The sequence below is a fragment of the Columbia Basin potato purple top phytoplasma genome, assembly GCF_028595955.1.
In the GTDB taxonomy this organism is placed as follows: Bacteria; Bacillota_I; Bacilli_A; order Acholeplasmatales; family Acholeplasmataceae; genus Phytoplasma.
The window spans coordinates 1-57671 of record NZ_JANHJP010000001.1 but is presented as its reverse complement, the minus strand read 5'-3'; the positions used below and the strand labels follow the sequence as shown (position 1 = coordinate 57671).

Below are 57671 nucleotides of genomic sequence, written 5' to 3'. Positions count from 1 at the left end.
AGGATCTTCATTTAACCAATGACAAGGATGAATTCCGACAGCAGCTTTAATGGATTTATTTCGAGAAGCTAATTCAATTGCTTTTTCGTTTGTTGCTTTATCCACGCCAGGTACAATAAAATATTGAATATCATTTTTATAAGCTCTTTCAAGAACTTTATTTAAAACTTTATCAAAATAATCAAAATTTAAATGAACATGTGTATCAATTAACATAATTTTTATTTCTCTTTTAACAAATTAATTTTTACTATTTAATAAATAAAAAACCCAAATAATTGGGTTTTATAATATATATTCGAAATATTTATTTGAATAAAATTAAAGATGAATAGGTTTATCTATTGCTCCTAAAAAAGTTTCCGAAATTATTTCTGATAAAGTAGGATGAGGATGAATTACTTTGATCATATCATAAACTGTTGCTTCTAGGCTTATAGCAACACCAATTTCGCTAATTAATTCTGTAGCGTTACAAGATAATATATGCATACCTAAAATTTTTGAATTATCTTTATTAACAATTAATTTAACAACACCATCAGTTTCTCCATCCGCTAAAGCTTTTCCTATAGCACTGACAGGAAACATTGAAACTTTATAATTTATTTCCTTATCTTTTGCTTGTTCTTCTGTCATACCTATAGTAGATATTTCAGGAAAGCCATAAATACAATTAGGAACTAAATTATAATCCATAGGGAAAAGATGTTCTTTAGAGTTTAAAGCATGAGAAACAGCTATAATACCTTCATGACTAGCAACATGAGCTAACGTATATTTACCATTCACATCTCCAATAGCATAAACTCCTTCAACAGAAGTTCTTAAAAAATTATCAGTAATTATACCGCTTCTATCTGTTTTTAAATTCAAATTTTGAATTCCATCTAAATTAGGTTTAATACCGACAGCCATTAAAATTAAATCTGCTTCATCCTGATATATTTGATTATCCATTTCATAATGAACTTTATTATTATCTATTTTTACTACTGTAGAATCTGTATAAATTTTAATACGATCTTTTTTTAATTTTTTAGCATAAAGTTTAACAATATCATGATCTATATTACTTAATATATTTTTTTGCTTTTCTATAATTATAACTTCAGAATTTAATTTAGCAAAAAGAGTTGCGAATTCTACTCCAATAACTCCTCCACCAATAATAATTAATTTCTTAGGAAATTTTTCTAATTGAACTAATTCTTTACTAGTATAAAGAAATTTATTTTCATAAGATTCTTTAGCTCCAGGAATTGGAGGTATAAAAGCGCTAGAACCTGTAGCAATAATAAGTTTTTTAGTTTCTAATTGTTTATCCCCTACTTGAACTAAATTTGGAGTTAAAACTTCTGCAAAAGAATTATATAAATCAATTTTATTTTTTTTTAATAAAAAAAGAATACCATTATATAATTGTTTAACTATTTTATCTTTACGATTCAAAATAGATAACCAATCAAATGAAATATCATTTATTTTATTAATACCGTAATTATCAATATTTTTAGCAATATCAAAAACCTTAGCGCTTTTTAAAAATGATTTAGTTGGTATACAACCATAATTAAGACAAATACCACCAACTTTATGTTTTTCTATTAAAGCAACTTTAGCGCCTAACTGAGCTGCTTTAATAGCAGAAACATAGCCCCCCGGGCCACTACCAATAATTAAAATATCGTATTTTGTCATATATTTGTTCTTTGTCTTCTTTCTAAAAAATTTATCGATTTTTTTAATAAATGTATTTTTCTAATTCTGTAATATTAGTTAATACTGAAGTAATTTTGTTTAAAAATCTAGAAGCATCAGCACCATCTATAACACGATGATCGAATGTCAAAGAAACATGTAAAATATCAGCAATACAAATATTATTATCTTTAACTACTGGTTTTTTAATAATTTTGCCAATCCCTAAAATAGATAATTCAGGCAAATTAATAATAGGTGTGCATTGTAGACCGCCAATAGAACCAAAATTACTTAAAGTAAAAGTTCCATTTTGGAGTTGCTTCAATGTTAATTTGCCTTCTTGAGCATTTTTAGCTAATTTATTAATTTCTTGAGCTAACTCAATGATATTTAATTTATCAGCGTTTTTAATATTAGGAACCATTAAACCCCGCGGAGTATCTACTGCAATACCTAAATTAATAAATTTTTTTATAATTATTTCGTTTTTAACAGAGTCAAAACTAGAATTAAACAAAGGAAATTCAGTTAAAGCAGAAATAACTGCCTTAGCTATAAAAGCCATATAAGTTAATTTAATACCTTGAGGTTCTAATTCATTTTTTAATCTTTTTCTTAAAAAAACTAAATCAGTAATATCTATTTCTTCTGTAACAGTCACATCAGGAATTTCTGTTTTTGCAACAACCATTTTCTTAGATATTACTTCTCTTATTTTTGAAATTTTACAAATTTCTATTTCATTTTCTGTGTTTTTGTTATCACTTTTTATATTATTATTATTATTATTATTTTCCATATATTATAACTTTTCCTTTTTCTAAATTACCGAAAAATTATTCGATTGTTAATAATAAATCTCCAACTTCGATATCATCGCCTTCTTTGAAAAAAATTTCTTTAATCTTACCTGTAGCAACAGAAGGAATAAAAACAGAAACTTTATCAGTTTCAACTTCTAATAAATCTTGTCCTTCTTTAACTTGATCTCCTACTTTGCACAAAAATTTAATAATTTTTCCTTCCGTAATTCCCTCTCCTATATCTGAAAAACGTAATTCAAACATTATAAATAATCACCTTTCCTAGTATTTTTTTTATTTATTGAATATTTTTTTAATTTTGTAAATAATTTTATCAGGATTTAAATTTTGATGATATTCTCCTCTAGCTAAAGGCATAATAATATCAAAACCTGTAACTCTTTGAGGAGCTGATTTTAAAGAATCAAAAATATGTTCATTAACTAAAGTTATTATTTCTCCAGCTGGGCCATAAGTTTGAGTAGCTTCATGAACTACTAATAATCTACCTGTTTTTTTAACAGAAGTTAAAATTGTTTCTTTATCTATTGGATTAATAGTTCTTAAATCTATTAATTCTATAGAAATACCTTCTTTATCTAATTCATCTATAGCTAATTTAGAAATTGGAACAGCAGAGCTCCAAGCAACTAGAGTAATATCATTGCCTTCTTTAACTACTTTAGCTTTTCCTATTTCCACTTCGTATTCTTCTAAAGGTACTTCTTCTTTTTTACCACGATATAAAAGTTTTGGCTCCATATAAATAACAGGATCCGGGCTATTGATAGCCGCGATTAAAAGTCCTTTAGCATCATAAGGATTAGAAGGAACAACTACTTTTAAACCTGGAATCGAACCTAAAATAACTTCTAAAGATTCTGAATGGTGTTCTAAAGCTTTTACTCCTCCTCCTACAGGAAATTTTAATACCATAGGACATGTAAAACTATTTCTAGAACGGTTTCTCATTCTAGCTGCATGAGAAATTAGATCTTGTAAACCTACGTAAACAAAACCATCAAATTGAATTTCTGCAATCGGAATTAATCCATTAATAGACATTCCTATAGCATTTCCTACAATACCAGATTCTGTTATTGGACTATCGAAAACACGTTCTTTTCCATATTTATCTTGTAAACCGGCTGTTACTCGAAAAACTCCGCCTAATTTACCAATATCCTGACCGAATAAAACTATTTTTGGATTTTTTGCTAATTGAATATCTAAAGTATGATTAATAGATTGTAATAAATTCATTAAAACTTTATTTGACATTATTATTTATTGACTTTCCTTTTTATATTATTTATCCATAAATTTAGATGAATAATTATATGATTAAAATCACTTTTTTTATTATGCAATAAAAAAAATTATAAAAACATATAATAATAAATATTTATTTCGAAAATAAATATTTATTATTTTTTTTGATTTTTTATTTTTAAAAATTCTTCATATTCGGAATATTGTTTTTTTAATTCAGGAGTCATTTCACTATAAATATGCTCAAAAATTTCAATAGGTTCTACTTTAGTACCATAGGACATAATATTTTTATGAACTTGAGAAACATATTCTTCTGTTTCCTTGTCTATTTGTTCTATTATATCTTGTGTTAAAATTTGTTTATTTAATAAATATTTTTGAAAACGAACGATAGGATCTTTTAATTGCCATTCATCCTCTTCTTCTTTCGAACGATATAAAGTTGTATTATCATTAGTTGTATGAGCGCCCATACGATAAGTTACAATTTCTAACAAACCAGGACCTTTTTTTTGTCGTGATCTTTCAGTAAAATATTTAACAGCTGTATGAACCGCTAAAACATCGTTACCATCAACTAACATGCCTGGAATTCCGAAAGCATAACATTTTTGAGCTAAAGTTTCAGAATTAGAAGCGATTTGTCTAGGAGTAGAAATAGCATATTGATTATTTTGGATAACAACTACTAAAGGAGCTTTAAAAACAGAAGCAAAATTTAAACCTGCATAAAATTCATCATGAGCAGTACCACCATCGCCTATCGTAGCTAAAGTGACTTCATCTTTATTTTGTATTTTACTTGCTAAAGCTAAACCTGATCCCATAGTAACACTAGAACCTATTATAATATTAACAGGTAAAATACGTTTATTAGGATCCATTTTAGAACCTTTTTCATTACCAAACCAATAAAGATATATATTTTCCAATGAAATACCACGATACAAATATAAACCTATATCCCTAAAATAAGGCGAAATCCAATCTTGATTTTGTAAAGCAGAAGCAGTTCCTACTTGTGAAGCTTCATGACCTCGATTAATAACATAAGATAACATTCTACCTTGACGTTGATATTGAACAGCTTTTAAATCAGAAATTCTGCATAAAACCATTGTTTTATACATTTTCATTAATTCATCTTTAGATATTTTAGGTTCTAAATCTGGATTAATTACTTTACCTTCTACATCTAAAATTTGCAGTTTTTCTTTTTTTAAAGGATTATATAATTCAAATATTTCTTCCATAAACAAAAAGCCCTTTTTACTAATTTTTTTATAATAATTAAAATTACAATATTTTTTATAATAATCAAAATTACAATATTATATTACTATACATAAAATATAAATGCATAAATAAATACACATATTTTTTATTTTAATGTACATTCGTATTTCGTTTTTGCATTGTTTTATGCAAAACATATTTCAATTATAAACATAATAAAAAAAATTAAATCAAAAATACTCAAAATTATATAAAACATATATCAATTCTACAATTAAAAAATTAAAAAAAATATATAAATAACTATTTATGCCATATTATAAAAATTTATCTAAACATTTAAAATAATTCATAATCAAAATAATTTATAAATTTTATAATATTACAAACTTACTTAATAATTATAACTTATTTGAATCTAGGATTTTCACAATTAACAACATTTACAATATTTAATTTATTTATGTTTTAAAAGCATAAATATATAATAAATATTATTATAAAATATTATGTTAAAATAATACAGTATAGAAACATTTTATTTATTTCGTTTTGGGATTTTATCCTTGTAATAAATAAATTTGTTGTTAGGCTGGTGTGGCGAAATTGGTATACGCATTTGACTCAAAATCAAACGAGCTTAAACTCATGTCGGTTCGAGTCCGACCATCAGTACCAAATAAATTTTTTTATAAATAAAGCTAATATCAAATAATATAAGAAAAATAATCACATGAACAAATTCATGTGTTTATTTTTTTATACTATAAATTACTTTCTTACATATAAAATAATTATTAGCGAAATAATAATAAATTTTAAAAAATAATAGTTATAAGAGTAAATAAATAATGAATCTAAATATTAACAATAATTTTAATTCTTTTATGCAAAGATTTAATGAGAAAAACAAAACTACTTACAAACTTAATAAAACACTTGTTGAAAAAAAAAATAATAAATGGATTTTAGAAATCTCAGGAGAACAAAATTTATTAAACATTTGTTCTTCAGAAATATTCAAACAAGAAATTAAAACTTTTTTATATAACGAAGTAAAAAGTTTTATTCAAAATTTTCAGATTAGCATTAAATTTTCATTTATAAATTTAAAAAATATAAAAGATGAAAAAATATGGTCCGAAATATTTAAATATCTTTTGAACAAAATTATTAATAAAAAAAATGAAACAGAAGATTTTTATATTTTATCTAATAGTTATATTAGAGTTATAGAAATTCAAGAAATTGATTTCCAAAATAAAATATGTCAAATAAAAATTCAATTTAATGAAAATAGTCCACAATATAATGAAGAAAAAATAAAAAATACAATTCAAAAATTAGATAAATTATTAAAAAAAGAATATAATTCTGATTTAGATTTAAATTTGCAAAAAATAAATTTACTACAAATAACACAAAAAATATATAATGATAAATTTTTTTTAAATTTTAAAGATATTCCTTTGACTTATCAAGAAGCTTCTGAATTAATAAGTAAAAAAAAGAAATTTTGGATAAAAGGTTATGTTCAACAAATATCTAAAAAAGAAACTAAAAATAAACAAATTTTATTTTCTTTTTATTTAATAGAGCCTGATACGAAAACAGATTCTATATTTTTGAAAAAATTTTTCAATCCTAAAACAGAAAAATATAAACAAATAGAAAAAGATTTTCAAGAAGGAATTTTAATTGAAATTTTAACTTCTTTTGTGAAAGATACTTATAAAAAAGACAATTTTTATTTTGATATAGATGAATATAAAGTTTTAGATCATACTCCTTTATATTTAAAAAGAATAGATGATTATCCAGGAAAAAAAAGAATTGAATTCCATATACATACAAAAATGTCTAATTTAGATGCGACAAATAGTGTTAAAGATTATATTGAAACAGCAGAACGATGGGGACATAAAGCAATTGCATTTACAGATCATAATGGGCTTTATGCTTATCCTGACATTAATAAATATTCTCATGGCAAAAATATTAAACCTATTTTAGGATTAGAATCCAATTTTATCGAAGAAAAACCTATTTTTATTACCAATCAAGAACAAAATCCTATTTTTGCTAATTTTCTTTTGAAAAAACATAATTATATTGTTTTAGATATCGAAACTACAGGTTTTTCTAAACATAGAGATAAAATTATTGAAATATCAGCTATCAAAATAGAAAATGGTAAAATAACAGATCAAATTTTTGATGAATTAATTGATCCAGAAATTAAATTAAATAAAAATATTACAGAACTTACAGGAATTAAAGATGAAGATTTAATTAATAAACCTAAAATTAAAGAAATTTTAACCAAATTTTTCAAGTTTATTAAAGGTTATGTTTTGGTTGCACATAATTATTCTTTTGATATCGGTTTTTTAAAAGAAAAAGCTAAACAATTAAAAATACCTTTCGAAGATCAACCTTTTATAGATACTTTATATTTGAGCCAAAAATATTTTGATCAAAATTTAAAATTTTTTTCTTTGAAAAGAGTAGCTAAATATTTTAAGGTGAAAAGTGATTTAGAGAGTCAACATCACAGAGCTTTATTTGATTCTCATATAACGGCGCTTGTTTTATTAGAAATGTTTAAAAAATTAGAAGAACAAAATATTTTATATTTTTATGATTTAAAAGGTAGTTTAGATATAAAATTTGAAAGATCTTATCATATTAATATTTTGGTTCAAAATCAAATAGGATATAAAAATTTATTTCATTTAATAAGTGATTCTTTAACTAAAGATTTTTATAAACAACCTAAAATATTAAAATCTAATTTAGAGAAATATAGAACAGGATTGTTAATAGGAAGCGGTTGTTATGAAGGTAATGTTTTTGAAGCTGCTTTAAATAAAAATGATAAAGAATTAAGTGAAGCAATTTCTTTTTATGATTATATAGAAGTTCAACCTATAGAAAGTTATAAACATATTATTTATGATTTAACAGGTGACGATTCATCTAAAGATAAAAGTATTATTCAAGAAATAATTTTAAAAATTATTGAAGAAGCTCAAAAACAAAATAAAATAATTATTGCTACTGGAGATGTTCATTATTTAAATCCTTACGATAAAATTTATAGAGAAATTTATATTAATGCTAAATTAATTGGTGGGGGTTTGCATAAATTATCGAAATATAAAACCAATAATTTACCAGATAATCATTTTTTAACTACTCAAGAAATGTTAAATGCTTTTGATTTTATAAAAGATCAAAAACTTAAAGAAGATTTAGTTATTAACAATACTCATATCTTAAATGATAAAATTGATAAAATTCAAATTTTTCCTAAACAATTATTTTCGTTAAAAGATGACAATTTCGCTATAAACTTAAAAATCCCAAGTATTAAAAAAGAATTACAAACATTAATTAAAAATAAATTACAAAAATTATATGGAATTAAACTACATCCTTTAGTAGATGAAAGAATAAAAAAAGAATTGAAAAGTATTATCGGGGATGAGAAAGATACAAATAATAACAATAGTATTTCTCCTATATATTACTTAGCTCATTTGTTAGCCAAAAATTCAATAGAAAAGGGTTATCCAGTAGGTTCACGTGGGTCTATAGGTTCTTCTTTTGTAGCAACTCTATTAGGAATAACAGAAGTAAATCCTTTAAAACCTCATTATCTTTGTAAACAATGTCAATACACTGTTTTTCCACAAATGACTCAAGAACAAAAAGAAACACAGACATACAAAGAATATATAATGCAATATGAAAAATCAGATTTAAATAATTATTCAAATTTTGAAACAAATATTTTATCAGGTTATGATTTGCCAGATATAAAATGTCCTTTTTGTTCCAATAACTTTTCAAAAGATGGACAAAATATTCCTTTCGAAACCTTTTTAGGGTTTGAAGGTAATAAAACACCTGATATAGATTTAAATTTTGCAGGTGATTATCAATCAAAAGCACACGATTATATGAAAGAGTTATTAGGAGAAAATTGTGCATTTAGAGCAGGAACGATCCAAACAGTAGCTAAACAAACTGCTTTTGGCTATGTAAAAGGTTTTATTAAAGACAAAAATTTAGAAAATCAAACAAGAAATTGGGAAATTTATAGAAGAGCTAACATAATCGAAGGAGTTAAACGTTCTACAGGTCAACATCCTGGCGGTATTATTGTTGTGCCACGAGATATTTCTATCTATGAAGTTACCCCAATTCAATTTCCGGCAAATGATATAGAATCTAATTGGAAAACTACTCATTTTGATTATCATTCTTTTGAACATAATTTATTTAAAATGGATATTTTAGGACATGATGATCCTATCTTAATTAAATTTTTTATGGATTATGTAAAAAAAAATCAAAATAAATTTTCTTTTGATTCTTATCAAAATATTCCGGTAGATGATCCTAAAATTTATAAACTTTTTTCCAACGAATTATTAACAAAAGATAACAAAACACCTATTACAACAATTGCTATCCCAGAATTTGGTACAGATTTTGTAAAAAAAATGTTAAAAGATATTTATATAAAAGAAAAACAAAAATTTAATTTCGGAACTTTAGTAAAAGTATCTGGTTTATCTCATGGAACTGATGTTTGGAATCAAAATGCTAAAGATATTTTAAATAAAGAAGGAGATTTTTATTATTTAAAAAATAGTAAAATGAATATTTCTTTTAATGAAATTATTGGTTGTCGCGATGATATTATGCTATACTTAATTCAACAAAATGTAGATCCTTTAAAAGCTTTCGAAATTATGGAATTAGTACGTAAAGGACAACAACATTCTGAGCCTAAAAAATGGAAAGAAATTATAAATACACTAAAACAAAGCACAAACATTCCTGATTGGTATTTTGACTCTTTAACCAAAATAAAATATCTTTTCCCGAAAGCACACTCTACTGCTTATGTTTTAATGGCTTTAAGAATTGCATGGTTCAAAGTCTATCATCCTCTTTTATTTTATAGTGGTGTATTTTCAACAAGACTAGAGCAATTTGATTATGATGTAATGTTACAAACACCTTATAAAATTGATGAAAAAATTCAATATTTAATAAATGCAAATAAAAAAGAAAAAAATACTGCAAAAGAACAAAATATGTTGAATACTTTAAATATTGCTTCGGAAATGATCAAAAGAGGTTTTAAATTTTTACCAATTGATTTAAATAAATCAGAAGCTTTTGAATTTGTGATGTATGATAATAATTCTTTAATAATGCCTTTTATTGCAATAGATGGATTAGGAGAAAAAGCTGCTACCAATATAGTTAATGAAAGAAAAAATAAATTATTTACACAATTAGATTTTTTTAAAAGAGTTAAATTAAATAAAACTATTTCCAAAAAAATAATAGAAGAACTTAAATTAGTAGAAAAATTACCTTTAGAATAATTTTTTTATTTAAAAATAAACAAATTTGTAATATTATTTAAATTAAGTTATAATTATAGTGAATAATATTTTTTGAAATATTTTGAATTTTATTTCACAATAAAATTCAAAATTATTTGGAATGAGGTTAAATAAAATATATTAATGAAAGTAATTGTTATTGGTTGTAATCATTCAGGAACAGCTGCGGTTAGAACAATATTAAAACAAAATAAAGATATTGAAATAAGTATTTATGAAAAAAATGACAATGTTTCTTTTTTATCTTGCGGAATAGCCTTATATATTGGCGGAGTAGTAAAAGATAGAAAAGGTTTATTTTATTCTAGCGCTGAAGAATTATCAAATTTAGGTGCTGATGTAAAATTAAAACATGAAGTCATTAAAATCGATTTAGAGAAAAAAAATATTTTAGCAAAAGATTTAAAAACTGGTAAAGAATTTATTGATCATTTCGATAAATTGATTTTGTCTACAGGTTCTTGGCCGGTTATACCTAAAATAAAAGGAATTCAATCTAAAAATGTTTTTTTATCTAAAAATTTAGAACATGCTAATAATATTATAGATTACGGAAAAAATGTTAATAAAATAACAATCATAGGTGCTGGTTACATAGGAGTAGAATTAGCCGAAGCTTTTTCAAAACAAAAAAAAGAAGTAACTTTAATAGATATAGAAGATAGAATAATGCCTAAATATCTAGATAAAGAATTTACTTCAATAGCTGAAGATAGTTTACAACAACATAATGTTAATTTAGCTTTAAGTCAAAAAGTAGTTGAATTTAAAACTCAAAACGATTTAGTTACTCATGTTATAACTGATAAAAACAGTTATGAAACAGAAATGGTTATCGCATGTATTAGTTTTAGACCTTACACAGATTTAGCAAAAGATATTTTAGAATTAGATTCTAATAACGCTTTAAAAGTTAATGAATATTTACAAACTTCTCATCCTGATGTGTATGGTTGCGGAGATAATATAAATATTATTTATAATCCATTAAATAAAAAAAATATGTATATGCCTTTAGCTACTAACGCTATAAGAACTGGTACTATCGTAGGATTAAACATTAAAAAAAATATTTGCAAATATTTAGGAACTCAAGGAACAAGTTGTATTCAAATTAATGATTTAAGTATTTCTTCTACAGGTTTAAATGAACACGCTGCAAAACTATTAAACATTAATTATGATTCAATTACCATAAAAGATGCTAACAGACCTGAATTTATGCCTGAATATGATTCTGTATTATTAAAAATTGTGTTTGAAAAAGAAACAGGTATTATTTTAGGAGGGCAAATCTTATCTAATACTGATTTAACTGAAAAAATAAATACTTTAAGTGTGTTTATAGAACAACAAACTACTGTAGATGCTTTAGCTTTCAAAGACTTTTCTTTTCATCCATATTTTAGCAAACCATGGCATTTATTAAACTTAGTAGGGTTAAAATATTTAGAATCTGTAAAATAAAAATAAATAAATAAGCAACAAAATAGATAAACAAACTATGTTTACTAAATATAAACATAGTTTTTTATTTTATTTTTGTAAATAAATGGAGCAAAAACCAATTCAAAATAAAAATAAATTATAAATATTTAAATTTTAGAACTTTTAAAAAAAATATAAAATTTTATATTTTTTTTAAAAGTTCTAAAAAAAATTTATATTTATTTTTAGTTTAAAAATTAAATTTAGAATTATCGCAAAGAAAGGTCATCATATAAAATGATTTTTTGTTTTTTAAAAAATTTTTTCAATTATTCTAGAAAATATCTAAAAAAGGCTAATTTAACAGTTAAAAAAATTAACTATTTTGACGATATATTTTCAAAATTAAATAATGATGATTTCCCTAAAGAAACAGAAAGATTAAAAAAACTTTATCAAGAAGGAACTTCATTAAATAATTTATTAGTAGAAGCCTTTGCTTTAGCAAAAGAAGCTTGTAAAAGAGTAACAGGTTTAACTCCTTACAATGTTCAACTTTTAGGCGCAATTGTTTTACATGAAGGTAAAATTGCTGAAATGAAAACAGGTGAAGGTAAAACTTTAACTTCAGTTATGCCTGCTTATCTAAATGCTTTAAGCGGTGAAAGCGTTCATATCGTTACTGTTAATGAATATTTAGCTCGTCGTGAAGCCGAAGGTGAAATAGGTGATGTTTTTCGTTTTTTAGGAATGACTGTTGGTTTAAATATTAAAGAAAAAACTATTGAAGAAAAAAAATTAGCTTATAATTGTGATATTCTTTATTCTACTAATAGTGAATTAGGTTTTGATTATTTAAGAGATAACATTGAAACAAATTTTGATAATGTATTAATGAAAAAAAAATATAATTACGCTATTATCGATGAGGTAGATTCAATTTTAATAGATGAAGCTAGAACTCCTTTAATTATTTCTAGTCAAAAAAAACAAGGTATAAAATTTTATAGGGATGCTGATCGTTTTGTTAAAACTTTAAAAGAAGAAAGTTATATAGTTGATTTAGAATCTAAAACAATTGAATTAACAGAAGAAGGTATTAAAAAAGCTGAAACTTTTTTTCAAATTAAAAATTTATATAGTGGAGATAATTATTCTTTATTACATTGTATCAAAAACGCTTTAAAAGCTTTTTTTCTTATGGATAAAAATAAAGATTATTTATTAGATAAGAATAAAATATTAATTATAGATCAATTCACAGGTAGAATTTTGCAAGGGCGTCAATTTAGTGATGGATTACATCAAGCTCTAGAAGCAAAAGAAGGTTGCAATATAGAACCAGAAACAGAAATTAACGCAACTATTACTTATCAAAATTTCTTTCGTATTTATAAAAAAATATCTGGTATGACTGGTACAGCCAAAACAGAAGAAAAAGAATTTATTAGCATTTATAATATGAAAGTAATCGAAATTCCAACTAATAAAACAATGATTAGAGAAGATGCTCCTGATTTTGTTTTTGCTACTTTAGAAGACAAATGGAAATCTTTATTTCAAGAAATAGAAAAAAGATATAAGAAAAAACAACCTGTTTTAATTGGAACTGTTACTGTTGAAGTTTCTGAACAAATTTCTAAAAATTTAAAAAAAAGAAAAATTCCTCATGAAATTTTAAATGCTAAAAATCATTTAAAAGAAGCAGAAATAATTGCTAAAGCTGGGCAAAAAGGTTCTATTACAATAGCGACTAATATGGCTGGACGTGGAACAGATATTCGTTTAGGCAAAGGAGTAGTAGAATTAGGAGGTTTAGCAGTTTTAGGAACTGAAAGACATGAATCCAGAAGAATCGATAATCAGTTAAGAGGTCGTGCAGGAAGACAAGGAGACCCAGGATTTTCAGTTTTTTTTGTATCAGGCGAAGATGAACTAATACAACGTTTTGGTGGGAATAAAATTCAAAAAATAATTTCCTTTTTACAAAAAAATCAAAATACACAAAACGACAATAAACCTATTTCTTTCAAAATTTTTACTAGATTTTTCACTAATATACAAAAAAAAATCGAAGCTTCTAACTTTAATTATCGTAAATTTATTTTACAATTCGATTCTGTATTAGGTTTGCAAAGAGACATTATTTATAAACAAAGAAAACAAATTTTACAAACCGAAAACACAGAAGAATTAGCTTTAAATATAATAATAAAAACAATAAATATAAAAATAAAATATTTTTTATTCAATAAAATGACACAAAATAAAGATGAAGATTTAATTAATTTCATAAATTATTTAGAGAACTTATTTTTTCCTAAAAATATTTTTAACTTAGAAGAATTAAAAAAAATAACAGAAAAAGAAAATAAAAAAAATCTGAAAAAACCAATAACTGAATTGGTTCATGAAAAAATAAAAAATATTTTAGCGCAACATAAAAAAAACTTAATTATTGAAAATAAAAATTATTATTTCGAAACTTTAAAATTTATCATGCTTAGAACTATTGATAATCATTTTAAATGTCATATTTCAGATATGAATACTTTAAGACAAAGTATTAATTTTGTAAGCTATGGGCAACAAAATGTTTTAACAGTTTATCAAGATACAGGACGTAATTTCTTTAATGAAATGATTAAAAATATTTCATCAGAAATAACACGTATTATTTTAAAATTTTCTTTTGCTCCAAATGATTTATCAGAAATAAATAAACAAGAATCTATTGTAAATAAAAATAATCTAAAAAAAAATATTATGAATAGACAAAAAAAAATAAAATATAAATCAGTTAAAAAACCATGGAATTAAAATATTTTGACACAAGGATTTATTGAAAAATATGGAAAAATATGAAATTAATAAAATTTTAGAAAATTTAAAAAAAATTTTATTAAATCTAGAATATAAAATAAATATAAAAGAGCAAAAACATAAGATTAATCAATTTAATAAATCAATGACAGAAAGTTCTTTCTGGGATCAAAATAATATTAATATCACTAAAAAAACAAAAAAATTTCATAAATTACAAGAACAAATAGATCGATTTATAGATTTAAATATAAAATTCAATGATTTGATTACTTTATTAGATTTAATAAAAGAAAATGATGATGACTATTCAATATTAGTAAAAGATTTAAATAAACTCCAAAAAGATATTAAAAATTTCGAAATTAGTATTTTATTAAATAAAACTTATGACGAAAACAACGCTATTTTAACTTTGCACCCTGGAGCAGGAGGCACAGAATCACAAGATTGGTGCGAAATGCTCTTTCAAATGTATCAAAAATATGCTCAAAGAAAAAACTTTCAAGTCAAAATTTTATATTTACAACAAGGATTAGAAGCCGGTCTCAAAACAGTTAGTTTATTAATCAAAGGCTCTTATGCCTATGGATATTTAAAGTCGGAAATGGGAGTTCATAGATTAGTCAGAATTTCACCTTTTGATTCTAATTTGCGAAGACACACTTCATTTGTATCTTGCGAAGTTTTACCCGATATAAAAGAAGAAATTAAAATTGATATAAAAGACGAAGATTTAAGAATTGATGTTTTTAGAAGTAGTGGAGCAGGCGGACAACATGTTAATACAACGGATTCTGCAGTAAGAATAACACATTTACCTACTAATATAGTAGTTAATTGTCAAAACGAAAGAAGCCAAATAAAAAATAGAGAAAAAGCTTTACAAATTTTAAAAACTAAATTATTAGAATTAGAAGTTTCCAAACAAAAAGAAAATAAAAATATTTTAAAAGAAGATCAAAAAAATATAAGTTGGGGTAATCAAATCCGAAGTTATATCTTTCATCCTTATCAGATGGTAAAAGATCATCGTACTAATTGTGAAGTTTTTCAAATTGATTCAGTTATGAATGGTTATTTAGATGATTTTATAAATTCTTTTTTAAAAAAATAAATAATATCGAAATATAAATTTTTTTTGAAACTATTTATTAATTGTTTATTTTAAAAATTAAATAGAGCATAAAGGAAAAATTCATTTGTTCAAAAATATTTTTAAAAAAAATAAAAATTATAATAATAAGTATTATAAATGGTTTTTGCTTATATTAAATGATATAATTTTAGCTATCTCTATTTTCTTTTTTATTATAGGTCCTAGATTAAATAATGGCGGTTTAGATGGTTTTTCTTCTTTAACAACACAAATTATTGAATATATTGAACCAAGTATAAAAGGTAATTTTAACTCATATTTTGTTATTTTGCATCTTTTTTATAATTTAATTACTATATTTTTAGCTTATAAATTTTTTGGCAAAAATTTTTGTCAAAAAACAGTTTTTTTAGCTTTATTTTTAAGCGGGATTTTTTTTCTTTTAGATCTTTGTATAAAAGAAAATGATGTAGAACGTATTTTATCGACTTTGCAATTAAATTTTAATGAAAATCATCCTAAAATAAAGCGCATTTTTTCATATATAATATCTGGTACTTTAGGTGGTTTTTTGATTGGATACACTTTAAGTAATATTCGTAATTTAGGCTATAATACAGGTGGTTTGGATATTTGTCAAAAAATTTTAAAAGATATTTATGGTATAAATTTTGTTTTAACCTTATTATTAACTGATGGAATAATCGTTTTGTGTTCTTCATTCCTCCATGCACAAATTGGATTTTTTTTAATTAAATTATTTTGTTCTCTTTTATCTATAATTATAGTAGGTTTTGTAATGGAAAAAAGAGATAATCTTATCATAAAAAAGAAAAATAAATAAATTTTTAAATCATAAAATTATTATTTTGAGTCAAAATTAATAGAAAAAAATTAAAAAATTATTTTATAAACCTTTAAAATCCAATGAAAAACGAAAAACAAAATTAGAAAGGTTTTTTTATAATGTATAAAAACGGGTCTATCAAAATAGAAATGTCTAGTCCTAATTTATATGTAGGAAACTCTGCAAAAAATGCCAAAAGCATTATTGAAATTTTAAACAAAAGTAAAGCAAGTGTTGTTTTATTTCCAGAATTATGCTTAAGCGGTTATACAGCAGGAGATTTGTTTTTTGAAACTAATTTTTTAGAAGAAAACTTATCTTCTCTTGATTTTATTATTAATAATAATAATTTTCCAGGCGTTTTCATAATTGGAATGCCTTTTTTATTCAAAGAAATTTTATTTAATGTAGCTATTGTTATTCAAGGTAAAAAAATTTTAGGCATTGTGCCTAAAAAAACAATACCTAATTATAAAGAATTTAATGAAAAAAGATGGTTTCACTCAGGGCAATATATAAATAATGAAATAATTGATTTATTAGGACAAAAAGTTCCTATAGGAGATATTTTATTCATTAATAAAAAATTTAATATTGTGTTTGGTGTTGAAATTTGTCAAGATTTATGGACTATTACATCGCCTAGTGATAAAATGGTTTTAAACGGCGCTCATTTGATTTTTAATTTATCTTCTTCAACAGAACATATTGGAAAAGATCAAATGCGTAAATTAGCTGTTTTAAATCATTCTCGTAAACAAATAGGAGGATATTTTTATACTAGCAGTGGAATAACAGAATCTTCTACAGATACTCTTTTTTCTAATCATAAAATTGCTGCTGTTTTAGGAGAAATTATTGGAGAAAAAAATTTAACAGAACAAGAAGATATTAGTTTAGTAGTTGATGTATTTATAGATTATATTAAACATCAAAGAAGAATTGATACAAGTTATGCAGATCAAACAATTGGAAAAGAATGGCCTTTTGTGAAATCTTATTTCGATTTAAAAGAAAATGAATCATATGATTTCGAAAAACCATTAAATCCTAAACCTTTTTTAAATGATAACCCAAAAGAATTAAGCAAACAATTAAAATTATCAAATACAATTCAAACATTATCTTTAAAATCTCAAATTTTTCATATAAAAAAATCTAAAATTTTATTAGAAATAAAAAATACACTAAATGATATTTTAATGATTTTAGTTGTTGTTCAATATTTGAATGATAATCAAAAATCTTTCAAAGATTTAGAAATTATAATAAATGAATTAGATTATTATCATGATTCTCAAAGTTTATCTTTTGATAAACAATTATTAAATAACTTAGGGATAAATAATATTAAATTTATAAATAAAGAAAATATAAATAATTCTGAATCGCTTTTAAAAAATAATTTAGATAAATTAATTTTACTAAGTAATAATTTATCTAATATCGCGTATGGTAAAATAAATTATAGTTGTCCATCTAATAGTTTTGTATATAACATAAATGCTGGTATACCTAATACTTTAATGACAGAATTGATTTTATTCCATTTTAAAAAGAAAAAAATCTTTATTGAAGAAAATATTAAAAATTTTTATTTAAATAAAATAAATAAATTTTTAAATCGTAAAGTTATTATAGAAGATTTTATTTTATATCATTATTTAAATAATGGTTTATCTAAAGAAAAAATAATTTTCTTATTAGAAAAAACTTTTTTTTGTTCTTATAACGAAAGTTTTACATTAGTTTCGCAATATATTAAGAATTTCTATCAAAACCAACATAAAAGAAATAAAATTTCTTCTGGTGTTAAAATTGTATCTTGTGGTCTATCTTATCGTACAGAATTCAAAGTGCCGAATAATATTTTAAGACAAGAAATAAAAAAATAATTCAAATTCAAAGGTAAAATATGAAAAAAAAAATAATTATTGGTTTATCTGGTGGCGTCGATAGTAGTGTAGCTGCTTTTCTTTTAAAAAAACAAGGTTACGACGTTGAAGGTGTTTTTATGCGTAATTGGGATAGTAGTTTAAATTATGATATTAAAGGAAATCCATTTATTAACAATAATATTTGTCCTCAAGAAAAAGATTTCAATGATGCTTTAAAAATCGCTGAACAATTACAAATTAAATGTCATAAAGTTGATTTTTCAGAAAATTATTGGAATCAAGTTTTTGCTTCTTTCTTAAACGATATAAAACAAAATTTAACTCCTAATCCTGATGTATTATGCAACAATAAAATTAAATTTTCAATTTTTACCAAATATGTAGAGCAATTTAAACCTGATTATATAGCTATGGGTCATTATGCTAAAATTATTCATAAAAATAAAAGAAAAATTTTAGCTAAAGCTTTAGATAAAAACAAAGATCAAACTTATTTTTTATCTCAATTAAAAGAAGAACAATTAAATAAAATTATTTTTCCTTTAGGTGAAATAACAAAAGAACAAGTAAGAAAAATCGCTCTTCAAGAAAAACTCATTACCGCTAATAAAAAAGATTCTACAGGCATTTGTTTCATAGGAGAAAGAAATTTTTTTGTTTTTTTGAATAATTATATAAAATCACAAAAAGGACCTATCAAAGATACAAAAGGTGTTTTTTTAAAAGAACATGAAGGTGTAATGAAATATACTATCGGCCAAAGAAAAAGATTAAATTTAAAAATAACAAAAGAGAATCAAAATCCTTGGTTTGTGGTAGGTAAAGATTTAAAAACTAACACTCTTTATGTAGATCAAAATCCTGAAAGTCCTTATTTATATAGTGATTCAGCTTTAGTTACAAATATAGTTTGGAGAGATTGTGGATGTTATTTTTATAAAAAAAATGCTAAAATGAAAATATCAGCTAAATTTCGATATCGTCAGCCTGATCAAGAAGTTGAAATTATATTTTTAAGCGAAAATATAATTAAAGTTTATTATTCGCAAAAAATTAAATTAGTTACGCCTGGACAAATTTGTGCCTTTTATAAAGAAGATTTTTGTTTAGGCGCTGGTATAATAAAGGAAGTTTATTCTCAAAATAAAAAATTATTATACACTTAAGTTTTGATTTTATGACTCATTATAAATAATTTATTCTTCTTTTTTTAAAAAAAACATTAAAAAAATTTTTAAGGTGGTTTTTGTGTGTTATTATCTAAAGATCAATCTAATAACGAAAATGAATTAAATAAAGAAGAACAAAAAATATTCCAAGAATTAATGTCTAAAATTAAGTCATATATAACAAATGAAAATATTTTAATTCAAATAAATAAATCTTATTTATTAGCTAAAGAAAAACATAAAAATCAAAAAAGAATAACAGGAGAAAATTTTATTATTCATCCTATTTATGTAACTCAAATTTTAGCTGATTTACAAAGTGAACCAAATACTTTAATGGCGGGTTTATTGCATGATGTTTTAGAAGATACCGATTTAACTTTTGAAGAACTAAAATCAAATGTAGGCGAAGATATAGCAAATATAGTAAAAAGAACCACTAAATTAACTAAACTTATGTTTAATCAACAACAAAGACAAATCGAAAATCAACAAAAAATGTTCTTAGCTATGGCAAATGATATTAGGGTAGTACTTGTTAAATTAGCTGATAGACTTCATAATATGAAAACTTTAAAAATAATGAGACCTGATAAAAGAATACGTATTTCGCAAGAAACTTTAACTATTTATGTTCCTTTAGCTCATCGTTTAGGTTTATTTAAAATAAAATCAGAATTAGAAGATCTCTCTTTTCGTTATATTCAACCTGAAAAATATTATCAAATATCTAGCTTAATCAATATGAAAAAAAATCAAAGAGAGAAATCTATTCAAGAAATAATTAACAATATTAAGATTTTGTTGAACCAATCTAATATTACAAATTTTTCTATTAGCGGTAGAAGCAAAAATATTTATAGCATTTATAAAAAAATGAAACAAAGACAAGTAGGATTAGAAGAAATTTTTGATTTATTAGCTATTCGTATTATTGTAAACGAAGTAGATTTATGTTATCGTTGTTTAGGTATTATTCACTCTCATTACTCACCTTTACCTTTAAGATTTAAAGATTATATTGCTGTTCCTAAACCTAATTTATATCAATCATTACATAATACTGTTCTATCTAAAGATGGTACTTTATTCGAATTACAAATAAGAACTAAAGAAATGGATGAAATTGCCGAAAAAGGGATTGCTGCGCATTGGGGATATAAAGAAAATAAAATATATTCCAAACAAGATAAACAATTGGAAATTGCTAAAAAATTAAGATGGTATCAAGAATTAATTAAAATAACTCAAGATTCTGATGATTATTTAAATAAAAATCCTAAAAATTTTGTAAATGCCATTAAAAATGATATTTTAACCGAAAATGTTTATGTTTTTACTCCTAAACAAGAAGTTTATGAATTAACCAAAGGTTCAACACCAATTGATTTCGCTTTTCTTATTCATTCCTCAATTGGATATAGAATGACTAGAGCTATTGTGAACGGTAAAATTGTTCCTTTAGATTATATTTTGAAAAATGGTGATATTATTTCTATCACAACTAATAAAAATTTATTTCGCGTTAACAAAGAATGGTTAAAAATTGTAAAAACTACTTATGCTAAAAAATTAATCAAAAAAGTTTTAAATCAAGAAAAACAAAAAAATATATATTTAATCAAAACAGGTCAAGAGATTTTAGAAAAAGAATTAAATAATAAAAAAATAAACTTTATAATTGATAAAAATTTTTTAACTGAATTTTTTCATAAACAAGATATTCAAAATATTAATGATTTATATATTGCTATCGCTAATAAAAAAATTAATTGTAATTATGTAATTAATCAAATTAATCTATCCTTAGAAAAAAATAAAAATATTTTAGAAAAACAAATAATAAAAAATTATAATAATAAAGCATCTTATTGTAATAATAGTGGAGTTTTTATTGAAGGAGTAGAAAATATTAAATTAAAATTAGCTAATTGTTGTACTCCTGTATTTAATGAAGATATTATAGGTTTTATTTCTAAAGGAAAAGGTATTAATATTCATAGAAAAACATGCTCTAATATAAAAAAATATGATTCAAATGAAATTATTGATGCTAATTGGTACAAGGATAATCCTAAATTAAAATATTTTGCTTGGATTTTTTTAATAGGTTCTCGTAATTCTACACTTTTAATAGATATTAATAAAAAAATTAACACATTAGGAATTTATATTTTAAAAATAAATGTTATTAATGATAAATCATCAGAAACAAAAATTAAATTAAAAATTTTAATTCATAATATTAAAGAAATTGAAAAATTGATTTCTACTTTATCACAATTACCTAATATTTATCAAATTTATAGAGGAATCAATTAAAAGATTATGCAAAAAATTAAAGGTACTAGAGATTTACTATTCACTGAAATTGAAAAATGGAAAATTTTAGAAAATAAAATTAAAATATATTTGGAAAAATATAATTTTCAAGAAATCAGAACACCTATTTTAGAATATTGTGAATTATTTCAACGTTCTGCTCAATATTCTGAAATGGTTATGAAAGAAATTTTTCAATTTAAAGATAAAAAAGGTAGAAATATTGCTTTAAGACCAGAAGGAACAGCTTCTATCGCTAGAAGTTATGTCGAAAATAAACTTTATAATACAAATGATTTAACAAAATTCTACTATTACGGTCCTTTTTTTCGTTATGAAAGACCCCAAAAAGGACGTTATCGTCAGTTTCATCAATTTGGAGTTGAAGTTATTGGAATTAAAAATTTTTTATCAGAAATAGAAATATTTTTTTTACTAAGTGATCTTTTAAATATACTTAATTTAAAAGAAGCTAAAATCAAAATTAATAGCTTAGGAGATTTGGAATCCCGTAACCGTTTTTTAAATGATTTTAAACCTTATATAACAAATCATCAAAATGAATTATGTAATTTATGTTTAACAAGAAAAGATCAAAATATTTTAAGAATTTTCGACTGTAAAGAATGTTCATCTAAAGCAATTTTAAAAGAAGCACCTATTATATTTAATTATTTGACTCATGAATCTAAAAATAAATTTCAAACAACTTTAGATATTTTAGGTAAATCCCAAATTAATTTTGAAATAGATTTTCAATTAGTAAGGGGTTTAGATTATTATACTGATCTTGTTTTTGAAATTTCTATTTTTTCTCATATAAATAAACAAAACTATATCTTAGGTGGCGGCGGTAATTATAATAATCTTATAAAAGAATTTAGTGGTTATGAAATTAAGAGTATTGGTTTTGCTTTCGGAATAGAACGATTAATGGATATTTTAGAAGAAAATATGTTTTTTGAAAATTATAAAAAAGAATATGGTTTAGATGTTTATTTATTTAATTTAAATGAAATGATTATGTTAGATACGTTTCTTTTATTAAGAAAAATCAGACAAAACAATATAAAAGCCGAAATGAATTATAAAATATTCAATTTTAAAAAACAATTCCGCAAAATATTAGAATTAAAACCTAAATATATTATTTTTATAGGACCAAAAGAAATAGAAAACAATAAAGTTAATATTAAAAATATTTCTGATCAAACAACATTTACTATAAATAAAAATAAAATAATCAATTTTTTAAAAGAAGGATTAAACTTATAAATGAAAACCAAATATATTTTTTCTAATAATGAAATAACTTTAAAACAAAAAGAACAAAAAGTTTTAATTAAAGGTTGGTTGGCCAGAAAAAGAAATATTGGTGCAAAAATATTTTTAATTTTAAGAGATTTTTCAGGAATCATACAATTAGTTGCTGATAAAAATCATCCACAATACGATCAAATAATTTCTATAAAAATAGAAACTGTAGTCGAAGTTATAGGTTGGGTAAAGGAAAGAATAAATAAAAATTTAAATTTAAAAACGGGAGAAATAGAAATTTTAATTGAAAAAATTAATATTCTATCAGAAGCTCATACTTTACCTTTAAATGTCTTTGAACAAACAGAAGCATCAGAAGAGCACCGTTTAAAATATCGTTATTTAGACTTAAGAAAAACAGAACAAAAAAATTATTTAATAAAGCGTCATCAAATTACCCAAAGTATAAGACAAACTCTTTTAGACAATAAGTTTCTAGAGTTAGAAACTCCTATTTTATCTAAATCTACCCCCGAAGGAGCTAGAGATTATTTAGTTCCATCTCGTATGCATCCTTTTAAATTTTATGCTTTGCCTCAATCACCGCAAATATTTAAACAATTATATATGATTGCTGGTTTTGAAAAATATTTTCAAATAGCACGTTGTTTTCGTGATGAAGATTTAAGATCTGATAGACAACCAGAATTTACTCAAATAGATATCGAAACCTCTTTTTTTACTAAAGAAGAAATTATGACTTTAGTAGAAGAAATCATGCAAAATCTTTTTCATTCTATTTTCAACAAAACTTTAAAAACACCTTTTCCCAAAATAACTTATAATGAAGCTCTTAATTTATATGGAACAGACAAACCAGATTTAAGATTTGATTTATTAATTGAAAATTTAACGCCTTATTTTGATAATAAATTCATACATGAAGATAATAATACAAAAATAATAAAAGGTATTAAAATAAATATTAAAGAATACAAAGAATTTTTTTCCAGAAAAAAAATTGATGAATATAAAGATTTAATTCAACAAAAGTTTTCTTTAAATTTACATATTATACAAATAAAAAACAATGTTTTAAAAGGGTATTTAAGCAATTTTATTGCAAAAAATTTTTTTATAGAAGAAGAAGAAATTTGTCTTTTTATTATATCACAGAGCAATCCAGCATTAGATAATGAAAATAATGACATTATATTAAAATCTTTAGGTTATTTAAGAAATAAGTTAGCTCAAACTTTAAATTTATATGATCCTAAAAAAGAATCTTTATTATGGGTTGTGGATTTTCCTTTATTAGAATTTGATCGATCAGAAATGAAATATTATTCCATGCATCACCCTTTTACTGCTCCTATAAATGTCCAACAATTATATGAAAACCCTGATAAAGTTAAAGCACAAACTTATGATTTAATTTGGAATGGTCATGAAGTGGGTGGCGGTTCATTAAGAAATTATCAATATAAAGTTCAAGAATTTATTTTTAATAAGTTAGGTTTAAAAAAAGAAGAGATTGAACAAAATTTTGGTTTTTTTAATGAAGCTTTAAAATATGGCGCCCCTCCCCATGGTGGTATCGCTTTAGGTTTGGATCGTTTAGTCATGTTATTTACTAAAACAAATAATATTAAAGATGTAATTGCTTTTCCTAAAACTCAAAGTGGACAAGATTTAATGATGCAAAGTCCTATTTTAATTGATGAAAAACAATTAGAAATTTTAAAATTAAAAAAATCAGAAAATAAAGATAAATAATAAAATAATTGTTAAGTCTTAAAAAAGGATCTAATATTATGATTTTTTCTTCTCTATGTTTGAAATTCGATAAAAAAAATACATATATCATATCTGTAAGTGGTGGTGTGGATTCTATGGTATTATTGGATTATTTATATAATTCCAAGTATAATTTAATCGTGGTAAATTTTAACCATTTAAAAAGAAAAGACTCCTTAAAAGATAAAATTTTAATCGAAAAATATTGTTGTTCAAAACAAATATCTTTTTATTATTTCGAATTAAACATAAAAGAAAAAAATTTCCAAAATGAAGCTAGATTATTAAGACAAGAAAAATTAAAACAAATTGCTTTAAAACATAAAACCAATTATATAATCACGGCACATCATTTAGATGATTTAGCTGAAACTATTTTATTCAAAATCGCTCGTGGTAGTTCTATTTTAGGATATAGCGGAATGCAAACATCATATTTTAATAATGGTTTTTATTTTTTAAAACCATTATTATATATTCCCAAACAAGAAATTGTATCTTATGCTTCTAACAAAAAAATTACTTTTTTAGAAGATTATACTAATAATTTAAATATATATACTAGAAATAAGATAAGAAATCAAATTATACCTTGTTTCAAAGAAATAAATAATTTTTTAAAAAATATTAAAAAATTTCATCTTCAAATGACAGAAATAAACATGTTTATCAGAAAACAAACTCATGATTTTTTAGAAAAAAAACAAAATAATTTTTGTTTCAATTTAAAATCTTTTTTAAAATTAGATATTGTTATTCAAAAAGATATCATTTTATTTTTATTAGAAGAAAAAAAAATTAATAAAAATTTTGATTTAATAAATAATATTATCAAAGGTTTACAAAATGATCAAAAATCTAATATAACTTGGAATTCATTATCATCTGAATGGTTATTTATAAAACAATATAATAAATTTTTTTGGCAAACAAAACAAAGAAAACAAGAAAAAAATAATAAATTTTTAAAACCTTTGTTATATTATTCAAATAAGAAAGATTTATTATCTTTTTGTTGTTTAATTCAAAAAATATTATATGATCCAAACAATATTAAACCTCCTTTTTTTTTAAGGAAAAGACAACCAGGCGATATTTTAAGATTTTCTTTTGGGAAACAAAAATTAAAAAAATTTTTTATTAATTTGAAAATTCCTTTAACGGAAAGAGATAAAATTTGGTTAGTTGTTGATCAACAAAATATTATTATTTGGATTCCAAATTTATATTTAAATTCTACACTCGGTCAAAAAAAATATCTTTATTTTGGTTTAAAAAAAGAAAAATAACAAAATATATATAATATAATTTTTAAATTCGAAATATTTTTTAAAAAAAGAAACAAGAAATATTTTTCAGAACTATATTAAAGGAGTTTTTTTTGTGATATCTACAGATTGGTTAATAAAATTTCAAATATTTGCTGCTTTTTTTGCAGGTTTAATCATTGGTTTTGCAATATTTAGTTTATTATATTTATATTCTGTTTTAAAAAACTTAAATAAGCAAAAAAATAAAATAAAAGATATTAAAAATAATAAATTATCTAACGAAGAAATGAATAAATTAATAAAAGAAAAACAAAAAATATTTCAGGAAGATATTAAAGATAATCCAGACGATTATATTCCGTCTTTGTTAAATAATTGTAAAAATTTAATTTTAGAAACTTCTTCCATTTTTTATCCTAATTCGCCATTCCCTTATTTAGAAATTACTATTGAAGAAATTTTAACTTTAATAAAATATTTGCATGATAGATTAGAAAATTTATTTGACAAAAAAATTATATTCTATTTTCGCAAAATGACTTTAAGACAGATTTTTGTTTTAAAACAAAAATTAATAGATAAAAAATATCTGAAAAAATATCAAAAAACTAATAAAATATTAAATTTTGCATCTAATACTTTAAATTGTTTTAATCCTTTTCATTGGGCGAAAAAATTTTTTATTAAAATAGCTTTTAGTAAAATTCTTGATAAGATTGGATGCACAATTATTTTAATTATAGGAGAAGAAATTTATCAAATCTATAGTAAAAAAATTTTCTCGCCAACACAAAATATAAATGATATTTTAAATGAATTAGAAAAAGAGTTAAAAACAAAAAAAAATAATTTATAATAAAAGTAATAAAGAATGGTTTTAAATTTATGATAAATATTCAATGGTTTCCAGGCCATATGTCTAAAACTTTGAAAGATATTCAAAAAAATTTAAAATTCGTAGATTGTATTTTGATTATTTTAGACGCAAGAATTCCTTTTTCAAGTATGAATTTTGAACTTTTAAAATATTTAAACAATAAACCTTTTTTAATTTTATTCAATAAAAGTTCTCTTGCAGATTTAGAACAAAATAGTTTTTTTTTAAATTTTTTTCATAAAAAAAAAATATTTCATACTCTAAACATAGATGCCAAAAACAAAATAAATACTCATAAAATATATCCTAAAATTAAAGAAATTTTAAATTATAAAAAACAAAAAGTAAAAAAATTTTTAAAATTTATGATTATAGGAGTACCAAACGTAGGCAAATCAACCTTAATTAATTGTTTAGCAGGTAAAAAAATTACTAAAACATCAAATTTGCCAGGTATTACAAAAAAAATGCAATGGATTAATTTAGATAATAATATGAAATTACTAGATACTCCAGGTGTTTTATGGCCTAAATTTAAATATAAAGAAATAGGTTATTCTTTAACTATTTGTGGTTGTATAAAAGAAAATATTTTTATAAAAGAAGAAATTATAGATTATTTATTAAAATATTTAAAAACAAAATATCCTGATAATTTAAAAACAATTTTTAATTTAAATAATTTCGAATTAGAAAAAAATGATTTATTACAAATTTTAATAAATAAAATGTATCCTAATATTGCTTCAAATGATTACGATCTTAACCAAAAAAATAACTTATTATCAATAATTTTTAAAAAAATTAAAAGTAATAAAATGCCGAAAATTAATTATGATCTTAATTTTAAAGATTTTTTATAGATACATAAAGTAAAATAAAAAAAGATATATCTAAAAAAAGAAAGTTGATTCATATTATGAAAAAAGAAGTAATTATTTTGGAATCTCCTGCAAAAGCTAAAACCATTAATAATTATCTCGGCGATGATATCTTAGTTTTGCATTCTAAAGGACATATTAGAGATTTATCTTTAAAAGGGGTAGAACGTTTAGGTATTGATATTAAAAATAACTTTAAACCGGATTATATAATAATAGACAAACAAAAACAAATAGTAAAAGAATTAATTCAAAAAACTAAAAACAAAAAAGTTTTTTTGGCAACTGATCCAGATAGAGAAGGTGAAGCAATAGCTTGGCACTTATCACAAGTTTTAAAATTAGATGAAAAAGATAAAAATAGAATTTTATTTAACGAAATCACTAAAGATGTAGTCCAAAAAGCATTCAAATCTCCTTGCAGCATTAATAAAAAATTAGTAGAATCTCAAGAAACTAGAAGAATGTTAGACAGAATTATTGGTTTTAAATTATCTAGAATCATTAGAAAAATTAAATCTCAATCAGCAGGTAGAGTTCAATCAGTTGCTTTAAAATTAATTGTCGAATTAGAAGAACAACGTAATAAATTCGTTCCAGAAGAATATAACTTAATTAAAGCAAATTTTGAACATTTTCAATCCAATTTAATAATTAAACCTGAAAATCATAAAATAAAAGAAAAAGAAGCGCTTGAAATTTTTAATAAAATCAAAGATAAAAATTTTTTATTAAAAAATATTAAAAATACAAAAACCAAAAAAAAACCTCCTAAACCTTTTATTACGTCCACTCTACAACAATATACTTTTCAACATCTTTCTATAAGCGCTAAAAATACAATGATAACAGCTCAAAAACTTTATGAAGGAATTGATATAAATAATGAAAGAGTCGGTTTAATTACTTATATGAGAACTGACTCTGTTAGAATTTCTTCTGATTTTGAAAAAAAAATTAAATATTTTATTCAAAATCAATACGGTTCTGAATATGTAGGTCATATACAAAAAACAAAAAATATAAAAAATAAAAATATTAGTGATGCTCATGAAGCTATTAGAGTTACTGATATAAATAAAACTCCTGAAAGTTTAAAACAATATCTTAATAAATATGAATTAGCTTTATATAGTATAATTTATGAACGCACTTTATCTTGTTTTATGTCAGAAGCTATAATTAATAAAACTCAATTATTCTTTGAAGTAGATAAATATATTTTTTTAACAGAAACAAATGAAATGATTTTTGAAGGTTATTACAAAATATCCAAAAATCCATTTAACAAAATTATGTTACCTCCTTTAGAAATAAATAAAGAATATAAACCTAAAGAAATTCAAATAATAAAAAAAATGACTAATCCACCTTCTCGTTACACAGAAGCTTCTTTAATTAAAGAATTAGAAAATTTCAAAATTGGTAGACCGTCTACTTATGCTTCAATTATCGAAATATTAAAAAAAAGATATTATATTGTTGTTGAAGAGAAAAAAATGGTTTGCACAGAATTAGGTATTTTAACTAAAAACACTTTAGATCAATTTTTTTCTTCAATAATAAATGTCGAATATACAGCTAAAATGGAACAAAAATTAGATGAAATTTCTTTGGGTAAAATAAATAAATTAGATTTATTACAAAATTTTTATAAAAAATTTCAAGAACTTTGTGAAATAGCACAACAAAAAATAGAAAAACCTAAACCAATTATAACTGAAGAAAAATGTGAATTATGTAGTTCTTTTTTAGTTCAAAGAAAAGGAAAATATGGTGATTTTTTAGGTTGTAGTGCTTTTCCTAAATGTAAAAACATTATAAATTTAAAAAAACAAAACAAAAATGTTTTATTAACTGAAGAAAAATGTGAATTATGTGGTTCTTTTTTAGTTCAAAGAAAAGGAAAATATGGTGATTTTTTAGGTTGTAGTGTTTTTCCTAAATGTAAAAACATTATAAATTTAAAAAAAAGTAAAAGCAAAAACAAATAATCAAAATTATTAATTTAAGTTTCAATAACTTTCTTTAAAATAATATATAAAAAAAGGTGTATTTATGTTTAATTTCATAAAAAAAATTTTAAAAAAAAAAAATAAACAAAATTTATTAGGAATACAAAAATTAGAATATAATTTTAATCAATGGGTTCAAGTTATTTTACAAAAAGAAAATATTGATTTATCTTTATTAAATGATTTAGAAATTTTATTTATTAAATCAGATATAGGAGTAAAAACTTCTTCTTATTTGATTCAACAATTCAAACAAAAAATTCAAGAAAAAAAAATTTCAAAATCTAAACAATTATTAACTTTAATAAAAAACGAACTTATCTCTTTTTATCAAAAAGGCAATGAATGCATAGAACAAAAAAATATAAATACCTCAAAACACAAAAAACAAGTTTTTTTATTTGTTGGTGCAAATGGAGTAGGCAAAACAACAACTATTGGAAAATTAGCTTTCCAATTTAAAGCAAAAGGCAAAAAAATTTTATTAGTTGCTGGAGACACTTTTAGAACTGGTGCTATAGAACAATTAAAAATATGGGGAGAAAAAACAAATAACGAAGTTTTTTATAAAAAAGGGCATATATCCCCTTCTAGTCTATTTTTTGAAGCTTTAACTTACGCAAACAATAATAATTTTGATATAATTTTATGTGATACTTCAGGAAGATTAGAAAATAAAGTTAATTTAATGAAAGAATTAGAAAAAATTAAAAGAGTTATTGGTAAAATATTTCCTGAAGGTCCTCATAAAACTTTTCTAATTTTAGATGCTATGACTGGACAAAACGGATTGAAACAAATAGAAGTATTTAACCAAGTAGTCCCTTTAACAGGTATTATTTTGACTAAACTTGATGGAATAGGTAAAGGGGGGTTGATTTTAACTACAAAACATATTTATAATTTGCCCACTGAATATATAGGTATTGGCGAAAAAGCTAATGATTTAATAGAATTCGATATTAATCATTATATCCATACTTTATTTGATTATAATTTTGAAATTAATAATAACTAGAAAGGGGTTATAAACGAAATAAAATGAGTTTTTTAAGTAATGGTTTTTCTAAAATAATAAACAAAATTAAAGGCAAAAAATTTATTAATGAACAAGATTTTGAAGCAATAATGAAAGATATTCGTTTAGCTTTATTAGAATCAGATGTTAGTTACGAAGTTATAACTGAATTTAATGAATTAATAAAACAAAAAACTTTAGGACAAGAAATTCTTAAAGGGATTAAACCACAAGAACAAATTATCAAAATTATAAAAAATATTTTAACAATTATTTTAGGTCACAAAAATACCGCTTTAAATTTAAATAGAAATTTAAATATTATTCTTTTAATAGGTTTACAAGGAAGCGGTAAAACAACAACAGCCGGCAAATTATCTTTTTTTATACAAAAGAAACTTAACAAAAAAACTTTATTAATTGCTGCTGATACTTATAGATTCGGAGCGATAGAACAATTAAAATATATCGGAGAAAACATTAATATTGAAGTATTTTCTCAAGAAAATGAAAAAACTTTAAATATTATTGAAAATGGTATAAAATATGCTAAACAAAAGAATTTTGAAGTAGTTATCATTGATACAGCTGGACGTTTAACTATTGACCCTAAAATGATAGAAGAAATACAAAATATTAAACACAAATATAATCCTTCAGAAATATTAATTGTAGCTGATTCCCTTTTAGGTCAACAAGCTGTTAATATAGCTAAACAATTCCATCAACAAATACAAGCTACAGGAATAATTTTAACAAAAATGGATTCAGATGCTAAAGGTGGGGCAGCTTTATCAATGAAATATGTCACTAAATTACCTATCAAATTCACTTCTTCTTCAGAAAAACATAATGATGATAATTTTGAAATTTTCCATCCAGAACGTATGATTTCTAGAATTTTAGGTATGGGCGATATTTTAACTCTAATGGAAAATGTAAAAGAAAAAATAAATACAAAACAAGATAAACAGGTTTTAAATAGAATTTTAGAAAATGATTATAATTATAATGATCTAATGAAACAACTTAATTTATTGAGCAAAATAGGATCTATTAAAAAAATATTAAATTTCATGCCAGGGATCAGTTCTAAAATAAAACAAATACCTTTTTTAGAAAATGATATTATTAAAAAATTTAAATCTATTATACAAAGTATGACCGAAGAAGAAAAATTAAACCCTAAATTAATTGAAGAAAATAACAGAAGAAGAACAAGAATTATTAAAGGATCAGGTAATCAAATGAGTGACATAAATAATTTAATAATTTTTATTCAAAAACAAAAACAAATATCTAAACAAATAGGGAATTTAGATTCAAATGAACTAAATAATCCTGAAGATTTATTAAATAAATTTTTAAATTAAAAATAATTTTTTTGATAAACATTTATTTACGGAGACAAAATATAAAAAAAATATGCGTAAAATAGTTCTGGTAGATGGTAATTCTTTAGTTTTTAGGGCTTATTACGCTACTTATTATAAAAAAGTCAAATTAATGCAAAACAATGAAGGCGAAGATATAAACGCATTAATAGTTTTTATAAATATGTTTAAAAAAATTTTAGAAAAAACCGAAAATCATATTTGTGTCGCTTTCGATTCTAAACATAAAACACAAAAACATACACTTTATGAAGATTATAAAAAAGGTCGTCTAAAAACGCCAGAATCTTTAATTAATCAAATCTATTTAATAAAAGAATATTTAACATTATCAGGGATCCATCATTATTCTCAAGATGGTTATGAAGCAGATGATATTATTGGTACCATCGCTAATCAAGCAAGTCAAAATAATATTTCTGTTCTTATTTTATCTAGTGACAAAGATTTACTTCAATTAATAAATTGTAATATTACAGTTGGTTTAATTAAACAAGGTTTGACAAAAGTTATTTATTATAATTCTCAAATGTTAGAAAATGAATTTTTTTTAAAAGCAAATCAAATAATTGATTTTAAAAGTTTAACAGGTGATAGTTCGGATAATATTAAAGGTGTTCCTTCAATAGGGCCTAAAACTGCTACTAAATTATTAAATAAATTTAATAATTTAGAAAACATTTTTAATAATTTAGAACAAATCAATTCAAAAATAAGAACTAAATTGATTCAATTTAAAAAAGAAATTTTTTTTAATCGTGTTTTAGTAACTATTAACAAATTTGTCCCTTTATCTTTTGATTATACTCAAACTAAAATTCAAAATAAAAATATATTTTTATTAAAAACTTTTTTAGAAAAATATAAATTAAAAAAAGGCAATATTGAATTATGAATTTCGAACCACAATTTCCAAGACCAAATAAAGAATTTAATCCAAAAAAAGAACCTGAAATATTCTTCCAACAAAATAAAAAAGATGTTTTATCATTAGTTCAAAAAATTAGTAGTATTATTTTAAATATTTTAATGATTATTCTATTTTTTGGACTTGTAATTCAAATAAAAAATAATAAAAATTTATTTTCAAATGATCAGTCAAACGTGCAATGGGCATTAGATAAAAAAGTTAAAAATAATATATTAACAATGCATGATTTTCATGGTTTTGATTCTGTAAAAAATGATATAAAAAAATTAATTCAAAATATCAAAGAACAAAGCGAAAATATTCCGAGAGGATTTTTGTTGCATGGACCGCCAGGTACAGGAAAAACTTATTTAGCCAAATGTTTAGCTGGTTCTATTCAAAAACATGCTCCTTTTTTTATTGTTAATGGTTCAGATTTAGTGGAAAAATATGTAGGAGTAGGTGCTTTGCGTATTAGAAGTCTTTTTGAAACTGCTAAAAAAGAAGCTAATAAAGAAAAGAAAAAATATTTTTTTATTTTTATTGATGAAATAGATTCGATAGGTAGAAAAAGAAGTTCTGATGGAAATTCTGCTAATATTGAATCGGAAAACACATTAAATGCTCTATTAAGTGAAATAGATGGATTTAACTCTAATAATGAGCCATATGGTATTGTGTTCGGTTCTACCAATAGAGAAGAACTATTAGATAATGCTTTAATTAGAGAAGGTCGCTTAGGTAAAAAAATTTATTTAGGGCATCCGAATAAAAAAGAAATACAACAACTTATTAAATTTTTCTTAAGTAAAAACAAAATTAAATTCAAAACAATAAATAAACTTTTAGAAAAAGATGATCAAGGACTATTAAACACTTTATCAAGCGCTTTTTTAACTACCTCAGATATAAATTCTTTAATAAAAGAAACAATTAAATTAGCTCCTGATAAGGAAAATATACAAATAGACGATTTATATAATGCTTTTGACACAATACAAATGGGAGTTCAAAACGAAAAAGAACAATCTGAAGAAGATAAAGACAAAATTATTGAACATGAATTAGGTCATGCTTTAGTAACTAAAGCTTTAGGTATAGAAGTAAATCGCATTAACGTAGAATCTAAAGGACAAATAGGTGGTTACACAATATCTAATTCTAAAAATGAAATAATTTTGCCAACTCAAAGTGACCTAATTGAGCGTATTATTATTTTATTAGGAGGAAGGGCAGCAGAAGCAATATTCCGATCAAATAATATTAGTTCTGGTTCTTCAGATGATTTAAAAAAAGCTAGAGCATTAGCGAACCGTATGGTTCAAGAATTAGGTATGTGTTTTAAATTAAACTCTGACAAGACAAAAATTATAACAGAAAATATTATATCAGAAGGTCGCCAGACAGAAGAAATAAATAATATTATTAACAATTCATATATAATAGCTAAACATATTATGGAAAAATATGGTACAGAAGAAGAATATAAACAAATATTCCAAGAATTAAAAAGAAAATTAAAAACACAAAATAAAATGAATAAAAAAGACTTTAATGAACTAAAATTGAATGATAAAAAATGTGAATATTTTAAATTAGACAAAAACAGTTTTGAATCTATATTAAATAAAAAAACCTCCTCCTAATTCATAAAAAATAAAAAAAGTCACTTTTAAAGTATATTTGTGTTATATTATTTATATAATATTTAAATAATCATTTAAATATAACAATTTCAAATTTAAATTTATAAATAATAAATTGCATTTTAAATGTATATAAATGAAGAATCAAATAATCAAAAAAGGATAATTAAATTTATGAAATTAATAACATTAGGAATTTCGGGTAGACATGCACATTTATCTCAAAAAACATTAGATATTTTATTTGGAACTCCAAATTATAAATTAACTTTTTTCAAAGATTTAAAACAAAAAGGACAATATGCTTCTGAAGAAAAAATTGATATCATGAGTTCATCAGGACAAATTTTAAAAAATGTTCGCATTTTAGGTCCAGTTAGAAATTTAGATCAAATAGAAATAAGCCAAAGTGATAATTTAAGATGTAAATTTGAAGCTCCTGTGAGATCTTCAGGTGATATTAAAAATTCAGCTTCAGCTACTTTAATAGGGCCGAAAGGCAAAGTTGAAATTAAAGAAGGAGTGATTATTGCTGATAGACATATTCATTTTTCATTAGAAGAAGCTAATGAATTTAATGTTTTTGATAAACAAGTAGTAAATATTGAAATCGACGGAATTAAATCAGGTATTTTGGGTAATGTTTTATGTCGTGTAGATAAAAATTTTTCTTTAGAATGTCATTTAGATACTGATGATGCTAGTGCTTTTTTATTAAAAACAGGTGATAAAGCAAAATTAATTAATCCTAAAATAATTTAATTATTATTTATTATTAAAAATCTAAATTTTTTATAATTTCAAAAAAATAAAGTAATATATAATAAAATGAATCTTTGGAAAGAAATTTTATTGAAATGTTAAATAATATTTATGAATTATAATAAACCAGAAGAATTAAAAAAACCTGAAGTTTTTAGTGATTCTATTTATGGATATATATACATCAATTATCTTTTTTTAAAAAAATTAATTGATACTAGTCCTATGCAAAGACTAAGAAGAATAAAACAATTAAGTTTTGTACATATGATTTTTGGTTGCGCCGAACAATCACGTTTTAATCATAGTTTAGGGGTTTATGAATTAGCTAGAAGATTTTTAGAAATAAATAATAATATTTTGATAAATATATTTGACCATAGAACTAAAATGCTTTTATTAACTTCAGCTTTATTACATGATATAGGACATGGTTCTTATTCTCATACTTTTGAAATTATTTTTAAAACAAACCACGAAAAACAAAGTGCCAAAATAATTTTGGAACACAAGGAAATCAATAATATTTTAAATAAAATAGATCTTAATTTTAAAAATGATGTTGCTTCTATCATAAACAAAGAAGGTAAATTTAAATTAATTGAACAACTTTTATCTAGTCAATTAGATTTTGATCGTTTAGATTATTTAAGAAGAGATGCCTTTTTTACAGGAGTAAGTTATGGATATATTGATTCTGATCTTTTAATCAGAAGTATGGAAATAGATAAAAAAAACAACAACATCGTTTTTAAAAAAAGCAGTATAACTTCTATAGAAAATTACTTAATCAATCGTTATCATATGTATTGCAGAGTGTATTATCATACTAAAGTAATAGGTTTTTCAGTTATTTTAGAACAAATTTTTAAAAGAATTGATTTTTTATTTAAAAACAAATATAAATTTCAATGTTCAGATGTTATTTCGATTTTAGAAAAATTTATAAATAAACCTGATGATATTTATAATTATTTAAATATTGATGATTTCTATATGCATGTTTTAATTTTTTATTTAAAAACAGAAAAAGATAATATTTTAATTAATTTATGCAATGATTTTTTAAATCGTAACATTTGGTCTTATTTAGATATTAACAAAGAAAATCAACAAAAAATTCAAGAAATTAAAAATCATTATAAAATCGATGAAGTAAATTATTATACTTATGATGATAAAAAAATTACATCGATTATTTATAAAGAAAATAAAAATAATATTGGCGATAATATTCTAATTTACAAAGATTTTAAACAACAAAACACTACTACTTTAAGCAAGGAATCCCCCATCATTAATTTATTAAGTAGACGTTTGCAAGATAAAAATTTACAAAAAACAGATTCAAAATTTTTTTATAGAAAATATAAAAATGAATAAAAACAAACATATATTCAAAAAAAAATACGGACAAAATTTTTTAAATGATATTAATTTATTAAAAATGATCGTTAAAGCAGCTGATATAGAAAATAAAAATGTTGTAGAAATTGGACCAGGCAAAGGTGTTTTAACTCGTTTGATATTAAATAAAGCTAAAAAAATTTTAGCTTATGAAATTGATCAAGATTTAAAATTTTTTTTAAATTTTGAGAATAATCCAAAAATTAATATTATTTATGATAATTTTTTATCACGTAATTTAGAAGCAGATTTTGAAAAATACTTCCCTAAAGAAGAAATAGTTTTGATAGGTAATTTGCCTTATTATATCACGACTCCTCTTTTATTTAAAATTTTATTTTTGCCTCAAATAAAAACTTTTACTATTATGATCCAAAAAGAAGTAGGATTAAGGATTTTATCCAACGAAAAAAACAAAAATTATAATGCTTTAAGTGTTTTTATAAAATCTTTAACTCGTGTGACTAAAATTAAAATAATAAAAAAAAATATGTTTTTCCCTCAACCTAAAGTAGATGGTATTGTTTTAAAATTTGATAAATTTGAATTAGATGAAAAAGATAAAATATTTTTGGAAAAAATGTTTTATCCCTTTATTAAAGCGGCTTTTAAACAAAAAAGAAAATTTTTAATCAATAATTTAAGTCAAAATTTTCATATTTGTAAGAAAGAAATTTCAATGTTTTTTCAAAAAAATAACATTTCATTAAATATTAGAGCAGAAGAAATAGATATTGACAAATTCAAAGAAATAACTTCTCTTTTTTTTTATTTTTTTAATTTAAACAAAATAAATATAATAAATAAAGAAAAAACAAATTAAAATTATATTTTTTAATAATTATGTTAATATAATTTATAGTAATTAAAATTAATGATTTTTAATTCAAATATAAATAAAAAAAGTAAATACTAATAAGGAATATATTTAAAATGGAAATAACTTGTGTAAGAACAAATTTATTATATACTAGCAAAAACAAATTGAAAGCCATTGCATCTATTATATTCAACAATTGTTTTGTGGTTCGCAATATTAAAGTAATGGAAGGAGAAAAAGGTCTTTTTATTGCAATGCCAAGTACAAAAAATTCTAAAGGTGTTTATGTAGATATTGCTCATCCTATAAAACAAGAAACAAGAAAAATGATTGAAGAGAATATTAAAAAAACTTTTCAAAATATGGTCGATAAAGAAGAAAATAAAATGGAAATAAAAACACATCAAAATATAGACATCACAAATAATTTTCGAGTAACAGATGTTAAAGTAAATTTACATCTAAATAGTAAAACTAGATTAAGAGCCAAAGCTTCTATTAAAATAAATAATTGTTTTGTGATTCATGGTATTAAAATTATTGAAGGAGAAAGAAGTCTTTTTATTGCAATGCCAAGTACAAAAAATTCTAAAGGTGTTTATGTAGATATCGCTCATCCTATAAAACAAGAAACAAGACAAATGATTGAAACAGAATGTAAAAAAGTTTTTCAAGAAATGATGAATAATAAAGATAATAAGGCAAACGAAAAAGCAAAAAATACAAACAATCGCAATGATGAAAATGATAATTCAAAAATAGAAAACATAATTGATAATAATAATGAAAATTCAAATGAAAATAATGTTAATAACTGTTAATAACTAAAAAAATTTATAAAAACATAATTATTTGAAATAAATTTCAAAAAATACAAGATTATTTATTGCACAAAATCATTAATCTTTAGAAAGATACTTTTATATCTTATGAATAATAATTCCAAAGAAAAAGAAAGCGAAAATCCAAAAAAATTTATTTATTTATTTTTTGTTGGTTTATTAATTTATTTTGTAATTTTTATACCTATTAATTTTGTTCCCAATTTAATTTCTGATAACAATAATATTACGAATTATATAAAAAAATTTTTAACATTTTTTATTTTATTTTTCACTGGATATTCAGTTATTAAAGAAGGTTTAATTGAAACTTATAAAAATACTAAAAAAAATAAAAAATTAACTCCAAATGTACATATTTTAATGATTTTAGCTGCTGTTGGTTCTTTATACCAGGAAAATTATAATGAAGCTGTTTTATTAATTATTATTTTCGGAGGAGCTCATTTTTTAGAAGAATACGTTGAAGAAAAAAATCAAAAAGAAATAAAAAAACTTTTAGATATAAAACCTAAAAAAGCTAAATTATTACAAAAAAATAATGATTTTAAATTAGTTGATGTTTGTGATTTAAAAATAGGCGATAAAGTAATGATTTTAAACGGAGAACAAATACCTTCTGATGGCATTATTATATCTGGAAATTCTTCTATAGATGAATCAACAATCACAGGTGAAAGTATGCCTTTAGATAAAACAGTAGGAGATAAAGTTTTTGGTAGTAATATAAATTTAACCAATACTCTAATAATAGAAATTACTACAACCGAAGATAAAACTATTTTTTCTAAAATAATTAAATTAACTCAACAAATTCAAGAAAATGTTTCTAAAAAAGCATCTTTTATTCAAAAATTAGAACCTTTATATGTTAAAGCAGTTCTTTTAATTACTTTTTTTTTCGTAATTATAACACAATTAATATATATAGTATTACAACACTATGATAATTCAAATTTTGCTTATTTGTCTCAACACTTAGAATTTTCCAAAATTTTTTACAAAAGTATGGTATTTTTAACTGTATCTTCTCCTTGTGCTTTAGCTGTTGCTGATATTCCCGCTACTCTTTCAGCTATTTCGAATTTAGCACAAAAAGGAATTTTATTAAAAAATGGTCAATCATTAAGTGTTTTATCTAATGTAGAAACTATTGTTTTTGATAAAACAGGTACTTTAACAAAAGGAAAAATCAAAGTTCAAGAAATTTTTTTTAAATCTAATATTTCCGACGAAACAAAAAATGAATATTTAAATATTTTATGGACAATCGAAAAAAATTCGAATCATCCAATAGCTTTTGCAATACAGAAACACTTAAAAGAAAAATTAAATTTAAACTTTAATTTAAAACTAAAAACTCTTAATTTAATCGGAATCGGAATTGAAGCTACAGATGAAAAAAATAATTTATATAAAGTAGCTAAATATAATATTTTTGATAAAGTCCCTTTAGAAATAGAAAAAAAAACTCAAGAATTTTTAAAAAAAGGGAATACAGTTGTTTATTTAAGTCATAATAATGAAATTATTATGTCAATTGCTATAATTGATATAATTAGAACAGAAGCCAAAGAGCTAATTGAATATTTTAATAATAAAAAAATAAATACAGTAATGTTAACAGGTGACAATGAAACAGTAGCAGAAGATATATCTTCTAAGTTAAATTTGAATTATTTTTTATCTAATTGTTTACCAGAAACCAAATTTCAATATATTGAAAAAATAAAAAAACAAAATCATATTGTAGCTATGGTAGGGGACGGAATAAATGATTCACCAGCTTTAGCTAACTCAGATGTTTCCATAACTTTACAAGAAGGAAGTGATGCCGTTATAGACATTGCAGATATTATTTTAATAAAAAATGATTTAAAAAAAATAGTATACGCTCATAAAATATCTTATAAGTTAAATAAAATAATATGGCAAAATATTGTATTTGCTTTTTTAATTATAGTAATATTTTCTTTAATTAATTTTATTTGGAAAATATCATTACCTATAGCGGTTATCGCTCACGAAGGTAGTACTTTATTAGTTATTTTTAATTGTTTAAGATTAAGAAACAACATTAAATAAAAAAACTATTTCACGAAATAGTTTTTTTATTTATTTTAATATGACTTTTTTAATAGAATAAAAAATTAGAATATTTTAAAAATTAAATCCAATAAATATCTAAAATAATTTTTTATAAAAATTATTTTAGATATTTATTCAGGCATATTTATATAAATTTTATGATAAATAAATATTTTGAAAAGCATCTTTCATAAAAGATATTTTTATTAATATAAATTAAAAAACTTTTTTCAAGTAAAATAATTATATATAGTTTATATTATAAAAACTCATTAATTTTAAATAAAAAAATATCAATTCTTTGAAAAAATAATAATAAATATATTTATAAATTCACAAAAGGTAAAGACAAAAATGAAAGTAGGAATCGTGGGATTACCTAATGTTGGGAAATCAACTTTATTTAATGCAATAACAAATATGAAAGTATTAGAAGCTAATTATCCTTTCGCTACTATACAACCTAACGTTGGTATTGTGTCCGTTCAAGATGAACGTTTAAATTTTTTAGCTAATCTTTTTCAATCTCAAAAAATTATAAAAACACAAATTGAATTTATAGATATAGCTGGTTTAGTCAAAAATGCATCTAAAGGAGAAGGATTAGGAAATCAATTTTTAAATCATATTAGAGATGTAGATGCTATTTGTCATGTAGTTAAATGTTTTGATGATCCAAATATTATTCATGTTAATGATAAAGTAGATCCTGTCGATGAAAGTATCACAATAGAAACAGAATTAATTTTATCTGATTTAGAACAAATTGAAAAACGTTTATCTAAAATAAATAGACAAAAAAAAAATTTGTTAAATAAAGAAACACTAAAAGAAGAAGATTTATTAAAAAAAATAAAATCTAATTTAGAACAAGACAATAATATATCTCAATTAAATTTAAACAGTCAAGAATTAAAAATAATTAAAAATTTTAATTTATTATCTTTGAAACCTATGATTTATATTGGTAATTTTAAAGAAAAAGATTTATCAGATTTAACAAATAATTCATTTTTTCAAAAAATGTCAAAACATGCTCAAAAAAAAGAAAGAGAATTTATTCCGGTTTGTATTTTATTAGAAAAAGAATTATCTATTTTGAATAAAAAAGAAAAAGAAAATTTTTTATCAATGTATAATTTAAAAAATAGTGCTTTACAAGAAATTATTAAAAAAAGTTATAAACTCTTAGGATTACAAACTTATTTTACAACAGGAAAAACAGAAACAAAAGCTTGGTCTTTTTATAAAGGGATGACAGCTCCTGAATGTGGAGGCATAATTCATAGTGATTTTCAAAAAGGTTTTATCAAAGCAGAAATTTTTAATTTTAAAGATTTAATACAAAATAAAAATTTTGTTAAAATAAAAGAAAACGGTAAATTAAGATTAGAAGGAAAAAATTATTTAGTTCAAGATGGAGATATTATTACTTTTTACTTTAATGTGTCTAAACAAAATAAAATGAAATAAAATAATTAAAATTTTTTTATTATAAAAAAATGGAGAATAATATTATGACAAATATAAATTATAAAAATACATTGTCAATGCCTTCTACAAAATTTCCGATGAAAGGTAATTTAAGCCAAAAAGAAATTGAAATAGAACAAAAATGGGAAGATATTCAATTATATGATAAAGTTTTAAAAAAGAACAAAAATAACCTTTGTTTTTTTTTGCATGATGGGCCGCCTTATGCCAACGGCAATATTCACATTGGACATGCTTTAAATAAAATTTTAAAAGATTTTATATTACGTTTCAAAACAATGCAAGGGTTTAACGCTCCTTATATTCCTGGGTGGGATTGTCATGGACTACCTATTGAATCAGTTGTATTAAAAAAATTTTCTAAAAATCAATTAACTTCTAAAAAAAATTTTTTAAATAAATGCGAAGAAATAGCTTTAAAATTTGTAGAAAAACAAAAAACAAATTTTAAAAGATTAGGTATATTAGGACAATGGGAGAAACCTTATTTAACTTTAAATAATACTTTTGTAGCTGATCAAATCCGTATTTTTAGTAAAATGATTGCTAAAAAATTAATCTTTAAAAAATTAAAGCCTATTTATTGGTCTCCTTTTTTACAATCTGTTTTAGCTGAATCAGAAATAGAATATAAAAATCATCAATCTTTATCTATTTTTGTTCTGTTTCCTCTTTTAAACATAAACTTAAAAGAAAATATATTTAAAAATACGTCTTTATTAGTTTGGACCACAACACCTTGGACTTTGCCGGCTAATACAGCTGTTTGTTTACACCCAGACAAAAATTATTGTTTAATTCAAATAAACGATAAAAAAAAATATATCTTAGGTACTTCGGTTTTAGATAAATTAAAAGTAAAATTTAATTGGGAAAAAATAAAAATTATTAAAAATTTTAAAGGAATTTTGTTACAAAACTGTTTTTATCAAAATGAATTATTTAAGCAAAAAAGACAAATTATTTTAGATAGTTTTGTTTCAGATACAGAAGGAACTGGATTAGTTCATATCGCTCCAGGACATGGTTATGATGATTTTATATTAAGTGAAAAATATAATTTAGATATATTATTGAGCGTTGATCAAAAAGGTTTAATGACTGAAATTGCTGGTAAATATAAAGGTTTATTTTACGAAAAAGCTAACCATATGATTGTATCAGATTTAAAAGAAAAAAAACTCATACTACATTCTGAAATATTCAATCATTCTTATCCTCATGATGAAAGAACTAAAAAACCAATTATTTATTTAGCTATCCCGCAATGGTTTTTAAATATTAAAAAAATTAAAAAACAAATTTTATCAGAAATTGAACAAATAAAATGGATTCCTCAATGGGGTCAAATTAAAATGCATAATATGATAAAAGATAGACAAGATTGGGTTATTAGTAGACAAAGAATTTGGGGAGTACCAATTCCTATTTTTTATACAGAAAATAATACACCTATTTTAGATGAATTTGTAATCCAAAATGTAGCTGATTTAATTGAAAAAAATGGTAAAGAAATTTGGTTTGAATGGGAACCTTCAAAATTATTACCTCATAATTATACAAATCCACAAAGTCCTAATAATATTTTTAAAAAAGAAATGGATATTATGGATGTTTGGTTTGATTCCGGCACTTCTTATAGCACCTTTAAAAAGTTATACAAAAATTTGGAATCTGCAGATGTCTATTTAGAAGGTGCGGATCAATATCGTGGTTGGTTTAATTCTTCTTTAATTACTTCTATAGCGGCTTTTAATGAAAAACCTTATAAAACAATTATTACTCATGGTTTTGTTTTAGATGGTAAAGGTCAAAAAATGAGTAAATCATTGAATAATGTTATCGATCCTTTACAAATTATAAAACAAAAAGGTGCGGATATTCTAAGATTATGGATCGCTCATATCAACTATAATATAGATGTGAAATTAAATGATAATATATTGAAACAAATAGAAGAAAAATATAAAAAAATAAGAAATACTTTTCGTTTTATGTTAGGTAATTTAAATAATTTTGACCCTTCGAAAGAATGTTATATTCCTATTGAGAAAAGACCTATATTCCATCAATTATTTATATTAGAATTTCAAAATATTTTTTTACAAATAATAGATTTTTACGAAAATTATAATTTTGAAAAAATTATGAGCTTATTATATCCTTTTATTTCAAATAAAATGAGCGCTTTTTATTTAGATTTTAGTAAAGATATTTTATACATTGAAAAAGAAAATAATTGGGAAAAAAATGTAATTAAATCCAATATATACGATCTTTTAATGTCTTTTTTGAAAATTTTAACTCCTATAATCCCTCATACTACTGCCGAAGTATATCAAAATTTATCATTTTCCGAAAAAGAAGACATTTATTTAGAATCAATTCCTCAAAAAAAAGAACTAAAAAATTGGATCACTAATTATTATCAAAAACAACAATTAGATGCAAAACAAAATCATTATAAATTATTTTTTATTTTAAGAGAACAAATTTTAAAACAATTAGAAGAAGCGAGACAAAATAAAATTATAACTGCTTCTTTACAAGCTAAATTAATTTTACATTTACCACAAGAATACATCCAAACAATAAATTCTTTAGAAATTAAAAACAAATTGCATCAATTATTAATTGTGTCTCAAATACAAATAATCGAACATAAATCTTTAAATATTAAGGTTTTGCCAGCAACAGGTAATGCTTGTCCTAGATGTTGGAATATCATAGAAAATAAAGATTTAAACAAATTATGTGATCGTTGTTTAAAAATACTTTGAACAATAAAATATATAATCAAATCATTAGAATATAGGTGCATTATAAAAATATTATAATATGATAAAACAAATATCAAATAATTACGTAAATAATAATAAATTTTTAACTAAAAAAAATATTAAAACAATAATCATTTCTTTCTTTTTACTTCTATTATATGTTTTATTAGATGTTGTATTTATAAGTGGAGATTATAATATTCAGTTATACACAACAGGAATTCACGGTCTTTGTGATGCTATAGCTAAAATTTTAATGCAAACCAATGATGAATGGAAAAATAATCCATCTTTTAATGGTTGGTTTGTTGCTATTCTTTTTGGTTTAATTAATTTATTATTATTTATCTTCATTGCTTTCCCGAAATTAGATTTCAAATTTAGTATAAATTCTTTAATAAATACAATTTTTTTTGTTCTTTTATTCTTTATATTGACTCCTTTAATAAATAAACCAAATGGTTCTTTAAATTTTTTCAAAAATTGTTTTGGCTTAATAAAACCAAATAGTGGTTTCAGATTAACCTTTATCAGAGTTCTAATTGTTGGTTTTTTTTCAGGATTAATTACTAGTTCTTGCATTAAAATAGGTAGTTCAAGCGGAGGAATAGATATTATAGCTAAATATTTATCTATTTATAAACAAAAAAGTATATCTTTATATATTAATATATTAAATTATTCTATAGCTATATTTTCAGTTCTTTTTGTTTATCTATATAAAAACGAATTTAATTTAGATTCTTTAATCTTAACTTGCGTTAAATTAATAATAAATTCTTGTGTTATATATTTTGTATTAGACAAATTAGATTCTAATAAAAAAATTTTTTAGAATAATATTTTTTTAATATTAAAGAAAGTTTCAAGATCAAAATGAAAAATATTTTGTTAGAATTTGAAGCATATATTAAGCATGAACTTTTATTATCATCAAACACTGTTCAAGCTTATTTAAATGATATATCACAATATTTCCATTTTATAACTACTAATTTAAATATCCAAAAACCTAATCAAATAACAAAAAAAGATATTTCATTGTTTTTAGAACACATGAATAATATACAAAAAATTAGTAGTAGAAGTTTAGCTAGAAAAATTATTGTTATTAAAAAATTTCATTCTTTTTTATTTTTAGAAAAAAAAGTAAACCAGGATGTAACTCTTGTTTTAAAAATACCTAAAATAGAAAAAAAATTACCTTTAGTCTTATCTTTAGAAGAAATTTATATCTTTTTAGAATGCATAGATAATAAAAATACTTTCATTTCGTTAAGAAATAAAGCTTTTTTCGAATTAATGTATAGTTCAGGTTTAAGAATATCAGAAATTTTAAACCTAACTTTATCCAAATTAAATTTACAACAATCTTATATCATTGTTAAAGGTAAAGGTTCTAAAGAAAGAATTGTTCCTATAACCCAATATTCTACAAAAAAATTAAAAAAATATTTCAAAAAAGGACGTCCATCCTTATTAAAACAAAAAACAAATGATTTTGTTTTCTTAAACCAAAAAGGAGAACGTTTATCACGACAAGGTTGTTATAAAATTTTCAAACAAATAACTAAAAAAGCTAATTTAAGAAAAGAATGTTCGCTACATACATTAAGACATTCTTTTGCAACTCATTTATTGGAAAATGGAATGGATTTAAGAACTTTACAAAATATTTTAGGTCATGAAGATATTACTACTACTCAAATTTATACTCATATTAGTCAAAAATATTTGAAAAAAACATATTTTAAATATCATCCTAGAGCAAACATAAAATAATGCATAAAAAAGGGGATTATAAAAATAATGCATTCTTTAAATTTATTTATATATAATCAAGAATTTTTTTTAGAAAAAGAAAAAAATAATTTAAAGAATTTGTGCAAACAAAAAAATTATCACTTTTTATTTTATTCTATTAAAATAAATAATTATATAGAAATAGCACAAAGTATAGCAAAAGAATTATACACTAGTTCTTTTTTTTATGATAAAAAAATACTTTTTATAGAAAATCTTTCTTTATTAATGCAAAAAAAAAATATAAATTTAAATTTTTTATTAAATTTTTTTGAAAAACCACAAGAAAATATTATTCTTTATTTAGTAGAAGAAAAAGATAATAATTTTACGTCTGATATACAAGAACAAATATATAAAAATTTCCATATTTACAAAAAAAATAAACTATCTTACAAAGATTTATTTAAATATACTAAAGAACAATTCACAAATGACGGTTTTATAATAAATTCGGAAATTGTATATTTTATAATACATACAATCAAAAATAATTTATTTTTATTAAAAGAAGAAATTCAAAAAATTAAATTATATTATTTATCTACCCAAACAAAAGAAATTAAAAATTTGGAAATCATTAAAAAATTAATATTTTATCATCAAGATGAAAATATATTTTCATTTATTAAATCAGTTCTTAATGATAATAACATCAATAAAAAAAATATTCATCTATTATGCGAAAATTTGATAAATAAAAAAAAAGATCCTGTTTTGCTTATTTATCAAATTTTAAATAAATTACAAGGAATGCTTTTAATAAAACATTTAATAATAGAAAATAAAAAAGAAAATGAAATAAGTAATATTTTACAATATCCTATAGAAAAAACCTTTTTTTTAATAAAAGAAATTAAACTATTGCCTCTAAATAAAATAGAAAATTTATTTTTAATATTCTTTGATTTATATTACAAATTTAAAAAAGAAATTATAAAAAACGAAAACAATTTAAAATATCTTTTAATAAATACAATTTTTAATTTATAATTTTATTTATCTTTGCAAACGAAATACAACCTTCTCTCACCAAAGTCAAATTAAATAAAGTAGCATCAATAACAGTAGAACTTAAATTAATAGTAGGAATTGGGTTATTAGGATAAATATAATCAACTTTATGTTTGAATTGTTTTATAATCTCTAAATAATTATTTAAAGGAGGTTCACCGCTTTTATTGACAGAAGTAGTTTTTAAAGGACCTTTTATTTTTAAAATTTCCAAAGCCAAAGGATGATTAGGAATTCTAATTCCTATTTTTTTTTCATTAGTTCTATCAAAATATTTTTTTTTACTAAAAACAATAATAGTTAATGGGCCGGGCCAAAAATAAGAAATTAATTTTTTAATCTTTTCATCTATAATAGCTATTTCTTCTATTTGTTCCAAAGAAGAACATAAAATACTAATAGGTTTATTAAAATCTCTTTGTTTAATATTATAAATAGTTTTTAAACTTTCTTTATCATATATTGAACAACCTAAACCATAAACCGTATCTGTAGGAAAAATAATAATTTTGTGTTTTAACATATATTTATATTTTTATTTGTTCTTTCAAATTTTGTTTATTAAATTCTTCTTTTAAAGGTTCTATAATTAAATCTATTCTGCCTTCCATGAAAAAATCTAATTTTTGTAAAGTTAAATTTATACGATGATCAGTAATTCTATTTTGAGCATAATTATAAGTTCTTATTTTAGAACTACGATCTCCTTTGCTAATTAAATTTTTTTTAATTTCATTTTGTTGTTTTTGTTTTTCAGATATTATTTTATTATATACCTTGTTTTTTAATAATTGAAAAGCTTTTTCTTTATTTTGATGTTGACTTTTAGCTATCTGACAAGCTACACTATCGCCTGTAGGAATATAAGTTAAACGAACTGCTGATTTAGTAGTATTAACTGATTGTCCTCCTGGACCACTTGAATTAAACGTATCTACTCGAATATCATTCCAATTTAAATCTATCTTAGTCTCTTCTAATACAGAAGATACTAAAATCTTAACTGTAGAAGTATGAACTCTTCCTCTTTTTTCTGTCTCAGGAACTCTTTGAACTCTATGTATTCCTGATTCATATTGTAAAAAAGAATAAACATCATCGCCATAAATCATCATTTCTACTGCAAAAATACCACTTTTAACACCAGAAACTAAATTAATAATATCTATCTTCCATTTTTTACTTTCAGCATATTTAATATAGGCACGAAATAAATCAGCTACAAAAAGATTAGATTCACTTCCTCCAGCTGCTGCTTTAATTTCCATTAAAACATTTTTGTTTTTATCTTCATCTTTAGTAAATAGTTTTTTTTGCAATTTATCTAATTTTTCTTGAATTTGAGTATCTAAAATCTTTTTTTCTTCCTGAAATAATAAAACAAATTCATTTTCATTTTGTGAGTTTTGTAAATTATTTTGTGTAATTAATTTTTTAAGATTTTCCTTTTCTTTTATTAAATTAAGGTATTCATCATAAACAGAAACAATTTTTTTTAATTCATTTATTTGTTTTAATAATTCTATATTATTTAAATTTTTCGTATCAGATAATATTTTTTTTTGTAAATTTAAATATTTTTGTTTTATTATTTCGAGTTTTTCTAGCATTTTATATCATAAATTCCTTTTTTTATTAAAAAAATACAAATGTTTTTTAATTTTATTCTATTTCAAAAAAAGAAAGGCAATTTAAATTAAAATTAAATTTTTTAATTCCTACAGATCCTTGTCTATTTTTAGAAATAATTAATTCTGTATAACCTAAATCTGATAATTCTGTTTTCATATCTTTATTATAATAATTAGGACGATATAAAAACATAACAATATCGGCATCTTGTTCGATACTTCCGGAATCTCTTAAATCAGATAAAATAGGTCTTTTATCTTCTCTTTTTTCTACTTCACGTGATAACTGTGATAAAGCCAAAACAGGAATTTTTAATTCACGAGCCATTTGTTTTAAACTTTTAGAAATATCAGCTATTTCTTCTTGACGATTAAAAAAATTTTTAAAATTAGGTTTATTAACTTTTCCGATTAATTGTAAATAATCAATAATAACAAAATCTAATTTATTTTGGTTTTTCATTTTACGACATTGAGCGCGAATATCTAATATATTAGCACTTGCAGAATCATTGAAAAAAATATTTAAATTTTGTAAATTTTGAGAATTTACCTTTAATAAATTTATTTCTTGCTCATTTAAAAGTCCTAATTGAATTTTTTTATGAAAAATTTGACTTTCAGAACTTAACATTCTAGAACCTAATTGTTCATTAGACATTTCTAAACTAAAAATAACAACAAAAGCTTTTTGATTTTTTTTAGCTATATTAATCGCAAGATTAGACATAAAACTACTTTTACCCATAGAAGGTCTTGCTGCTAAAATTATAAGTTCTTCTGGTTTTAATCCCAAAGTGATATCATCTAAATTATGATAACCAGTACTTAAACCAATAATTTTATTTTCTCTTTTGTTATAAATAGTTTTATGTTCAATTTCTTTTAATAATTGTTTTATTTCAACAAGATTACTTGTTTTTTTCTTTTTAGAAATTTGAAAAATTTTTTCTTCTGTAATATTTAAATAATGTTGAAAATCAATATTCTGATTGCTAATTCCCTCATTATAAATTTCCGATGCAGTAGTAATTATTTCTCTTTTAAGAGAGGCATCGCGCACAAAATCAATATAAGTATCCAAATGATATATAGACGGAATATTGTTACTTAATTGAAATAAATATTTGGCACCGTCTCCTATTTTTTGCTTTTTTTGTTCTAAAATTTTCAATACCGACAAATAATCAATATCTTTGTTCTCTTTAAACAAAGTTTTCATAGCTTCATAAATATATTGATGTTCAATATTAAAAAAATCTTCTGTTTCTAATCTATCTATCGTAGACAAAATTTTTTTAGGATCTAATAAAATAATACCTAAAATAGCTTGTTCTGCATCTAGATAAAAAGGTAATTTTATATTTTGTTCACTCATTATTAATAAATTTCATCCAATAAATTTTATAAAATAATTCAAGAAATATTATTTCTTGTCTAGATCTTTAATATTTATAATAAAAGAAGCAATAATATCTTTTGTTAAAAAAACATTTGCTTTGTATTTTCCTAAAGAATTAATTTCGCTTTCTAAAACAAGTTTCTTTTTATTAATTAATATATTATATTTATTATGAAATTCATCCACAATTTGTTGTAAAGTTATTTTACCATACATTTTACCTTGTGGACCTATATTAACTATTATATCAATTTGTTTATCATCAATATCTTTTTTTACTTGTTGCATTAATAAATTATGTTTTTTGTGAGCTTCTTCTTGTAATATTTGTTCTTTTTTTATTTGTTTAATATTTTGTTCAGTAGCTAAAAGTGCTTTTTTTTCTTTAATTAAAAAATTACCGTAACCATATTTAATTTCGATAATATCATTTTTTTTGCCTCTATTTTTGACATCTTCTAATAAAATAATTTTCATATTTTTTAAACTTTCTTTATATTCTAAAGATAATATATTTTTTAATTGAGAAATTATATCATCTAAACTATCACTTTCTATTTGGGTAGCTGCACTATTAATATGTCCACCGCCTCCCATTTGTTCCATAATTATTTGAACATTTATTTCGCTATAAGAACGTGCGCTTATACCTATTTTATTATCTTGTAATTTGGAAACTGTAAAAGCAGCATCTACACTTTGAATATTTAAAACATATTCAGAAATTTTAGCTAAAAAAGAACGATCATTACATATCTTATTATTTCTAATAATAGCGAATTTTCCCATATAAAGTTCCATTTTAGCAATTAATTCATTCATTTCTAAAATTTTATTTAATTCTTCTCTTAACCAAAATTTCACTTTCGCAACATCAGCGCCTAAAGAAAGTAATTTAGCTGCCGCTTCCAAAGTTCTTGAACTAGTACGAGCAGTAAAATAATTTGTATCTATAACCATTCCACCATAAATCAAACTAGCTTCTAAAGGAGTTATTTCAATAGAATATTTAAAAAAACTAATAAATTCAGTTAAAATTTCAACAGTTGAAGAAGCCATAGAATTGACATAAGAAAAAATATTATTAATAGTATTTTCTGTTGCTCTATGATGATCTAAAATAATTACATTAGAAGTTAATTTTAATAATTCCGGACTATTAACGATATCTAAACTTTGAGTATCAACAATAACTAAAAGTGAATTTTCATTTATCATTTTTATTGCTTGCGATGTTTTTATAATCTGTTTAGCTAAATGTTTTTCTTCTTGAAATAAATCTTGATAAATAAATTTAAAATTAGCATCTGTCTTGTCTTCGTCAATAATTAAATAATGTTTATAATTTGTGTTAATAGATGAAGCTATTTTATAAAAAAGTATCATAGAACCTAAAGAATCTAAATCAGGATGAATATGACCCATAATAAAACAATTTTGATGTTTCAAAATCAAATCTTCAATTATTTCAGAATTAATTCGAGCTGATATTTTAGAATCAGTGCCCAAAGAAGTAGTTGTTGCTCCAAAATATAATATTTTTTTATTTTCTACATTAACAACTGCTTGATCTCCACCTCTTTTTTGAGCTAATTCTAAAGCATTTTGAGCGTAATTAGAAATTTTATTATAAGGTAAATTATAACAAGCAACTCCTATAGAAAGAGTAATTTTTAATTTATATTTATTCGATATATCACGAACTGTTTTTAAAATGGAAAATTTATCCTTAATTATATTTTCCAATTGATAATAATTTAATAAAACTAAAAATTTATCATCCGATAATTGTTTTAAATAACTTTCATAAATTTCAAAAAAATCTGATAAAGCACTTAAATACTCTACTTTAATTTGAGATTGTTCTGACAAATCTAATTTTTTAAATGAATTATCTAAATTATCAAAAGATACAAAAATTAAAGTAGGAGTTTTTTGATTATAAATTTCTTTTATTTGTTCTCTTTCGGTAACATTAAAAAGATAAAAAACATTAAATTCTTTTTTATATAAACAATCAAAAACTTCTTCTCCTATATGTAAAACAACTTTATTATTTGAAGATTCTAATAATTCAAACATAGAAGAATTAACGTCTTTTAAATAAGCATCTAAATCAGGTTTTTTTAAAATATTATTAGCATAATTATTAATCCATTGAATTTTATGAAAAACATTATCGACTAAAACAATGCCGATTGGTAATTCGTTAAAAACTTCCTCACCTACTTGATTAATATAATAAGATAAGTTAGCCCATAAATTTAATCGATTCTTTAATCTTTTAATTTCAACTAAATGATAAAAATTATAATATAAACAAAGCAAAACAAGAAAAATAACTATTTTTCCTAAAATACTAACTAATAAATTTATTAAAGCTGAACGTATTTCATATAAAGCTTGATCAGGACTATTACAAATTTTTGTTATATTATCTTTATCAAATTTAAAAGTATATATAAAAAAAATAATTAAAAAAAGAATTAATATACTCTTTTTATAATTAAAAATTTTTGATCGATTTTTTTTATACATAAACTTTACAAAAACTCGTTTCTTATACTAATTTTTTATTTTATTATTTCGGTCCATCGAAATATTTCCTGTATAAAAATAAATTAAATATTTTAATAATCTATTTTCAATAAAATATAATAAAAAGAAAACAAGCAATATTGAATAAAAAATGCTTGTTTTTTTATTTATTTAATTAAAGCCATAATACGAGCTAATTTAATGGCTTTAGATAAACGTTTTTGCCATTTAACTGAAATTTTATTAAATCTACTTGGTAAAATTTTGCCTCTATCAGTAATAAAACGACTTAATAAATTTACATCTTTAAAATCAATTCTAGTAAATTTATTTTCAGTAAAAAAACATACTTTAGGACGTTTTTTATAAAATTTTTTGCGTTTATTCATTTTTATATATTTTTATATACCTTTCATTTATATATTCAAACTTAATTATATATTCCGAATTTAAAAAGGTAATTCTTCTTCATTATCTATAACTAATTTTTTATTTTGTGTATGATGTTCGTCAACATTCATGTTGTTATGATCTTTATTAGGATAATAATCATTATTATTATTTGATGAATTGTTTTTATTTGATAAAAATTGAATCGAATCACATTTTACTTCCGTAAAAAATTGTTTTTGATTATTATTTTCATAACTTGTAACTCTAATACTACCTTCAACGCCTAAAAGAGCCCCTTTTAATACATACTTAGATAAATTTTCTGCTTGTTTATACCATACTGAACAACGAATAAAATCAACTTCTTTAACTCCAGATTTATTAGTAAAATTTCTATTTACTGCCAAAGTAAAATTCACTAAAGGAATATCGCCTTGAATAAAACGTAATTCAGGATCCTTAGTGATACGACCTACTAAAATAACTCTATTTATCATTATTTTATTTTTTATCCAATCTTAATATAACATAACGAATAATTTCTTCTGTAATATTAGCAATTCGATTGAATTCTGTAACCATATCATTATTAGCCTTTACTAATACATTATTATAAAAACCTTGAGTAAACTTTTGAACAGGATAAGCTAATGTTTTTAATTCTGTGTTTTGATATTCTAATTTATTATCTTCTTTTTCAAAAATACTATTAATTTTATTTTTAATTTCATCTACTTGTTTTTCGTTTAAAGTAGGTTTTAAAATATATAATATTTCATATTTTCTCATTTTTTTCAAAATTCTCCTTATGGTCTTTTGTTCTTATTTTTATAAAATAAGAAAAGGAATTAAAATTATTTTTTAAATCCTAAATTTGTTTTATTTTAAAAAATATTTTTTCATTTAAAATAAATCTCATTTTATTATACTAAATTTATTAACTTTAATTTACAAATTAAATTCAATAAATTAAGTATAAAATTTGTTAATAAAATATTTAATCGAATAAATAATTAAATAATGTCAATAATACATATAAATTTTAACAAATCACAGAAATAATATCAATTAAACTGAAAAAATATATGTTTGCTATAAAAATAAATCATTTAATGACTAAAATACGTTATTTTTATGTTACAATTTTATATAGTATTGTTGTATTATTAATGAAATTATAAATAAAAATAAATTATCAAATGATTTTTAAAATATCAACTATATCCAATAAATTTGTTTCCTTTTTTTCATGATTATTTCAACAAAATTTTAATTTTTGATTTTAAAATTGATCTATATTAAAATCAAAATAGATTAATTTTAATTAACTCGAATATCTCTCAAATATTTCATTTTTTTAAAATTCATAATTCTTTTTAATAATTTCATTAAATCATAAAAAATCATTTTATTTATTAAAATTTTCTTCAAACTTTTATTTAAAAATAAATTTTTATTCAATAAAACAATAAACTGAAAAATTAAATAAAATAAAATAGAAACAAGGAAGAGGGTGTAATATGAAACATAATAAAAATGAAAATTTTATCCTTTTTTTATTTATATTTTTAATATTCCTCATGTTAATTTTAAGCTTCGCAACAAATTTATACATTCCAATGCTAAATAATTTTTTAGAACTATCTAAAATTTCTATAAGTTTTATATTATTAATATTTAGCGTTTATTTTTTAGTTTTACCTGGTAAATTTATCATAGGTGGTTTAGAAAGTAATTTAATTTTTTTAGATAAAATTTTTTTTTATGATAAAAAAAAACAAAAACAAAAATATTTTTTTAGCAAAAACAACAATATTATTATTATTAGAATTTTAATTTTAATATTTGCTTTAGTTGTATACTTAAAAGATTCAACACAACTTAATTTATTTTTATCATCAATAATATTCAGTCTTCTTTTTGCTTTTATTCTAAAAATATTTAATTTGTTCAAAATAAAACAAAATTCTATTATTAAAAAATTTCCTCAATTTATTAAAAATAATATTTTTTATAGATTATTATTATCTTCTTTAATAACTGGTTTTACTGTCGGCATAAGTTGTGGTAATATTTTAAAAAAAGAACTGAGTACAGGTGGTACTGATGTTATTTTTGTATTTTTAACATCGACATCAATTTGTTGTGGAATAGAATTATCTGCAATGTTATTAATAGTAGATGGTTTAACTATTTTATTATCTTTTTTAATGGATTTAATAAGAAAAAAGAAAAATAAAAACAAAATTATAATAAAATATTTTTTTTCTATCTTAACATTTTTTATAGCTCTTGGTATTATTCATTTATTAACAAAACAAAATAATAAAATAATTTAATAAAAAAATATTTACTTCAAATAAATTTAAAGAGAAAAAAATATGATTATATCTAAAGAAAATATAAAATTTAAAAAATTAAAAAAACTTTTATTAAAAAAATACCGCAACTTATATCAAGAATTTTTAGTTTTTGGGGAACATTTAGTTGAAGAAGCTCAAAAAAAAAATGTAATTTTAAAAATATATACAATTGATCCATCTAAACCAGGAACTTTAATTTCCCATAATTTAATGAAAGAATTAAATACAAACAAAACTCTTTATCCTGTGTGTGCTCTTTGTAAAATAAATTCTCAACCCTTAAAAAGTGATAAAATTTTAATTTGGGACGATATTCAAGATCCAAGTAATGCAGGTGTTTTATTAAGAAGTGCTTGTGCTTTTGGTTTTCGACATATTTTTATTAGTCCCAAATCAGTCGATTTTTATAATGAAAAAACTATAAGATCAAGTCAAGGAGCTATATTTCATTTATTTTTAGAAAGAGGCAATATAATAAATTTTTTGTTATCAGCTAAAAAAGATAATTATACTATTTTTAGTGCCTCTGTAAATAAAAAAAATATAAACTTAGAAAAATCTTCTTTTTTAAAATCCCAAAGTAAAAAAATTTTAATTTTAGGAAACGAAGGATTAGGTATTTCAGAAATAGTTCAAAAACATTCTGACTATTTTGTACATATTGATATAGAAAATATAGAAAGTTTAAATGTTGGAGTAGCAGGAAGTATTTTAATGCATCTTTTAAAATAAAAAAATTATATTCATTATCTTATTTATTGAAATATAATAAATTATATTTTTTTTATATCATAAAATTGACAATTTTATTCAATATTTAATAACTATTATTAATAATAGTTATTTTTCTTATCGCCTTAAAAATTACAATTAAATTTTTAATTTTATAATTTTTTTCAATATATAAATTATATATTTTTAAGTAAAATATATTTTTTTATAAAATGCTTTTAAAGTATTAAATTTTTTAAATACATTTTTTTGAATATTTATCATGATTTAATATCAATGTATAACAAAAAAAATATTTCAAAAAACAAATCAATAAATCAAAACTACATTTTATAACAACCTAGAATTCAATAAAGTCATTAATTTATTAAAAAAAGATCCAATAAATTGATCTTTTTTTATTTCAATAAAAACATAAAGAAAAATTAAATATTTAAAAAATTTTATCAATATTTTTAAATTATTTTATACTTCGTTTTTTTATACAAAAATCATGAAAAAAA

The 57671-nt window shown here is 22.0% G+C and carries 43 protein-coding genes and 1 tRNA gene (1 of these 44 running past the window's edge); 31 read left to right on the top strand and 13 right to left on the bottom strand.

All coding sequences use genetic code 11. The features are described from left to right. The 6 genes from M8044_RS00225 to pdhA form a co-directional block, all read right to left on the bottom strand. Positions 1 to 216, bottom strand: partial view of a TatD family hydrolase gene (locus tag M8044_RS00225; RefSeq protein ID WP_273585063.1) — the 5' portion only. The gene continues 546 nt to the left of window position 1, outside the view; 216 of the gene's 762 nt are visible here — the first part of the coding sequence; it begins with the start codon at positions 214 to 216; its stop codon lies off the left edge, out of view. Between the two features lie 105 nt (positions 217 to 321). Beyond that, a complete protein-coding gene (gene lpdA, locus M8044_RS00220) occupies positions 322 to 1701 on the bottom strand; it encodes a dihydrolipoyl dehydrogenase (protein WP_273585062.1) in 1380 nt (459 codons plus the stop codon). A gap of 43 nt (positions 1702 to 1744) precedes the next feature. Then, positions 1745 to 2503 carry a dihydrolipoamide acetyltransferase family protein gene (locus tag M8044_RS00215; protein ID WP_273585061.1) on the bottom strand — a complete coding sequence of 253 codons (759 nt, stop codon included), beginning with the start codon at positions 2501 to 2503 and terminating at the stop codon, positions 1745 to 1747. A gap of 37 nt (positions 2504 to 2540) precedes the next feature. Continuing rightward, the gene (locus M8044_RS00210) at positions 2541 to 2771 is read right to left on the bottom strand and encodes a biotin/lipoyl-containing protein (protein WP_273585060.1); all 231 of its coding nucleotides are present in this window, start codon (positions 2769 to 2771) and stop codon (positions 2541 to 2543) included. A gap of 30 nt (positions 2772 to 2801) precedes the next feature. Further along, positions 2802 to 3788, bottom strand: a complete 987-nt coding sequence (locus M8044_RS00205; protein ID WP_273585059.1) for an alpha-ketoacid dehydrogenase subunit beta — start codon at positions 3786 to 3788, stop codon at positions 2802 to 2804. Between the two features lie 146 nt (positions 3789 to 3934). Beyond that, positions 3935 to 5035 (bottom strand): pyruvate dehydrogenase (acetyl-transferring) E1 component subunit alpha, encoded by a 1101-nt coding sequence (gene pdhA / locus M8044_RS00200; RefSeq protein WP_273585058.1) that lies wholly within the window; start codon positions 5033 to 5035, stop codon positions 3935 to 3937. A gap of 574 nt (positions 5036 to 5609) precedes the next feature. On the opposite strand from pdhA, the gene M8044_RS00195 reads away from it, so the two are divergent. The 29 genes from M8044_RS00195 to holA all read left to right on the top strand — a co-directional run bounded on the left by M8044_RS00195 (position 5610) and on the right by holA (position 48088). Continuing rightward, a tRNA-Leu gene (locus tag M8044_RS00195) sits at positions 5610 to 5696 on the top strand. A 173-nt stretch (positions 5697 to 5869) separates the two neighbouring features. Further along, the gene (locus tag M8044_RS00190; RefSeq protein WP_273585057.1) at positions 5870 to 10426 is read left to right on the top strand and encodes an exonuclease domain-containing protein; all 4557 of its coding nucleotides are present in this window, start codon (positions 5870 to 5872) and stop codon (positions 10424 to 10426) included. 144 nt (positions 10427 to 10570) lie between these two features. Beyond that, a complete protein-coding gene (locus tag M8044_RS00185; protein ID WP_273585056.1) occupies positions 10571 to 11914 on the top strand; it encodes an FAD-dependent oxidoreductase in 1344 nt (447 codons plus the stop codon). Between the two features lie 261 nt (positions 11915 to 12175). Further along, on the top strand, positions 12176 to 14695 hold the full coding sequence (gene secA, locus M8044_RS00180; RefSeq protein ID WP_273585094.1) for a preprotein translocase subunit SecA: 2520 nt from the start codon (positions 12176 to 12178) through the stop codon (positions 14693 to 14695). A gap of 31 nt (positions 14696 to 14726) precedes the next feature. Beyond that, on the top strand, positions 14727 to 15815 hold the full coding sequence (prfB, locus tag M8044_RS00175) for a peptide chain release factor 2 (RefSeq protein ID WP_273585055.1): 1089 nt from the start codon (positions 14727 to 14729) through the stop codon (positions 15813 to 15815). Positions 15816 to 15900: 85 nt separating this feature from the next. Further along, positions 15901 to 16641: a YitT family protein gene (locus M8044_RS00170; protein WP_273585054.1), complete on the top strand. Its 741-nt coding sequence runs from the start codon at positions 15901 to 15903 to the stop codon at positions 16639 to 16641. 122 nt (positions 16642 to 16763) lie between these two features. Then, positions 16764 to 18539 carry a nitrilase-related carbon-nitrogen hydrolase gene (locus M8044_RS00165; RefSeq protein ID WP_273585053.1) on the top strand — a complete coding sequence of 592 codons (1776 nt, stop codon included), beginning with the start codon at positions 16764 to 16766 and terminating at the stop codon, positions 18537 to 18539. A 20-nt stretch (positions 18540 to 18559) separates the two neighbouring features. Next, entirely contained in the window at positions 18560 to 19708 is a 1149-nt protein-coding gene (gene mnmA, locus M8044_RS00160; protein ID WP_273585052.1) for a tRNA 2-thiouridine(34) synthase MnmA, read from the top strand. 84 nt (positions 19709 to 19792) lie between these two features. Then, entirely contained in the window at positions 19793 to 22033 is a 2241-nt protein-coding gene (locus M8044_RS00155; protein WP_273585051.1) for a RelA/SpoT family protein, read from the top strand. Positions 22034 to 22039: 6 nt separating this feature from the next. Continuing rightward, positions 22040 to 23308: a histidine--tRNA ligase gene (gene hisS, locus M8044_RS00150; RefSeq protein WP_273585050.1), complete on the top strand. Its 1269-nt coding sequence runs from the start codon at positions 22040 to 22042 to the stop codon at positions 23306 to 23308. Then, positions 23309 to 25066 carry an aspartate--tRNA ligase gene (aspS, locus tag M8044_RS00145; protein WP_273585049.1) on the top strand — a complete coding sequence of 586 codons (1758 nt, stop codon included), beginning with the start codon at positions 23309 to 23311 and terminating at the stop codon, positions 25064 to 25066. It abuts the gene before it with no gap. A gap of 38 nt (positions 25067 to 25104) precedes the next feature. After that, positions 25105 to 26376 carry a tRNA lysidine(34) synthetase TilS gene (gene tilS, locus M8044_RS00140; RefSeq protein WP_273585048.1) on the top strand — a complete coding sequence of 424 codons (1272 nt, stop codon included), beginning with the start codon at positions 25105 to 25107 and terminating at the stop codon, positions 26374 to 26376. A 94-nt stretch (positions 26377 to 26470) separates the two neighbouring features. Further along, the gene (locus tag M8044_RS00135) at positions 26471 to 27214 is read left to right on the top strand and encodes a hypothetical protein (RefSeq protein WP_273585047.1); all 744 of its coding nucleotides are present in this window, start codon (positions 26471 to 26473) and stop codon (positions 27212 to 27214) included. Between the two features lie 29 nt (positions 27215 to 27243). Continuing rightward, a complete protein-coding gene (ylqF, locus tag M8044_RS00130) occupies positions 27244 to 28098 on the top strand; it encodes a ribosome biogenesis GTPase YlqF (RefSeq protein ID WP_273585046.1) in 855 nt (284 codons plus the stop codon). Positions 28099 to 28154: 56 nt separating this feature from the next. Further along, positions 28155 to 30110 (top strand): type I DNA topoisomerase, encoded by a 1956-nt coding sequence (topA, locus tag M8044_RS00125; protein WP_273585045.1) that lies wholly within the window; start codon positions 28155 to 28157, stop codon positions 30108 to 30110. A 64-nt stretch (positions 30111 to 30174) separates the two neighbouring features. Further along, positions 30175 to 31149 carry a signal recognition particle-docking protein FtsY gene (gene ftsY, locus M8044_RS00120; RefSeq protein ID WP_273585044.1) on the top strand — a complete coding sequence of 325 codons (975 nt, stop codon included), beginning with the start codon at positions 30175 to 30177 and terminating at the stop codon, positions 31147 to 31149. 23 nt (positions 31150 to 31172) lie between these two features. Continuing rightward, a complete protein-coding gene (ffh, locus tag M8044_RS00115) occupies positions 31173 to 32522 on the top strand; it encodes a signal recognition particle protein (RefSeq protein WP_273585043.1) in 1350 nt (449 codons plus the stop codon). A gap of 52 nt (positions 32523 to 32574) precedes the next feature. Next, positions 32575 to 33438, top strand: coding sequence for a 5'-3' exonuclease (locus M8044_RS00110; protein ID WP_273585042.1), 864 nt, complete (start codon positions 32575 to 32577; stop codon positions 33436 to 33438). Next, positions 33435 to 35099, top strand: coding sequence for an AAA family ATPase (locus M8044_RS00105; RefSeq protein WP_273585041.1), 1665 nt, complete (start codon positions 33435 to 33437; stop codon positions 35097 to 35099). The genes M8044_RS00110 and M8044_RS00105 overlap by 4 nt, the downstream gene beginning before the upstream one ends. A gap of 174 nt (positions 35100 to 35273) precedes the next feature. Continuing rightward, entirely contained in the window at positions 35274 to 35861 is a 588-nt protein-coding gene (gene pduL / locus M8044_RS00100) for a phosphate propanoyltransferase (protein WP_273585040.1), read from the top strand. A 111-nt stretch (positions 35862 to 35972) separates the two neighbouring features. Further along, on the top strand, positions 35973 to 37244 hold the full coding sequence (locus tag M8044_RS00095; RefSeq protein ID WP_273585039.1) for an HD domain-containing protein: 1272 nt from the start codon (positions 35973 to 35975) through the stop codon (positions 37242 to 37244). After that, entirely contained in the window at positions 37237 to 38091 is an 855-nt protein-coding gene (gene rsmA, locus M8044_RS00090; protein ID WP_273585038.1) for a 16S rRNA (adenine(1518)-N(6)/adenine(1519)-N(6))-dimethyltransferase RsmA, read from the top strand. The genes M8044_RS00095 and rsmA overlap by 8 nt, the downstream gene beginning before the upstream one ends. Positions 38092 to 38201: 110 nt before the next feature. Further along, positions 38202 to 38909, top strand: coding sequence for a SpoVG family protein (locus M8044_RS02600; protein ID WP_425306201.1), 708 nt, complete (start codon positions 38202 to 38204; stop codon positions 38907 to 38909). A gap of 108 nt (positions 38910 to 39017) precedes the next feature. Continuing rightward, a complete protein-coding gene (locus tag M8044_RS00075; protein WP_273585037.1) occupies positions 39018 to 41015 on the top strand; it encodes a heavy metal translocating P-type ATPase in 1998 nt (665 codons plus the stop codon). A gap of 357 nt (positions 41016 to 41372) precedes the next feature. Beyond that, positions 41373 to 42491 carry a redox-regulated ATPase YchF gene (gene ychF, locus M8044_RS00070; protein WP_273585036.1) on the top strand — a complete coding sequence of 373 codons (1119 nt, stop codon included), beginning with the start codon at positions 41373 to 41375 and terminating at the stop codon, positions 42489 to 42491. Positions 42492 to 42535: 44 nt separating this feature from the next. Next, positions 42536 to 45292 (top strand): isoleucine--tRNA ligase, encoded by a 2757-nt coding sequence (gene ileS / locus M8044_RS00065; RefSeq protein ID WP_273585035.1) that lies wholly within the window; start codon positions 42536 to 42538, stop codon positions 45290 to 45292. Positions 45293 to 45350: 58 nt separating this feature from the next. Beyond that, the gene (locus tag M8044_RS00060; RefSeq protein ID WP_273585034.1) at positions 45351 to 46127 is read left to right on the top strand and encodes a YitT family protein; all 777 of its coding nucleotides are present in this window, start codon (positions 45351 to 45353) and stop codon (positions 46125 to 46127) included. A 41-nt stretch (positions 46128 to 46168) separates the two neighbouring features. After that, entirely contained in the window at positions 46169 to 47074 is a 906-nt protein-coding gene (locus M8044_RS00055) for a tyrosine recombinase (protein WP_273585033.1), read from the top strand. A 27-nt stretch (positions 47075 to 47101) separates the two neighbouring features. Continuing rightward, entirely contained in the window at positions 47102 to 48088 is a 987-nt protein-coding gene (gene holA / locus M8044_RS00050; protein ID WP_273585032.1) for a DNA polymerase III subunit delta, read from the top strand. Here holA and M8044_RS00045 read toward each other — a convergent pair. The 7 genes from M8044_RS00045 to rpsF all read right to left on the bottom strand — a co-directional run bounded on the left by M8044_RS00045 (position 48078) and on the right by rpsF (position 54862). Continuing rightward, positions 48078 to 48632 carry an L-threonylcarbamoyladenylate synthase gene (locus M8044_RS00045; protein WP_273585031.1) on the bottom strand — a complete coding sequence of 185 codons (555 nt, stop codon included), beginning with the start codon at positions 48630 to 48632 and terminating at the stop codon, positions 48078 to 48080. The genes holA and M8044_RS00045 overlap by 11 nt on opposite strands. Positions 48633 to 48636: 4 nt before the next feature. Continuing rightward, on the bottom strand, positions 48637 to 49719 hold the full coding sequence (locus M8044_RS00040; RefSeq protein ID WP_273585030.1) for a peptide chain release factor 1: 1083 nt from the start codon (positions 49717 to 49719) through the stop codon (positions 48637 to 48639). Between the two features lie 52 nt (positions 49720 to 49771). Beyond that, positions 49772 to 51118, bottom strand: a complete 1347-nt coding sequence (dnaB, locus tag M8044_RS00035; protein ID WP_273585029.1) for a replicative DNA helicase — start codon at positions 51116 to 51118, stop codon at positions 49772 to 49774. Positions 51119 to 51166: 48 nt separating this feature from the next. Beyond that, complete coding sequence (rplI, locus tag M8044_RS00030) at positions 51167 to 53680, bottom strand: 50S ribosomal protein L9 (protein ID WP_273585028.1); 2514 nt, start codon at positions 53678 to 53680, stop codon at positions 51167 to 51169. A 167-nt stretch (positions 53681 to 53847) separates the two neighbouring features. Beyond that, positions 53848 to 54075 (bottom strand): 30S ribosomal protein S18, encoded by a 228-nt coding sequence (rpsR, locus tag M8044_RS00025; RefSeq protein ID WP_323805911.1) that lies wholly within the window; start codon positions 54073 to 54075, stop codon positions 53848 to 53850. A gap of 54 nt (positions 54076 to 54129) precedes the next feature. Then, positions 54130 to 54570: a single-stranded DNA-binding protein gene (locus M8044_RS00020; protein ID WP_273585026.1), complete on the bottom strand. Its 441-nt coding sequence runs from the start codon at positions 54568 to 54570 to the stop codon at positions 54130 to 54132. Between the two features lie 4 nt (positions 54571 to 54574). After that, the gene (gene rpsF / locus M8044_RS00015) at positions 54575 to 54862 is read right to left on the bottom strand and encodes a 30S ribosomal protein S6 (protein ID WP_273585093.1); all 288 of its coding nucleotides are present in this window, start codon (positions 54860 to 54862) and stop codon (positions 54575 to 54577) included. A gap of 731 nt (positions 54863 to 55593) precedes the next feature. Between rpsF and M8044_RS00010 the strand changes: the two genes are divergently transcribed. Both M8044_RS00010 and M8044_RS00005 read left to right on the top strand, forming a co-directional pair. Beyond that, a complete protein-coding gene (locus tag M8044_RS00010) occupies positions 55594 to 56412 on the top strand; it encodes a YitT family protein (protein ID WP_273585025.1) in 819 nt (272 codons plus the stop codon). Positions 56413 to 56454: 42 nt separating this feature from the next. After that, complete coding sequence (locus M8044_RS00005; RefSeq protein ID WP_273585024.1) at positions 56455 to 57168, top strand: TrmH family RNA methyltransferase; 714 nt, start codon at positions 56455 to 56457, stop codon at positions 57166 to 57168. The last annotated feature ends 503 nt before the right edge of the window (positions 57169 to 57671 follow it).

Coding starts and splice junctions, on each gene's coding strand:
- lpdA (WP_273585062.1), bottom strand. CDS start 1,701: ATGACAAAATACGATATTTTAATTATTGGTAGTGGCCCGGGGGGCTAT.
- M8044_RS00215 (WP_273585061.1), bottom strand. CDS start 2,503: ATGGAAAATAATAATAATAATAATAATATAAAAAGTGATAACAAAAAC.
- M8044_RS00210 (WP_273585060.1), bottom strand. CDS start 2,771: ATGTTTGAATTACGTTTTTCAGATATAGGAGAGGGAATTACGGAAGGA.
- M8044_RS00205 (WP_273585059.1), bottom strand. CDS start 3,788: ATGTCAAATAAAGTTTTAATGAATTTATTACAATCTATTAATCATACT.
- pdhA (WP_273585058.1), bottom strand. CDS start 5,035: ATGGAAGAAATATTTGAATTATATAATCCTTTAAAAAAAGAAAAACTG.
- M8044_RS00190 (WP_273585057.1), top strand. CDS start 5,870: ATGAATCTAAATATTAACAATAATTTTAATTCTTTTATGCAAAGATTT.
- M8044_RS00185 (WP_273585056.1), top strand. CDS start 10,571: ATGAAAGTAATTGTTATTGGTTGTAATCATTCAGGAACAGCTGCGGTT.
- prfB (WP_273585055.1), top strand. CDS start 14,727: ATGGAAAAATATGAAATTAATAAAATTTTAGAAAATTTAAAAAAAATT.
- M8044_RS00165 (WP_273585053.1), top strand. CDS start 16,764: ATGTATAAAAACGGGTCTATCAAAATAGAAATGTCTAGTCCTAATTTA.
- mnmA (WP_273585052.1), top strand. CDS start 18,560: ATGAAAAAAAAAATAATTATTGGTTTATCTGGTGGCGTCGATAGTAGT.
- hisS (WP_273585050.1), top strand. CDS start 22,040: ATGCAAAAAATTAAAGGTACTAGAGATTTACTATTCACTGAAATTGAA.
- aspS (WP_273585049.1), top strand. CDS start 23,309: ATGAAAACCAAATATATTTTTTCTAATAATGAAATAACTTTAAAACAA.
- tilS (WP_273585048.1), top strand. CDS start 25,105: ATGATTTTTTCTTCTCTATGTTTGAAATTCGATAAAAAAAATACATAT.
- ylqF (WP_273585046.1), top strand. CDS start 27,244: ATGATAAATATTCAATGGTTTCCAGGCCATATGTCTAAAACTTTGAAA.
- topA (WP_273585045.1), top strand. CDS start 28,155: ATGAAAAAAGAAGTAATTATTTTGGAATCTCCTGCAAAAGCTAAAACC.
- ftsY (WP_273585044.1), top strand. CDS start 30,175: ATGTTTAATTTCATAAAAAAAATTTTAAAAAAAAAAAATAAACAAAAT.
- ffh (WP_273585043.1), top strand. CDS start 31,173: ATGAGTTTTTTAAGTAATGGTTTTTCTAAAATAATAAACAAAATTAAA.
- M8044_RS00110 (WP_273585042.1), top strand. CDS start 32,575: ATGCGTAAAATAGTTCTGGTAGATGGTAATTCTTTAGTTTTTAGGGCT.
- M8044_RS00105 (WP_273585041.1), top strand. CDS start 33,435: ATGAATTTCGAACCACAATTTCCAAGACCAAATAAAGAATTTAATCCA.
- pduL (WP_273585040.1), top strand. CDS start 35,274: ATGAAATTAATAACATTAGGAATTTCGGGTAGACATGCACATTTATCT.
- M8044_RS00095 (WP_273585039.1), top strand. CDS start 35,973: ATGAATTATAATAAACCAGAAGAATTAAAAAAACCTGAAGTTTTTAGT.
- rsmA (WP_273585038.1), top strand. CDS start 37,237: ATGAATAAAAACAAACATATATTCAAAAAAAAATACGGACAAAATTTT.
- M8044_RS02600 (WP_425306201.1), top strand. CDS start 38,202: ATGGAAATAACTTGTGTAAGAACAAATTTATTATATACTAGCAAAAAC.
- M8044_RS00075 (WP_273585037.1), top strand. CDS start 39,018: ATGAATAATAATTCCAAAGAAAAAGAAAGCGAAAATCCAAAAAAATTT.
- ychF (WP_273585036.1), top strand. CDS start 41,373: ATGAAAGTAGGAATCGTGGGATTACCTAATGTTGGGAAATCAACTTTA.
- ileS (WP_273585035.1), top strand. CDS start 42,536: ATGACAAATATAAATTATAAAAATACATTGTCAATGCCTTCTACAAAA.
- M8044_RS00060 (WP_273585034.1), top strand. CDS start 45,351: ATGATAAAACAAATATCAAATAATTACGTAAATAATAATAAATTTTTA.
- M8044_RS00055 (WP_273585033.1), top strand. CDS start 46,169: ATGAAAAATATTTTGTTAGAATTTGAAGCATATATTAAGCATGAACTT.
- holA (WP_273585032.1), top strand. CDS start 47,102: ATGCATTCTTTAAATTTATTTATATATAATCAAGAATTTTTTTTAGAA.
- M8044_RS00045 (WP_273585031.1), bottom strand. CDS start 48,632: ATGTTAAAACACAAAATTATTATTTTTCCTACAGATACGGTTTATGGT.
- M8044_RS00040 (WP_273585030.1), bottom strand. CDS start 49,719: ATGCTAGAAAAACTCGAAATAATAAAACAAAAATATTTAAATTTACAA.
- dnaB (WP_273585029.1), bottom strand. CDS start 51,118: ATGAGTGAACAAAATATAAAATTACCTTTTTATCTAGATGCAGAACAA.
- rplI (WP_273585028.1), bottom strand. CDS start 53,680: ATGTATAAAAAAAATCGATCAAAAATTTTTAATTATAAAAAGAGTATA.
- M8044_RS00020 (WP_273585026.1), bottom strand. CDS start 54,570: ATGATAAATAGAGTTATTTTAGTAGGTCGTATCACTAAGGATCCTGAA.
- rpsF (WP_273585093.1), bottom strand. CDS start 54,862: ATGAGAAAATATGAAATATTATATATTTTAAAACCTACTTTAAACGAA.
- M8044_RS00010 (WP_273585025.1), top strand. CDS start 55,594: ATGAAACATAATAAAAATGAAAATTTTATCCTTTTTTTATTTATATTT.
- M8044_RS00005 (WP_273585024.1), top strand. CDS start 56,455: ATGATTATATCTAAAGAAAATATAAAATTTAAAAAATTAAAAAAACTT.